Source organism: Butyricimonas sp. Marseille-P2440, assembly GCF_900091675.1.
Classification (GTDB): domain Bacteria; phylum Bacteroidota; class Bacteroidia; order Bacteroidales; family Marinifilaceae; genus Butyricimonas; species Butyricimonas synergistica.
In genome coordinates, this window is record NZ_LT594610.1 from 1,285,781 (window position 1) to 1,343,451 (window position 57,671).

Sequence of the window (57,671 nt, forward strand, 5' to 3'; positions counted from 1 at the left end):
CAGCGTCCACGATAACGCTCTTGGCAAAGAATTCTCCCCCGTGAGCCACGCGGTGTCCCACGGCATTGATGTCGGTCAAAGCGTTGATAACCCCGTGTTGCGGGTTTACAAGTGCTTTCAGGATTAAGTCGATACCGGCGGTGTGATCCTTGATAGGCTCTTCCACCACGTATTTGTCTTTTCCTTCCGGTTTGTGGGTGAAACTACCTACCGGTAAACCGATTTTTTCAACTAGCCCTTTTGCCAATAACGTCGGTTCTCCTTCCATGTTTAGTAATTGGTATTTTATGGAGGAGCTACCGCAGTTTAATACTAATACGTTCATTATAATTTACGATTTATGATTCTGTGATTGAAGATTATCGATTAATTTTTAGTTCTTTGCTGCAGCCTGGTTTACCGTGATAGCCACGAGGTTCACGATGTCACTCACGGAGCAACCTCTTGACAGGTCGTTGATCGGGGCTGCCATACCTTGCAATACGGGACCCACTGCTTCGATGCCGGCGATACGTTGCACGAGTTTGTAACTGATGTTACCTACCTCGAGGCTCGGGAATATAAGCACGTTGGCTTTTCCTGCCACGGGGCTGCCCGGGGCTTTGCTTGCACCCACGGATGCGACCAGTGCGGCGTCTGCTTGCATCTCACCGTCGATCATCACATCGGGAGCCATTTGTTTGGCGAGTTCGGTAGCTTTTACCACTTTGTCTACCAGTTCGTTCTTTGCCGATCCTTTCGTGGAGAAGCTCAACATGGCAACTCTCGGTTCGATCTTGGCGATAGCTCTAGCAGTTCCGGCTGTGGCAACGGCGATCTGTGCCAATTCTTCAGCGGTAGGATTAGGCAACACGGCGCAATCGGCACATACGATCAATCCGTTTTCCCCGTATTCCGGTTTGTTGGTCAGCAGGAGGAATGCTCCAGACACGACAGACATCCCCGGGAGGGTCTTCACGATCTGCAATGCCGGGCGTAATACATCTCCGGTAGCGTTCTTTGCTCCGGCTACTTCTCCGTCTGCATCACCACTCTTGATCATCAAAGTTGCCAAATAAAGAGGATCGACAACGAGCTTCAACGCTTGTTCTTTCGTCATCCCTTTGCTCTTGCGGAGTTCCACCAGCAAGTCGGCGTAAGCCTCTTTCTTGTCGTGGTTCTCGGGATCGATAATTGTTGCCTTGTTGATGTTCTTCAACTCGAATTTTTCTGCCAAAGCCTTGATTTCTCCCGGTGCCCCGATCAGGATGATTTGCGCGATGCCTTCCCCAATAAGGATGTCCGCGGCTTTTAACGTACGTTCTTCAGTTCCCTCCGGAAGTACAATTCTCTTGTTGTACTTCTTGGCGTTTTCTTTGATTTGTTCAAGGAGATTCATTGTAATTATTTTTTATAGTTGTGTTATTCGCAATCGTTAGCGCGAAAGTAGGAATAATTCATTAAATAACGAGCCTTTTGCTATTTATTGTTTGCAATTTTTGATGATTTTGTAAGATTGAGGTTGCAAAAACGATTGAAAATTGTCTATCGTCTATGCCAATTTGAATCTCAACCGTAACACTCCCTCGTTAAAGTCGTGCGAGATAATTTTGAATGTCCCGATTTCTGCCGTGTTTGACACGTGTTCGCCGATGCAGGGGCATTGGTCGTAGTTGCCGATGCGGATGACCCGCACGGTGTCGACACTCCGGTCGGGGAGACGTTCGATATTGATGCCCTTTGGGAGTTTGTCTATCGGGTAGAAGATGGCTTCCACGTTAATGTTTTGATGGATGATGTCGTTCACGGCCAGTTCTACCGTTGCAATATCTTCCGGAGAGGGAGGGGTTGTGAAATGGTAATCACATTTGGATTTCTTTTTCTCGATGTGCGCGGAAAATGCCCGTTCGCAATGGAAATACTTCACCATTTGCGAATTCAGAATATGTTCTGCCGTGTGCATGGCAGGTGAACTGTAAGTTTTGTTGGGTTCGTTAATGTTCATGATTTAATGTTATTACTTTTTAATGTCGTGCGTCATAAGTTTTTAACGGAGATGTTTCTATCGCGAATATAATAAAATAAATTTGCCCCGGCAGAATTAATCAGTTGCAAGTTACAGGTTGGCAGGTTATAAGTTCGGTGAAAAAAATAATTTCTTTTTTGGATTTATCAAAAAGATGCTTACCTTTACACCGAGAATTATACCGGGGATACACGCGAGATACACTAGGAAGTTTTACTTTCATAACATGATCGAATCGATACGCCTTAGACCTTATATCGGCCCTTGATATTACTTCCAAACCCTCCACTCGCTTTCCCCGGTTTCTTTTTTTGATTATGATCTTGTTAATTAATAGAATTTATTGCCTATCTTTGCCTCCCGAGCGGAATAAACTTTCCGCGGGGGAGAATCACCTTTGGGTGAGCCCGCTTTAAATTTAGGTTTAAATAAAACTGTAATTATGAAGTTATTAGAAGGAAAAACAGCCATCGTGACCGGAGCGTCAAGAGGCATCGGTAAAGCCGTGGCAATGGAGTTTGCCAGACAAGGCGCCAACATCGCTTTTACCGATTTGAGGTATGACGAAATCGCGCAAGAAACCGAGAAAGAAATTGCTGCCTTGGGCGTGAAAGCGAAAATGTACGCTTCCAACGCTGCCGATTTTGCCGCTACTGCCGCTACCGTGGATGAGATTGTTAAAGAATTTGGACGAGTTGACATACTTGTAAATAATGCCGGGATCACGAAAGATACTTTGTTAATGCGCATGAGCGAGGAACAATGGGACGCCGTGATCAACGTGAACCTTAAATCCGTGTTCAATTTCACGAAAGCCGTTTCTGCCGTCATGTTGCGCCAGAAATCAGGTTCTATTATCAGCATGAGTTCCGTGGTAGGTGTCAGCGGTAACGCCGGACAAGCCAACTATGCCGCGTCTAAAGCCGGTATCATCGGTTTCACCAAGAGCGTGGCAAAAGAGTTAGGCTCTCGTAACATCCGTGCCAACGCCGTGGCCCCGGGATTCATCATCACGGACATGACCGCTCAATTGCCCGAGGACGTGCGGAAAGAATGGGCGGCAAAAATTCCGTTAAGAAGGGGAGGTACCCCGGAGGATATCGCCAAGGTATGCGTGTTCCTCGGTTCAGACTTGTCTGCTTACGTGACGGGACAAACCATTCACGTTTGTGGCGGAATGAATATGTAGGTTTTATAAATTTTATAGATGAGAGGTGTGTTGCGGCACACCTCTCGTTGTTTCTCCGTTTACTCCACGTGAACGTGCCAACTGGGGGAGAAGCCTGATTGATTCACCCCGGCGAAAAAGATGTACACGTGCGCCGATTGCCCGATAGATTCGTCCAGGGTAAATTCACCCCGTAAATCCCCGCGGCAACCTTTTACTTCGAGAGCCAGGCGGGGCGATCGTGTCAAGTTATCGTACAACAATCCCACCTGCATCACGTCCGTTCTTGCTGCCGTGCTCCAATCCCGTTCTTCTTGCCAGCTCACGTGAAAGCGGTTGCCTTCCCGCGTTACTTGCAAGTCGCGGGGAAGTGCCAGCCTCCCGGTGGAAAACTTGAATTCCTCGAAATCCACGATCTTGCTTTGCCCGTCAAAGCAGTGGAAATTGGTCGTGTAGAACAAGTTCGGAGCCATCTTTCCGTGTGCTTTGGCTGCCGTTCGCCAAATGTCGGGCGATACCTGTTTCATGTACTCCTTGTAGAACGACTGCACGGCAGTGAAGCGGGCGGTCACTTCCTGCTGCTTGGGCGTACGTCCTTCAATTTCCCATTTTTTCTTTTTCCCGGGAAGCTCGTATCGTCTTATACATGTTTCTCCATTACGCGTGTAATAGATTAGATTGTCTTTTCTTCCGACAGGAAAACCATTGATATAATCTTTTAGTTTCATATCAGTTAATTCTTTATTTTTCTAATGAATAGAGTGGGGAGTCCCCGTTCCCGGGGAACTCCTTTCACTCGCTTTTGTCATCAGGCTCCTTCCTCCAGCGTTAAGTACTGTGATTTGGAAGCCTTCTTTTTGTCCGCGCTTACGGCGAAAGTGTAAATCTTCACGTTTTCTTTGTTCCATTTCTGGGGTAAAGGCACGGATGTAGAACCACTTTCACCTCGTTGGCGAAGTGTTACCACCCGGCAAAATCCCAAGACGCTTTCCAGCAGCACGGCATACACCGCGTCATCCGCGTTGTTGTCGACCTCTTCCTCGGTTGGCGTCTGTTCAAAGATAAACTTTTGCGTTTCAGAGTTATAGCTTGCCGTTACATCCGGAACAAGCAATGACCCGTTCGCGCAAAACAAGCGCTCGTAATCCACAGTGACCACGTTCTCTGCTTCCACCGAGCAAATGTCTTTGTTCAATGAAAGGAACGCGTTTGCCGCGGACCATCCCCTTTTACGTTGTGGAAATCCCAACCGGATTGCCGATCGCAAAGCCGATGAAAGCATGATGAGCATAGCAAATTTCAAGCGTTGTTCAACTGCTTCCGGCGAATTCGAGGCTTTCCCGGGAATTCCCTTTCTTCTAACAACATTATTACTGTGGAGCATGTAATATGTAGCTCCTCCTACGGCTCCTAAATAGGCGCCTGCGAGGTCTGGGTATATCTTTCCCATATAATAATATTTAATGAATTGTAAAATTTTGATGTTTGTAATAAACATCTGTTCTTGGGTAAAAATAATTATGCAATTATTTTTTTTCTTAGAATTGACTCCATGCTTAATCGCATATTACCTATTCCTTAAATTCTATTGCTTAGATTTCTTTGTCTTTCAATAGCGGAATAGTAAAAAATCAGTTATTCTATCACTGATTCGTTATAATGTTTTTTTCTTTATGATGCAAATATAGCTTCAAAAAAGGATTTAGACAAGAAAAAAAAGGATTTTTTTTACTCGGTACCCCTTTTGATAAGTCAAATGATTGGATATTAATCTGTTGATTTTTTTTGTGTGTTGAAACGTTCTTTTTCGTGGAAATATAATCACTTCCAATTTGGGGATATTCTAGATTTTCCTTAATATTGTATCGTTAATAAATAAGTCGAACTAAAACATCAAGAAGAAAGAAGCAGGCATTTGAATTAAAATATTGTTGAACGGACAGGATATTATTCGATAAAGCAAAATCTGGTAAATTTTAATCATCATGAATAATAAGCCGAATCACGTTCCACACCCGTTTGGGCGTGGATTGTTTTCGCTTTTATGATGATAGGTTTACCAGAACCTTGCTTATCGGGAGTGTTAGCAATTTCACGCTCTCTTTATATCCTCCCACTTAGAAACGTTATAAACAGTACCGGAAACTTCATCTAGGACAGTGCTTTTGTAATAAATTGCTAATTTTGTTACACGGCTACCCCGAGTGAACGTTTTGCTGGATTCTGAAAATTGATTACATTTGTATAATTATTCGGGATAATACCCGGGTAATGAAAATGTGAAATATTTGAAGCGTTTAGTTTTATCCTTGTTTTGAAAATCGCCAATTTTTGACCAAAAGGATAAGCAGTACAAACGTTCATGCTTGCCATATAGAAATCTACACTATATGTGGTTTAGCGTGGGGTAGCTGTTTATTTTTGGTCGGGTGTTTGGCGATACCTCAAAACAGATAAACTGAAAGTTCCCACGCTTTTCTTATGCAATATAAACTGCTTTTCTGGGGATTAAAGGCAATATATAATACTAACTTAATATGGAGAGTGTGAAAATTGGAATAATATTCTTCTATGTGATATTGATGTGTATTCCTGTTTTACCTATTGATGCGCAGACGATCAATACACGGATGTCTAATCTGTCTATAATAACAAATAGTTATCATATTCAACCAATTATGTCTGATTATGATATAATTATAGAAAAAGAGCACGATTTCCGTTATAAGTTTGATGAATTACTTTTGTCAGAAGGAACATTAAAGAGAATAATATGGTACAGATCGGATAAGCAGATTCTTCGTGTGTATGAAAATTCACTTCTTCGCTGCTACGAATATGATGAGAGAGGGAAATTAGTAGAAGCTGCCGAGTATCGCTTAGATGATTATAATCCGAGAATATTTTTCCAGAAAGATTTTAATGGACGATTAACTCAATGCAAGAAAATAAAATATCAATATAATGATAAAGAACAGATAAGTACAATAATAGAATATACTTCTAATGGAGATGCACAAAAAAGAATATGCAAATATGATAATAACGGACGAGTTAATTTAGTTGGTGATACAACATTGAAATATGATAATCAAGGTCGGGTTATCGGATTATGCTCTACCACTCTTGAAGAGCAAGGGTATTATTATGAACTTTATGATTATTTCAATCAACAGTTGAGTAAATATTCTCAAGGTTATATTCAGAGTGCGCACTCCAAGGTAGAAAAAGAAGTTATGTATGAGTATGAAAATGATGAGAATGGTAATTGGATTACTCGCCGAGGTTATGTTCGAAATGATAATAAAATAGATGGTAAAGAATATATTTCCGTGTTTACACGAGAATATCATAAATTTAATGATTGGCAAGATCGGGCAGCGAACGTGGAGGGCGATGGGAATGATCGTGATGTTGAAAAAGAAGATGTTAATACTGATGCGCCTCGCTTTCCTGGTAGTATTAATAAGTGGCTGGCAAAGCATATGAAATATCCGGTTTTTGCGCAAGAAAATAATATCCAAGGTACAGTGGTAGTACAATTCATGATTGAGAAAGATGGTAGCATTACGGATGTAAAAATAGTTACATCTGTTGATCCGATTTTGGACAAGGAGGTTATTCGTTTGGTAAAAATTATGCCAAAATGGATACCCGGGAAACAAAAAGGTGAACCGGTTAGAGAGAGCTATACGATGCCATTTAATTTTAGATTACAATAATAATGTTATGGAAGAATTAATGTACAATTTAAGAGAAGGAGTAGAAGCTCTTACTCCTCCTTTAGGTTTGACTTTTCGAGAGGTTATAGGATGGATATTAGGATTGCTTGCCTTCCTTCTTGTTTTGAATATATTGCAAACATTAACTGCTGGACTTTCGAAGCAAAATATGTGATATTTCGACCAGCAATATCGTGATCTTGCAAATAAATTGAATGAATTGCAGAAAAAGTTAGATAATTTACAGAAATTCAATAATGATTAGAAGTAATAATGAAAAATAAGTCTGTTCTTGTAGGGTGCCTTTTTATCTTGCTTTTATACTCTTGCACGAGACGTCCGGATTATGAAAAAGCGACAACAACAAATTCTTATTTTCAGGTTTTCCAAAAAGAGGAAAGTTTTGTCAGAACTGTTACGGCATTGTCTAGCATTGCTGTTTTTGATTCCATATTGAAATTTAATAAGGTCGTAGATACACACCGGATTGTCATCGAAAGAATAAATTCTGCTGTTCTTGATAGTTACCGAGATAAAATAAAACAACTACATCAAATGATGAATAATTATCTGTCTGTTTGTCAAGAAAATAAGGGATTGATCAATGATTATTCTGATTTTTTCATTCAATTGCCTAGTAGGTTGAATGGAATTCTTGAGCAAAAAATAGAAAAAGCAGATAAAGTTGTGAATTTATTTTTTGGTGAAACAGTTTACAAGAAATTGGAAGAAGAATTGCTGCTTCAAAAATACGAAGAAATTTCGATGCTTTTGAGGCAAGCTTGTGATTCCATTGTACGTGGGGAGAATTTTTGTTGTACTCGCTTGTATATGTTTATTCTTGAGTCTTATATTCGGGAAGACGAAAAATGTAGAACTGAAATAAGTAAAGAAGAATTTGTAATAGCATTTGAACGGGACTTTAATAGGCTTCAAGAGATATTTTTCTCGAAAAATATGTGTGAAACGTTTTTGGGATTCCTAAAAAATAGTTTTGATATGAATGAAGCTTATGGTGAATATATAGAATTATTGGAAGCTTGGAAGAAAGTAGATAAAGCAAAAGATCTTTTAGTGCAAGAAAAGTTGGAAGATAAACAATATACCTCGGAAAAATCTACAGCTTTTGAAATGACTTTTAAAGTCTTGTTCATGCCAGAAGAATTGGAGAATGATTATAGAAGACCTCGATTGTATATAATCGTATTGGATGGAAAAGGGGAAAATTATTACTTGTTTAATGATGAAAATGACTATGATGCAGTAGCTTTTCGTTTTTGGGTAGTATCTGAAATAACATATCGTTATATGGCTAATAAATTTTACCGTGATTGTGAATATAGTTCCAGTAAATTCACGAAAAACTGGCAACAGTATGCATTAGAAATTGAAAAATATCTTCCTTATGTGGAGAAATTACCTATTCATGATGAAATAACTGATCCTAAAATCAAAAAATTGTTTAACCAAGTATATTATGACTGGAAAAACAACACATTGACACTTAATAATAAATGGTATGGAGATCATAGTTATTATATCGGGAATGAAAATTTTCATATAGAAAGGTTGGAAAATGACGGCAGTGCAAAATATAAAGAAAAATATGATAGCGCTTTAACAATTGCAAGGCATACGTGGTTTATACGTTAATGTTTAATAATTAGTAAGATAGGAAATGATAGAAAAAGAACAACAAAATTGGGATCAATGTTTTTATTGCATATTTGCATTGATATTTGTTATTATCTTGAGTATTTCTGGGTGGGGAAAAAGTATAAATGCGAGTATATTTTTACCCCAAATCTTGGATAGCATGGGATTAGTGGGTATTTCGTGTGTAACCCTATTGTGGTTACTTATCAATGGTGGATTATGGTCATACTGCAAAATGAATGGATTTGAAACTCGTACTTTGGGTGTGTATATAATATTGAATATTGTATTATTTATAGGAGAATTGGTTGTTTATTTTTTAGGTGTATCAGATAAACTAGAAGTCTTATTAAATGCACTGCCATCTATAAAGTTGGGAATAATATTATTGACATCTTTGTTAAGTGTTACGGGAATTGTACTTGGAATTCAATTGCGTGCGAACTTAGCATTCTTCAAAAATTTTGTTGGATATGCTTTTATGTTTGTGTATGCAGTTCCTTTTTTTACTTTTCTTGTTGAATCTTTGTTAATTGGTACAACACGAGTATTTATTTTATTTACAACCATTGTGTGGATATATTCATTAAGTGTTTTATTCGTGTTCTTTTTGAAAATAGAAGATTTGAAAATCATGAACATCAATAATTAATTGTTTATACTATGAATGATCTATTCAATCAAAACCTAAATCGTTGGTTGCGGGAAGTGGCGGATGGTTGCCACGAGATAGCCGTGAACCCGGCTTACGACATGGACGTGGATTTTTACGCCTTCCAGTCCAAGGTGAGCTATCAGCCGGAATTAATGATTATCGGAAGTAATCCTGGGGGGAATGAAAAATATTCCGAGATGAACCGGAAACGGGGACGGGAACGCCGGGGTGCGGATGATCTTGGCGTTTGCGATTGCAATCAATTCCTTGCTAATGACGGTTGGGGAAGTATGCGGAGCTTGTGCGATTTGTTTTCCGGGGGTGTGTTGCGTCTGGTGTTCGAGGAGGCGGTAGTGACAAACGTGGTTTATTTCAACACGGGGACTTTTCGTGAGTTGCAACAACGGATGAATCGGGGCGGAAGGGAAGCTTTACGGTTTTGCGTGGGGAAAACGATGGAATTGATACGTGATATAGTGCGTCCACGTCACGTGTTGTTGATGGGGAATCCTGCACGGGATCATTTGACGACGTATTTTGATAAACCGTTACAGCCATTGCTGGTTACGTGCGTGGAGGGGTGGAACCTGATTCGGGAAACCACGATAGACGGCATCCCGACTTATTGCATCCACCATCCTGCGCTTAATCGCAAGTTTAACACGGGAGAGAACCAAGAGCTTAAACGGAAGATGTTTGAAACGATATTTTCTTGATCCAATCAATAAAGACGAGGATGGGGACGTGGATGAATATCGTTACGAGTACACATTAGAGGGAACAAACAAGGGGTTTCTCCTTGGTTCACGGCTCTCAAGTATTGATTACCTATTGATCAAGTATTGATTACCTGTTCTTTAACCAATAGATGATCAATACGTGGTCAATACTTGATCAATAGGTGAATGCCGTGAATCAAGGAGAAACCCCTTTTCAAGGTATGTTTTGTTACGATTTTTTCAAGGTGTTTTTTTTGTGGAGTTCATTCGCGGTTCTCTTCCATAAATTCCTCGTATAAAGCCACGGGACCGTAATGCCACAGTTTAGTACTCTCGTCTTCTAATTTCTGGTAAGTTTTGGAGTAATAGAATTTTCGTATCGCATCAATTATTGAACCTCCATGCTCTTTCACGTATAATTGTGCGAAAAGACTGACTTTGGAGGGTAACAGCAAGTAAAGATTTTTATTTGTGATTTTTCTGTTCATATAGCACCTCCTTGGCTTCTAAAAAAGTTAATTTCATAGAGTTTCTTCCTTTCGTTTTGTGATATAATTCTCTATTTCTTCTAGTAATCATTGCCGGCTTTGGGTATGTAATACTTCAAAATTGTCAGTCAAATATTGTGATATCCCGTACTTTTCAAACAAATTCATCACTTCTTTGCCTGAAAGATTATATTTCATTTTATATTGTTCGATACAAAATGAAATAAAATAAGCTATATCTAATTCCTTCTTATCCATGTTAAAGTTTTTTCAGAAGATCTTAGCGACATCGAATTATTGTATATCCGTTTGCAAAAATAAGAAAATACGAGCAAGAAAGCAAGTGCAAGAAGTTGGGTGGATGAAATAGCTTTTAGTTATATTGTAAAAATCGCCATTTGAGAGTATGTTTTTTACGTAAAAATCGCCATTTTAGAAAACAATTACTATATTTGCAAATAAAGATTGGAAGTTTAGCTATGGAAACAATAAACAGAATACTTCGAGATAGAATCACGGCTCGGATTTCTCCGGGGAAGGTCGTTTTGATTTTCGGTGCGCGACGCGTGGGAAAAACAGTACTGATGCGCACAATCGTGAATGGCTATTCCGGTCGGACCATGATGCTCAACGGGGAAGATTACGATACATTGGCGTTATTGGAGAACCGGACAGTGTCGAACTATCGACATCTATTGGAAGGCATTGATCTGTTGGCCATCGACGAGGCGCAAAATATACCGCAAATCGGTAGTATTTTGAAATTGATTGTTGATGAAATACCGGGTGTGAGCGTATTGGCAAGTGGATCGTCTTCTTTTGACTTGCTCAATAAGACGGGAGAACCGTTAGTCGGACGCGGGACGCAATTCCTGCTTACGCCATTCTCACAGCAGGAAATCGCACAAACGGAAAATGCGCTTGAAACACGTCAGAATCTGGAAGCCCGCTTGATTTACGGTTCCTATCCGGAGGTGGTGATGCTGGATAATTTCGAGCGTAAAACGGATTATCTGCGCGATATTGTAGGGGCTTATTTGCTAAAGGATATTTTGGCGATCGATGGACTGAAAAATTCGAGTAAGATGCGTGATCTGTTACGACTGATTGCCTTTCAGTTGGGAAGTGAGGTTTCCTATGAAGAATTGGGCAGGCAACTTGGAATGAGCAAAACGACTGTTGAGAAGTATCTCGATTTGTTGGAAAAGGTATTTGTTGTTTATCGCCTGGGTGCGTATTCCCGTAATTTGCGCAAGGAGGTTACGAAAGCCGGGAAATGGTATTTTTACGATAACGGCATCCGTAATGCCATTATCGGGGCATTCTCTCCGTTAGCAATCCGGCAGGATGTCGGCGCATTGTGGGAAAACTATATCATTGGCGAGAGACGAAAGGTCAACTTTAACAAGGGACAACATAAGGAATTTTTTTTCTGGCGGACATACGACAAGCAGGAGATCGATCTTGTTGAAGTGAGTTCGGAGCATTTGACGGCTTTGGAATTTAAATGGGGCAATAAAATGCCTGTTGTGCCGAAAGCATTTCAAGAAGCGTATCCGCATGCGGAATTTCACGTCGTGAACAGAGATAATTACCTGGAATTTATAGAAAAATGAAACTTTGTTGCGCTAGTCTTGGTTATTTCCCGGAATATGTCTAATTTTAAAACACCGTAATTCTGTCGCCTTTGGGATGTCAACGACGTGTTATGGCTTGGTTTTTGCAAGTTTCAAGTATGAACTAAAGAAATAACCTCATGGGAAATAGTGTAACATATAGGATGAAGATCGCCTTAAGAGCAATCGGGGCGTGTTTGTTGTTGGGATGTCTTGTTTCGTGCGGTAGCTATAAAGAGTTGGCTATCGACGTGTTGAAGCCGGGTGGGATCAATCTCGGGAACGGGGACGCGCAGATCATGTTTATCGACCGGAAGATCATCCACGTGTCGGATTCTTTGGCGGCTCCACAGTTGTATTCTTCCTTGCGATTAAGACGGGATAATCTGGTGACGTGCTTCTATGACGGGCTACGTGACGGGTTGCGTAATGGAATACGCCCGGTGTTGCTGGTTCGGGGATTGGGATTAAAACCGACTTATATTACCGACGGGATGGAGCCGGAACCGATATCCCCGGAAGGCATCAAGGCTTTGGAGAAAACTTCCCGGATGACGCACGTGCTCGCGGTGGAATATTGTAAATTCAACTTGGACTTCTCGGGACGTTTGGTGCTGGATGATAATCTGTTTGTCCGGTTGTACGATGCCAACGGGCAGGTGGTGGATTCCATGAACAGCCAGAAAATGGAGGTGAAGCATAGCACGTACGAGGGGGAAGACGATTACGCCACGATATGCAATTTCTTTTACGATAAGGGATGGAGTTATGCAGAGCGGCTGACCCCGATGTGGACTCCCGAGAGACGGAGGCTGTACACGGACAACCGGGTGTTGAGCGTGGGATACCATTTTTTCCAGAATGAGGATATAGATGAGGCTCGCCGGATATGGGAAGCAGCCTTGGCTCTGAAACCGAATGTGGCGGCAAAAGCGGCGGTAAATCTGGCTTGGCTTTACGAGAAAGACGGGAACTTTTCGGGGGCAAAGGCTCTGTTGGAAGCGGCGGAGAAAACGCTGCAGAAAGCCAATATCAGCAATAAAGTGTCCGTGTATATCAAGGAATATATCGAGGTTCTCGACAGACGGATAAAGGATGAAACTAAAATAATGGAACAGATATAAACGATTAAAAAGCATGGAAAATTTCGATTATTACAATCCCGTGAAGATACTTTTCGGGAAAGGGAAAATTGCCGAGATCGGGAAATGGATACCCAGGGGTATGAAGATCATGATGACTTACGGGGGCGGAAGTATCAAGAAAAACGGGGTTTATGACCAAGTGATGAACGCCTTGCAAGGATTTGATATCGTGGAATTCTCCGGTATCGAACCCAACCCGCATTACGAAACGTTGATGCGTGCCGTGGAGATGGCAAAACGCGAGAACGTGGGATTCCTGCTTCCCGTGGGCGGTGGTTCCGTGATCGACGGGACGAAATTCATTGCCGCGGCTACCTGCTTCGAGGGCAACGAGCCGTGGGATATTGTTGCCAAGGGCGCCAAGGTTAACGCGGCATTGCCTATCGGTACGGTATTGACTTTGCCGGCAACAGGTTCGGAAATGAACTGCGGGGGGGTGATAACCCGCGAGTTTACACGTGAAAAGTTGGCATTCCGTTCATCACACGTGTTCCCGAAATTCTCCGTGCTCGACCCGACCGTGACCTATTCCTTGCCGATGCGGCAGGTGGCTAACGGGATCGTGGATACTTTCGTGCACGTGATGGAACAATATTATACTTTCCCGGAACACGCCGAGATTCAAGACCGTTTCTCCGAATCGATATTGAAGACGTTGATCGAGATCGGTCCCCGTCTGATTCATGACGAGAAGCCGAATTATGACGACCGGGCAAATTTCATGTGGGCAGCCACGATGGGATTGAACGGGTTGATAGCCTGCGGGGTGACCGAGGACTGGTCTACTCACCATATCGGGCACGAGTTGACGGCTTTCAACGGGCTTGACCACGGGATTACCCTGGCAATCGTTCTACCGGGCGTGATGAATGCCACGAAAATGAAACGCCGGGAAAAACTGTTGCAATTTGCCTCACGGGTGTGGAATATTGACCCAACTCAACCCGATGCCTGCGACCAGGCGATTGCCCGCACGGAACAATTTTTCAATGAATTGGGCGTGAAAACACGTTTGTCCGATTACGGGGTGGGTATCGACACGATCGACCGTATCGAGAAGCGTTTCCGTGAACGAGGCATGTTTGCCTTGGGCGGCATCGACGACGTGAACGTGGATAACGTGAGGGCGATATTGACGTCAAGACTTTAATTTTCAATTGTATGCTTCGTGTTTACCGGGCTTCCGCGGGTGCGGGGAAGACTTTTGCTTTAACGATGGAATTCTTCAAGATCGTTTTTAATTCTCCGTTGGAGTATAAAAACGTTCTGGCGGTTACGTTCACGAATAAGGCGACGGAAGAGATGAAATCCCGTATCGTGAGGGAGTTGAATAAACTCGCGGAAGGGCTGAAAAGTGATTACCGGGAGGAGTTGAAACGAACGTTGCGGCTGTCGGACGAGCAGGTGCAAGCCCGGGCGGAAGTGTTACGCACGCTGATCCTGCACGACTACGGGCGGCTGGCTGTGACGACGATCGACCGTTTCTTTCAACGGGTAATCAAGGCTTTTACCCGGGAACTTGGTATATTTCCCGGCTATAACGTGGAACTGGACAGTGATTACGTGTTGCAACGTGCCGTCGATCAGGTAATGCAGCGCATGAACAAGGATAAGGAACTTGGAGCGTGGATTACCGAATTGATGAGTGACAGCGTGGAAGATGCCCGTTCGTGGAGCGTGAAAGCCAAGATTGCCGAGTTGGGGAAAGAACTTTTCGGCGAAAGTTATATGCTCTTCGATAAGGATGTGCAGGAACGTTTCAACGATCGGGATTTCCTGAAAGTGTACAAATATTTCCTGCAAGGTATTATCACGAGATTCGAGAAACGGCTGGAAGAATACGGGCGAATAGGGTGTGGTTTCCTGGAAGAGCGGGGGCTGCGGGTAGAAGATTTCAAGAATGGCAAACGAGGGGTAATCAATCACTTCTATAAATTGAAGGAGAAAAACCTGGATAGTATTACCGATACTACCCGGAAAGCTATTGACAATCTTGACGCTTGGATAACGAAAAAAACAGAGCCAGCAGCCCGTGCCCGACTGGAGGATGCCTACACGACTTTGAACACGTGGTTGCGGGAGAGCGTGGAGTTCTACGACGAGAATTACCGGGATTACGTGTCGGCTCGTCTGTTGTCGGGTAATCTTTACCAGCTTGGGATTCTGAACGACCTGTACGGGGAAGTCCGGGATTATTGTGACGAGAAAGGGCTTATGTTGTTGAGTGATACGACTCGCCTGCTCAACACACTGATAGCCGGTAACGATACCTCTTTTTTATTCGAGAAAACGGGTAATTTCTACAAACACGTTATGATCGACGAGTTTCAGGATACTTCCACCATGCAGTGGGCGAATTTCCGTCCTCTTATTATCAACACGCTTGCCGAAGGAGGACGGGCGATGTTGGTGGGCGACGTGAAACAAAGTATTTACCGGTGGAGGAATGGAGATTGGCGATTGTTGGCGGAGGGCGTGGAACGGGACTTCACGGCTTTCGGCACGGATAATATCGTGTTGGGGCATAACTGGCGGAGTAGCCGGGAGATCGTGGAGTTTAATAACCGTTTTTTCGTTCAGGCAGCGGGACAATTGAAGGCGTTGTATGATGCCGAGTGCGGTGAGGATAATGCTTATTCTTCCTCTATCATTGAGGCTTATAATAGACCGGAACAATTGGTTAGCCGTCCCGGTGACGGATACGTGGAGATTCGTTTCGGGGGAGAGAAACAAGAGGAAGGAAGTGATACCGACATCATGGAAGAAGTTGTGGACATCATTCTGGATACCGTGAGGCGGGGAGGACGCTTGAAAGATTGTGTCATTCTTGTCCGGAACGGCAGGGAAGGGGCTTTTGTTGCCGATTACCTGATCGAGTATAACAAGCGGGAAGGAATACCTTTCCCGGTGACTTTTATATCGAACGATTCGTTGTATGTTGCTTCGTCCCCTTACGTGGAGTTGATTATCAACGTGCTGCGCTATATGGTCGAACCGTATGATGCCGTGAACCGTACCGTGTTGTTGTATAACTACCGGACATTCGTGCAAGGGGAAAATACGGCGGAAGATGATGCGCTTTTCAAGGCCGGGGGAGGAGCGGAGAGTTTTCTCGATACGCTGGGTATTCCTTTCTTGCGGGAACCGGAGCGGTTGGCTTCCGGGTCTTTGTTCGAGATCACGGAGGAAATTATCGAGGCTTTCGGGTTGAAGAACCGGGCGGAAGAATTGCCCTACCTGATTGCTTTCCAGGATATCCTGTTCGACTACGAGCGGAACAACACGAATAGCCTGCCCGTATTTCTTGAATGGTGGGAGAAAGAGAAAGATAAGAAAGTGTTGTCGACTTCCGAGGAAACGGATGCCGTGCGGATACTCACGATACATAAATCGAAAGGGTTGGAATTTAAATCGGTCATTATCCCGTTCTGCGCGTGGGATCTGGATGACACCCGCCACGGGAGGCGGATATGGTGCCACAACCGGGAGGAAGGCTTCCGGGATTTGGAATACGCCCCGTTGAACTACTCGCCGAAGCTGGCGGACAGCCATTTCAGAGAGGATTACCTGGAGGAACACATGAAAGCCTACGTGGATAACTTGAATTTGCTTTACGTGGCCTTGACGCGGGCGGAAAAGGAGTTGCACGTGTTGCCCTATGCCCCTAAGGTCACGAAAGAAGGCAAACCTTCGGATATTGGGGCATTTCTTTATCAGGTACTGGAACAGCTCGCCCTGCCCGGGTGGGACGGGGAGAATCTATGCCTGCGGATCGGGGAGAAGAAGACGATACCCGTCCCGGCTACCATTAGTGACAATAACACGTTGAATTTGTCGGAATACCCGATCTACAATCTGAACGACCGGGTAAGCGTGCGTTATAAATATGAAGACTATACTGATCCGGAGAGCATGGAAACTACCGCCGTGGACGAGGGAAAGATGTTGCACGAGATTTTCCGGCGTATCGAAACGGTGGAGGATATCGACCGGGCTGTTGGCGATATGTATCGATCCGGACTGATAAACGGCACGGAACGGGAATCGTACCGGGAGCAGGTACTAGGATATTTAAAAAACAATATCCCTTCGGAATGGTTCGACGGTAAATACAAGATTATCAATGAACGGGACATCCTTTTCCGGGGAAGTGGCAAGGCTCGTCCCGACCGGGTAATGACGGACGGGGAAAAAGCGATTATCGTAGACTACAAGTTCGGACGAAAAGAGGAGAAATCATATCTCCGCCAAGTTAGCTTTTATTGCAAAACCTTGAAGCAAATGGGATATACCGACGTATCGGGTTATATTTGGTATGTCACGTTGAATAAAATCGTTCCCGTGAATGCTGATCAAGTACCTATCCAGTTGCAGCTTTTTAATTGAGTTAAGTGAAGATATCTATGATTAGTTATTTAGAGAATGGCTAATGCAAAATATAACTGTTATCAATGGCTAAATGATAAATATTTTTTATATTTGTAAAATTATGGAGAATTAGATTGGTTTGTTGAACACTAATTATTATTGATATGTGTCTTTTGAAAATCATATTTCATCATAATTTGAAATTGCAATTAAGGAATTATATGCTTTGGGGCTTTTTCTTTTTTATGCTGTTAGTTGTCACGTATTTCCACTTGAGAAACCAAAGTAATTTGAGTGTATATTCTACATCTGGAAGATTTACTCTTGCCTCCTTTATTCCTTACATGAATGCATATATATTCTCAGTATTACAAATCATTCCAATGATTTTTATTACTACGTCTGTTTTAAGCAAAGAAAAACGGATAAATACATTGGATACTATATATTATCGACCAGAAAGTAATATGGAATATGTTTGGGGAACAAGTCTGGGTATATTATTCATATTCTTAATAATGAGTATAGTGTCCTTATTTGTCGCTGTATTGATTCATTTGTTTGCAAGTGATGCCCCATTCTGTTTTTGGTATTATTTATTTTATTTTCTTACGATAGTTGTACCGGCAGTTGTTTTTACCTATGGTTTTTCTTTAGCTATTAATCATTTTATAGGTAATCAATTGCTTTGTATAACAATACTCTTAATCTATTTTATTGTCTCTATTTTTTATATAACCGATAGTCAGCAAGGACTATTTGACCCGATGGGAATAACGCTTCCTAGTGTTTGGTCGGAAATAACTGGTCATGCTAATTTGTTGGAATATTTACTTCAACGCGGATGTTGGTTTTTATTAGGATTAGGCTTTGTTCAATTGTCTGTTTTGAAGTTTGCACGGCTATCTAATAATCCGATGCAGCGGAAAACGTATGTTATCATGACACTTTCATTAATTTTCGGTGGTCTAATCTTAGGAATTTCTTTTCTTTCTATATACCAAAAGAAAAAAGAACTTCGACAAATGTATTTGGATTGCTATACTAAGTATTCGATAATTCCTAAAGCTACGATGTTATGTCAGAACATAAAATATGACCAGCAAAATCAACAGATGTTGGTGAATAGTAGGTTGACTGTAAAAAATCAAACAAAACAGAAACTAAAAGAAGTGATACTGTATTTGAATCCGGATCTGGAAGTGACCTCTCTGCAGGCTAATGGAAAGGATGTCACGTTTGACCGAGAGAATCAAATTATACGAATGCATTACTCTATCATACCTGAAGATACTTTAAATATTGATATATCTTACAAGGGTGAAATAGATGAAAATATTTGTTATTTAGATGTTGCTGATAATGTAGTATTTGATCTTAAAACACGTGGTTATATGGCATGCCATTTTGGGAAAAAGTATGCATTTTTGGGAAAGTCATTTACTTTGTTGACCCCTGAGGTTTTATGGTACCCAACAACAATTCCTCCAGTCAATCCAGTATCTCCATATATGATAGATAAAAACTATACGTACTATACGTTACAAGTTGTTGTTCGGGATGAAAAATCTGTTGTTTCACAAGGGAAGAAAAAGATATTCGGTGATCATGTTTATTTCGAGAATACAATTCCTCTGTCAGGTCTCTCTCTTTGTATTGGTGAATTTGAAACAAAGTCAATGTACATTGATTCTGTATATTGTGAGTTAAATGTTTTCAAAAGGAAGTATTCCTTATTGGACTCGTTTAAAGGTAAAAATTATAATAATGTGCTACTTCAAATTAAACATGATGCTGAAGCTAAAATGTATGCACCGTATCCTTACGAACACATTACATTTGTGGAAACACCCATATCGTTTACTTCATATTACAGAAATAATAAAGAGGGAAGTGAATACGTTCAACCGGAGTTGGTATATTTGCCCGAAAGAGGAACTGGAAAATTAACGAATGGTGATGCTAGAGAAGTATTACGGAATTTTGAAAGTTTAATCTTGGGGGAAAATGGGGATACTGGTAAATTCTCTTGGAAAGAACAATTTGGTCTTTTTAATTGGAATATGAGTAGTTTCCTTTCAAATTTCCAATTTCAGAATAATCCATATTGTTTATTGTCTATGTTCCAGGATAGTAGATCTTATTTTTATTCAAGTCAATATCCGATTTTGAATGCAATTATGAGGAATATAGTTAAACAGGAAGATTTCGAGATTGGTGGTACAGCTGAAATTAATGGCAGGGCAGAGGTTATCGCGATAGATATTCTAAATACTTGTAGTTTAGAAAAATTGTCATATACTAGGGATATTTCACCGCTCGTTATGCGTGAAATATTAAATCAAAAATCTAGGGAGATTTTAAGTATTTTCGATTATGAACAACTTTCTCGTGATACTATAAAATCATTTTTATTGGATTTTATGAACAAATATAAATTTCAATCTCTCGATTTCACGTTATTTGATAGTATATTTACAAATAAATACGGGATAGGATGGGGAAATAAGTTGTCTTCATGGTACGTAAATCAAGGGGTTCCTAAGTATTTGATAAAAAATTTTACGATAAAAAGAATTAAAACTTTAAATGATGAGGATTCGACTTCAACCTTAATACAGTTCATGATATATAATGATAGTAAGACAGATGGAACAATAACACTTACGTCTTCAGATAAGTCTTACGACGGAATTTTATATTTCATAAAATGGGGACATATTCAAAAACCATTTAATCAAAGTTTTAGAATTGAAGCCCAGTCCGGTAGAAAAATAGCATTGCTTGTTCATAAAAGCCAACGATATTTTAAATTACACACTAATTATTCTTTGAATTATCCTCGTTTCCTCACGGTAGGATGTAATGAACAGGAAGGAACATTAGACTATCAAGAATATTTCCAGGTAATTAATAAAAACGAGTTTCATAGTAATCCAAATGAAATTATTATAGATAATGAAGACCGGGGTTTTTCTATTATATATTCATCTCCGATTGTTAGATTGACTGATCATTTTCTATATGATTCAGGTTTTTCTAAGTATCAAAATCTTACTTCATATGTTTTTCTGAATGACCGTTGGCAATCATTACTTGAGGATTACTCTTATGGTGAATCTGTTAAAAGTGCTGTTCTTAGGTTATCTGGGAAAGGGAAATCAAGAGTAGAATGGTCTACCATATTAGAAAAAGCAGGAAGATATGAAATATATGCATATATTCCTAAAATGCTTTATAGTAAGGTATTAAGAACACAGGAATCGCAGAAAGTTAATATTGGAAATCAAATATATAGAGTGTATTTTCGAGATACGATTAAAGAAATTAATATAAATATTAATAATAATCAATATGGATGGTTTTCTCTCGGTTGCTATGAATGTAATGCGGGAGAAAATAAAGTTGCTCTAAGTGATGTAGGTATACCAAATCAAATTATGGTTGCAGACGCTGTAAAATGGGTATATTTAGGAACAAAATAAATGAAATGGTCGAGAGGATGCCTGATATAATGCATCCTCCCTTACAAATAAATATCAACTTATTTTAATAGAAAGTCCAAAACTAAGTACATTTGATCCAGTAAATGTATCTTTTATGTTTATTTTTAAAATACCACTAATTGGTGGATAGATTGTGCGGGCAGGTATCGTTAAATATATTGTATAGCCGTAACTAGGTATAAATACAGTAGTATTAGATTGAATATCTGTTATTGGAGTTATTCCTAGGGAAACTCCTTGCACTATAATGGAACTCTCCCCTTCTATACCATATATATATTGAGTCGGCCTGAATTTAATAGTTAAATAGTAGGTATTTCCTCTTTTCATTTGAAATATATATGGATCATCATTGGGTTCAATATTGACAACGTCTATTATTCCTTCTTGTGAACCGAAATCTGCAAATCTCATATCTACAGACATCACATTACATATACTTATAAATAATGCGACAATTATGAAAGTTAGTTTTTTCATGATGTACGAATTTTAAGTTAATACAAGAAATAATTTGCGCTATCTCTTTTTATTTCCTCCTTTCTGTAATGAGATATTTTTACAAAAATATAGCAAATAATTCAAATAAACCTAATATTATAGCTCCTTTTTTTAGGAATAGTGAAAATAGAATGTATGATTAGAATACATTAATCTTTTATCTTGTTTGCGTGACGATTCTTATGGCTGTCTTTTTCAAGGAGAAAGTGTCGCTCGTTAATACGATTGCCATTCTTTTGGCATTTTGTGGGCTGGGATTCTTGTATTTGGGAGATGTGGAACAGGCATTCTATTTTATCGGATGTGATTATAAAAAGTATGAGCCGAGTTAAAATAAAAAATGACAACTTTTAGTTGTCATTTCTTATTGCTTTTATCTGCGGTAATCCATTCGTTTTTTACCGAGAGGGATGCTGCATCCGATATAGGCGTTAGCACGGTTGGCATCGCCCGGAGCTTTCGTCATCAAGTAATCGGAACCGATGAATATAGGACCTAATTTCAGACCGATACCCACGGTTTTGAATTCACTGTGAAGGAATGAATAACTCAACGTGGCACCGAACCAGTTTCTCGGGCGGTAGTTCGCTGAAACCGTTAATTCCGAATATGATTTCGGGAGCGTGAATTGAGTGGAAGAGAGCACTCCGAAACCGAGTTTGTTGTTCAACAAGGTGATCTCTGCTCCCAAGTTCAAAGTAGAACGAAGGGTCGTTTTACGGCTTTTGGCTTCTCCTTCCTCGAATTGAATCAAATCGAGATCGAAGATGTCAGTATTACTAACATAGTTTTCGTAATCATCGGGATTGATGTTCTCGTAATCATCCGGATCAATGGAGCCCAAGATTTCACCATAGGTATGGGTGCCTTCGGTTGTGGCTATCGTGGTATGTGATTTCGACCAGTTGATGAAACCTAAATCGATGATAGCTGCCGAAACAGTCAGGTTGTTTAATATCTTGTAACTTGCCCCTAGATCAACACCAAAACCGAATCCGGAAATACCCGGAGTGTCGATATCGATATCGTTGATATAATTATGTTCCGAATCGAATTCGAGTTCCAAACCTTTCATGGATGCTTCCAGTTTTCCTTTCGTGGTGACTTCCCATTTTTGCATATCGTTGCCTGCATTCACGTAGATACGGTCGATTTTTGCGTCGAGGTTGCCTATTCCTACTAATACTTTAAAGCGTCCGCCAACAGATAATCTGTCTGTTACCGGGCGGGAGTAGCCCAAGCCGATTTCGGAGAAAACATCGGCGTGAAGTTCCATGTTTTTGATGTCATACACTTGCCCGAGATCTATTTCTGCATAACGGGCAAATTCAAACATCGTTTTTGGGATGGAAGCACTAATAATTGCTCTTGCCCCCAGGTTAACCGTCCAGAACCCTTTGCCGCTGTAAAAACCGAAAGAGAGAATGTCGGTCGTGAAGTCGATATTCATGGTGTTCTTGTTATCCAAGCGGTTCATGAATTTGTCGCTTTCCAGGAAACCATTTTTGTTTTCAATGATGTCGACGAAATCGTCGATGGTTAGTTTATTGGAAGAGATGGATAACCCCAATGCTCCAATTGCCGGGATATTAAAATAGCCTCTTGCCGGTTGTAAAGCCGGATTCATTTTAAGCCTTGCCGGAACGTTGTCCATAAAGTAAGAGGTACGGAGTCCTTGGGCATACCCATTCGTCATCCCTAAAACTGTCAGCAAGCCAACCACACAGGCTGCTTTCAGTAAGTTGATACTTTTTTTCATAAATCAGTGTCCTTTTAAATATACAATTTTGATATTTCTTGGTACAAAATTGAGGTTTTATTTTAGGATAGCCAAGGATTTTTATTGTTTTTTTGTGACGTTTTAGAGGAAATGGGGCGTATTTGTTGTTTCATTATTTGGAAGTAAAAATAATAAAGCCTATCTTTGCACTCGCAAAACAGGAAATTGTTTTGATTGTATTGCGGGATGGAGCAGTTGGTAGCTCGTTGGGCTCATAACCCAAAGGTCGTTCGTTCGAGTCGAGCTCCCGCTACAAAAAAAAGAGATTGAATTTTCAATCTCTTTTTTTATTCTAAAACAAGAAGAGTAGGGGATTGGTTCGGAACGTTGGCTTGATGTCCCAGTTGTTGCTCGCTACAAGCAAAAATTATTTTTACATGTGTAAAATGGAATGCAGGGATTTTTATCGATCTTTGTGCCCGTTAATTTTAAAATTGAGAATGAAATGAGGCAGTTGAAAGGAGTATTGTTAGCAATAATATCATCTTTCACTTTCGGGTTGATTCCTTTGTTTGCTCTCCCGGTGATGCGGGAAGGGGTGGGGTTAGATTCCGTGTTGTTTTACCGTTTTGCCCTATCGGCTGTTGCGGTGGGTATTGTTTTGTTGATTCGCGGGGTTGATTTTCGAGTATCTTTGAAGGAGTTGGGAACGCTTTTCGTGTTGGGTGGTGCTTATGCCTCCACGGCACTTTTTTTGACGGCTTCTTATTTGTACATTCCCAGCGGTGTCGCAACGACCATTCATTTCCTCTATCCGGTGTTAGTGACGGGTATTATGATCGCTTTCTTTAAAGATAAAATATCGTTGCCTGTGATTGTGGCGACGGGAATGGCTATACTGGGCGTTTGGCTTTTAAGCCGGGGGGAAGGACAGGGAGGCGTTAGTGTCAAAGGATTGCTGATGGTGCTGTCTACCGTGGTCACGTATGCCATCTATATCGTCGGGGTGAACAAATCGTGCGTTCATCAGATGGATGGTTTGAAAATGACCTTTTATATGTTGTTTGCCTGTACCGTGATCTTTTTGGTGAATCTATTGGTGAAAGAACAGGGACCCGAAGCGATGCCCTCTGTCAATGCTATCGTTCATTTGTTTTTGTTGGCATTAATTCCAACCTTGATTTCCGATTTGACGTTAATATTGGCAATACAGCACGTGGGATCGACCACGGCAGCCATTCTGGGGTGTATGGAACCCTTGACAGCCGTGAGCATGGGAGTCCTTTTCCTGGGAGAATATTTCGGTTTCAGCCAGTTGTTGGGTGTACTGATCGTGTTGGTCGCAGTATTTATCGTTATTTGGGCGAATACCCCGGGGCATTTCTCCATGAAGCGTTTGATTCCGGCATTTATAAGGATTAGAAAGTAAAACTAAGAATAGAATGATGATGAACTTGATAAGAATAACAGAACCCGGTGATCCCCGGTTGGAAAGACTGATTCCCCTTTACGAGGAAGCCTTTCCGGAATGTGAAAGAAGAGATATTCGGCAATTGAAACGGTTGATGCTCGAGAAACCCGAAATGTATTTCAATGCGATCGAATGTGACGGTGTGTTGGCTGGACTTTTTATCTATTGGGATTTACGTGATTTCTATTACCTGGAACATCTTGCCGTGTTTTCCCAGATGCGCAATTTGAAAGTGGGGCAACAAGTGCTGGACTACATTGCCGAACATTTAGGCGGTCTGCGTTTGCTTGAAGTGGAGCCGACGAATGACGAGATGACTATCCGTCGGGTGAATTACTATCGCCGGAATGGTTACGAGGTCCTCGATAAAACCTATATACAACCTTCCTACCGGGATGAAAGTGAGGCGGGTAATTTATGGATCATGGGAAACCATTCCACCGATCGTTTACAGGAATATATTGAGCGGATCAAGAATATGATTTACAGGGATCATTACAGGTAAAAAAAAAGGATCGATTTTATCGATCCTTTCTTTTGTAGCGGGAGCCTGACTCGAACAGACGACCTTTGGGTTATGAGCCCAACGAGCTACCAACTGCTCCATCCCGCAATGTTAGTCAAAACTATCTCTGTTTTGCGTGTGCAAAGATAGTATGTTTTTCTTATAGATGCAAGTATTTCCATCTTTTTTTAGAATAAATAAAATTAATGCGGGTAGGGTAGACATGAAAAAAGGAATAGTCGAAACTATTCCTTTTTAATATCGAGAGAGTTAGGCGTTATTTGCCTAACATTTCACATACCTCGTTGAACACGTGTTCTCCGGTAAACCCGAATTTCTCGTCGAGTACTTTAGCCGGGGCTGAGTATCCGAAGTGGTTTACGCCGTGGATGCGACCGTTGCAACCCACCAAACCTTCCAAGGTTGTGGACAATCCAGCTGTCAGACCGAATTTCGGTTTGTTTGCCGGGATCACTTGTTCCTGGTAAGCCTTGTCTTGGTGACGGAATAAACCTTCCGAGATCACGGAAACGACACGTGAAGTAATGCCTTTGCGTTCTTGCAGTAATTTAGCTCCTTCCACCAGAGTGGCAACTTCCGAACCGGAAGCGATCAATACCACGTCGGGATTCTCGGCTGTTGCGCATACCACGTAAGCGCCTCTCTCGGCTTGTAATGCCTCGGCGTAACGGTCAGTACCCGGAAGATCGGTGATGTTCTGGCGGGAAAGGATCAACGCGGTAGGAGTGGAGGTGTTCTCCATAGCCATCTTCCATGCTACTGAAGTTTCGGCAGCGTCAGCCGGACGCAATGCCAACAAACTCATCTTGCCGGAATGATTATCCATTTTTTCCATCAAGCGCAATTGAGCCTCGTGCTCTATCGGTTGGTGGGTAGGACCGTCTTCACCAACACGGAAAGCGTCGTGTGACCAAACGTATTTTACTGGTAATTCCATCAATGCCGCCAGACGTACTGCCGGTTTCATGTAATCCGAGAACACGAAGAACGTTCCGCACGCCACGAATATTCCACCGTGAAGGGCGATACCGTTGCAGATAACAGCCATCGTCAATTCGGCAACACCGGCTTGGAAGAATGCCCCGCTGAAATCACCTTTCACGAGGTCACGGGCACCACCTTTGATGAACCCGTCCGTTTTGTCGGAATTGCTCAAGTCGGCAGAAGAAACGATCATGTTTTCTACTTGCTTAGCCAAAGCCATCAACACGTCGGCAGAAGCTGCACGTGTGGCGATGTTCGGCTTGTGTTGGATTGTTTTATAATCAATCTCGGGAGCTTTCCCGGATAAGAACTTGTGCAATTTGGCTGCCAGTTCCGGGTTTGCTTTTTCCCAAGCGGCTTGCTCTGCTTTTTTCGCTTTGGCGTAAGCCCGTTTCTGGTCGAGTACCTTGGCGTAGAATTCGGCTACTTCCGGGAAGATCGTGAAAGGATTCTGGGGATCGCCACCCAAGTTCTCGATTGTCTTCTCGATAGAAGCACCCGCACCCGTCAAAGGTTGTCCGTGGGTAGACACTTTATCGGAGAAATCTTCCCCGTTCGGTCCCATGGCACCTTTACCCATCAAGGTCTTACCGATAATCAGCGTGGGACGTTCTTTCTCCTCGTTTGCGGCTTTCAAGGCACCGATAATCTCTTCGGCGTTGTTACCGTTGATCGTGAGCACGTTCCATCCCCAAGCCTTGTATTTGGCGGCAGTATTCTCGTGAGTTACTTCGTTTACACGGGTAGACAATTGCACTTCGTTGGCATCGTAAAACATAATGAGATTGGATAATCCCAGCGTTCCGGCAATACGTCCGGCACCTTGGGATATTTCTTCCTGGATACCCCCGTCAGAGATAAACGCGTAAGTCTTGTGAGCCATCCATTCCCCGAAACGGGCAACCAGGAAACGCTCCGCGATAGCGGCTCCGACAGCCATGGCATGACCTTGACCGAGAGGACCGGAAGTATTCTCTACGCCTCTTTTGGGATCGACTTCCGGGTGACCGGGAGTAACGCTTCCCCATTGGCGGAAGTTTTTCAGATCTTCCATGCTATACGTGCCGATCAGGCTCAACATGGAATACAACATCGGTGACATATGCCCCGGGTCAAGGAAGAACCGGTCACGGTTCGCCCAAGTCATATCGTCCGGATCGAAGTTCAAGAATTGAGAATACAACACGTTGATGTAATCAGCACCACCCATGGCACCACCCGGGTGACCAGATTTAGCTTTTTCAACCATAGAAGCTGAAAGAATACGGATATTATCCGCTGCTCGATTAAGGATTTTCTCCATGCCTATATTTTTTGATGATAATTTTTAATTTTCGGCAAAGGTATGTTTTTCCGTTGGGAATTCAAAGCGACAAAAACTGAAAAACCTTCTCTTGGTTAGGAGGGTATTTACCAGTTAACGTAAGGATTTCGGGAAAGCATTGCGTTGTAGTACTTCCGGTCGCCGGTCACTTCTTCGCCTAGCCATGCCGGACGGGAGAAGTTTTCGTTTTCATTTTTCAGTTCAATTTCAGCAATCACGAGCCCGTCGTTTTCCCCGTGAAATTCGTCCACCTCGAACAGATGCCCCTCGTGCCGGATCAAATAGCGGGTCTTGTCGATGATGCCCGGTTCGCAGAGTTGCAACAATTCTCTTGCTTCTTCTACCGGGATCTCCCTTTCCCACTCGTAGCGGCTGATTCCGGAAGCGTTTCCTTTCCCCTTGATCGTGATAAATCCTTTTTCTCCCTTGATCCTCACCCGAACCGTGCGTTGGGGTGAGGAAGAGAGATAACCTTGCGTGACACGGGTAGACACGTGTGATTCCGTCTTGAAATTGCCTTTCACCAGGAATTTGCGTTCTATTTCCAATGCCATCCTATAAATTTTTATCCTTGTACATATTTTCCCACCAGGCGGGTTCACCTTTCAGGTATTTGGCGAAGTAAGCCATGATGGTATTGCCCCAGATGATGCGTTGGTTGTAGTCAACCACGGCATGGTCGGCGTTCTTGATAAGTACCAGTTCGGCGTCTTTGCCCAAAAGTTTCAAGGCAGTGTAGAACTGGATGCTTTCGCCCGTGGGTACGTTCACGTCGGCAGTACCGTGCAACAATAGGATAGGGGTATTTACTTTGTCGGCATTGAACAGGGGACTCTGATCCACGTAAATGTCCTTGCGGTTCCACGGGAAGGAATGTCCCGAGGCATTCGTGCTGTAACTGTATCCCCAGTAACCTTCGCCCCAGTAACTGGAGATAGAGGAGATGCCGGCGTGCGAGATAGCGCAGGCAAAAATGTCCGTGCGTGTTTGCAGGTACATGGTGGTGAATCCCCCGTAGGAAGCACCCATACAACCCACCCGTTTCGGGTCGACAAAAGGATGGGCTTTCAAGAAAGCTTTCGTGCAAGCGATGATTTCGTCCGCGGTTGTTTTGCACCAGTTGTTTTGGTGGCGGGCAGAGAATTCTTGCCCGAACCCGGTGCTACCAGAGGGTTGCATCACGTACACAACATACCCGTTCGCCGCATACAGGTTGAAAGGCCATCTTCCGCCAAAGGTTCTTTCCACGGGGGAAGTCCCGCCGTAATAATACACGATCATCGGGTATTTCTTGTTCGGGTCAAAATCGGCGGGCAGATAATAGCGTCCGTCGATCGTGGTGCCTTTCTTGTAAACGTAATCCCAGTCTTTGACTTGTCCGAACACGATGTTTTGGTATTGTTCGCCTTGCGGGTTCGCCCATTCTTGTGCTTTAAGGTCGGTCAGGTCGAGCGTGTAAACCCGTGTCGGGTAGCTGGCGTCGGAAGCCGTGTACATGCCCGTGTTCCCGTTTTGGGCAAGGCTCAACCGTTGCACCAGGTCTCCCGGGCAGTTTATTCTCGTGATCTTGCCGTCTTGCCCGTAACGGAACAGATGGACGTAGTCCGTGTCTTCTGCCACGATGTAGATATTCCCGTCTTTGTGCCAAACGTAATTGGTCACGTTCGGGTTGAAATCTCTCGTGATAGGGGTTACTTCTTTGGTCTTCAGATCGTAAATAAACAGTTGGGTATCATACCCGTTGACGATTTGTCCTTTGGCGATATTTATCCCGGTCTTGCCGAAAGCATCGGCAGAACCGCTAATCAATAATTTGCTGTCATCCGGGGAGAACGAGCATTGTATACCTTGCAGGCGGTTTTCCCAAAGAGTATCCACCTCGAGAGTACGGGCATTCAGCAGGTAAACGGATTGTTTGCGATACGGGTACTCGTTATAATCCGGTTTTCCCGTGCTGACCAGGATATAGTCCCCATTGTGGCTGATGTCCATCATCGAGGTCGTCAGGTTGCCCCAAGTCATACGGGTATGTATGCCCGTGGCGAGGTCGTATTTGCACAGGAAATAGCGGTTGCGGTAATACGCCTGGCGGTCTTCTATGCCGTCCAGTTTGCGGAGTTCCCAATCCTTGTCACTATAATTTTCTGTTTTATAATATACTAGATAGGTGCGGTCTGGCGACCAGCTGTAAGAACTGATGTTCTGGTCGGCTTTGAACAGGCGTTCCTGTTTTTGATTTTCGATATCGTATGTATAGAGGGAATTTCCGTTTCCTTCTTTCAGCAAAAAGGAAAGTTTGTCTTGCCCGGGAATCCAAGTCAGGTTGGAAGCGTCGTTCCCGTAGAACGTGTAGACGATCTCCTTGTCTGCAAGGCGGTACACGTTGGTCATGCGGCTGCTTTTTCCCTTGATGATTTCGGCCTCCGCCATAAGCAGGTATTTCCCGCTGGGAGATATTTGTATTCTTTCCACCCGTTTGCCGTTCAGCACGTCCAGGATATTCTTTCCTCTTTCGGGGGAAAGGGTGAACGTGACGGGAGCTTCGGTGAAGTCTGCATTGGCAGTGTAGCTGGCAGAGAAAAGTTTGTTATTGTCCCCGTTGGCGAGGCTTTTCACGATAATCACGTGTTTGCCCGGTACCCATTCCAGCGGACAATCCCGTTTAACGGCTTCCGCACCGTTGTGTCCCGTGTAGGTGATTTTTTTCTCCCCGTCGACATACACTTCGGCATCGCCGTAGAAATTGAATTCCAATTTTCCACTCATCCACTGGGGATTGGCAGCATAGACAGCACTGATGACGATAGCCGGGGTGTTTCCCGCGTGATCGGTGGTGACGATGCCGTCGCTCACGGTCGCCTTTTGCCATGTCAGCGAATGGAATTGCAATTCCCGGGTGTCTACTTTCGGGTTAAAGTTCTCAATATTAAACACGGATGAAGTCAATAGTTGGGCGGACGTGAATGTTTTGCCTTCCACGTTCTTCATGTTCCCGAATGCAGGCATCTCGACAGGAACGGGCGGGAGCCCCATCCATTTCCCGATCGTCTGTGCCTGCAACTGGATCGAACAGACGATCATGAATAAAAAGATTAGCTTTCTCATTTTATTGTATTTGGTTATTTTAATCTCACACGTGCAAAAGTATGGAATATATTTTAATAACCATAACAAGATTTTTCAGAGAGATAAACGGGATATAAAAAATATTCTAAAAACGTGTGGAGGTGTTATTATATTCGCTAATTTTGTTCCTTCAAGAAATAGAAGATTGATAACATTTAAAATTGGGAAAAATGAAAATTATTGTATCTGTAATATTACTGGCATTTATAGCTATCAGTTGCGGTACGAACAAAAAGGTGTACGCACCGCCTTTTGAGGAAGGAGAAGAAACTGAAGCGGTTGTTGTAAAGGAGAACGCGCAAGCCACGACCCAAACAACACAAAAAACGGAAAACACGAAACCGGTTGTTTCAAGAGAAGAGAAGGTGACAATGACGCACGGGGATGTTTTGAAACGTTATAACGTGATCGTGGGGAGTTTTTCTAACGAAACCAATGCTATCAATTTGCGGAATAAATTGAACGGGATGGGATATACCAGCATCATCATGCGCAATGAAAATGGGATGAACCGGGTAAGCATTGCCGGATTTGATGAAGAGGCTCCTGCTCGTGCCGAGTTGCTGCGGGTTCGGGAGAAGTATCCGGAATACTCGGATGCATGGTTGTTGATTTCCAAGAAATAAGCAATTATCAGATATAAAAAAAGTCGCTGGAATCCCAGCGACTTTTTTTATTAGATTAGTTCAAACCCGACAACATCGGGATCATTGTCGTCTTTCTTCTTTTCTTTCTGCTCGTTTTCCTCGACTTGTGTTTCAACAATCGGATCATTGATCGTTATTTCTTCCTGAATGACAATCGTTTCTTCCGGCACTTCAGTTTCAAATGTGGATTCCGTTGTTTCTTCAGGAATAGAGATCGACTCTTCGATCTCTTCCGTTTCTTCCGTGAGGTCGATGTGCTCGACGGTTTCAATTGCCTTGTTTTTGACGGCTTGTTTTTCCGCGAAGGAGAAGTCTTCCTGCAAGGCACCGTTCTCGCAACGGAATACACGTCCTGGGAAACGGTTGATTAATTCGTATTGATGCGTGGCGATGACGACGGTTTTGCCGCTATCGCAAATATCTTTCAGGAGTTCCACGAGTTGATAAGCGGTTTCCGGGTCGATATTTCCCGTCGGTTCGTCTGCCAGGATGATAGGAGGGGCGTTCAATAAAGCCCGTGCCAGCACGATGCGTTGTTGTTCCCCGCCGGATAGCTGGTGTGGGAATTTATCCCGCTTTTCCGGTAATCCGACTTTTTCCAGTACCTCGTTAATTCTTTCACGAATAGCTTTCTTGTCCTTCCAGCCCGTTGCTTTTAAAACGAATTCCAGATTGGCATACACGTTTCTGTCGGTCAGTAATTTAAAATCCTGGAACACGATACCGCATTTGCGGCGCAAGTAGGCTATTTGTGATTTTTTAATCTTGTTCAACTTGTAGCCAGCCACTTCTCCGGTGCCATATTTCAAGGGAAGTTCTGCATATAGAGTTTTCAGCAAGGATGTTTTCCCGCTACCGACTTTACCAATCAGGTAGACAAATTCACCCTCGGCGATCTCTAGCGACACCTCTTTTAATATGGTATTTTGTTGTTGGCGAATAACCGCATTTTCCAGTTTTATAATTGCTTCCACGCGTAGTAATTTATGATTTACAATTCTTTCAGTCCTTTGATGTTTGCTTCCGGGTCGGGCGAGTTGAACACGAAACTGCCGGCAACCAATGCATCCGCACCCGCGTCAACCAGACGTTTGCCTGTTGCAAAATTCACTCCGCCATCGATCTCTATCAAGGTATTTGCATTCGTTTCCCGGATTAATTGTTTCAATTTAATGACCTTATGGATGGTTTCCTCGATGAAACTTTGTCCGCCGAATCCCGGGTTCACGCTCATTAACAGCACAACATCAATATCCCGGATAACATCCTCCAAAAGCATAACGGGAGTATGCGGATTAAGGGAAACCCCGGCTTTCATGCCTTGTGCCTTGATCTGTTGGATTGTCCGGTGAAGATGGGTGCAAGCCTCGTAATGCACGGTCAGGATATCAGCACCCGCCTTGTGGAATGCCTCGACATACCTTTCGGGTTGCACGATCATCAAATGTACGTCCAAGGGCTTTTGTGCCGCCTTTTTTATTTGTGATACAACCGGAAGTCCGTACGATATATTGGGAACGAAAACACCGTCCATAACATCCAGATGGAACCAATCTGCTTCACTTCGATTAACCATCTCAATATCTTTGGAAAGATGCAAGAAATCTGCAGATAATAGTGAGGGAGAAACTATAACACTCATATGTCGGAGTTTAAAATTTAAAGTTTAGAGTAAATCAATTATTACTTGTACCAGCTGGCATACATGGAGTAGGAGTTGACGATACGTTCAACTTCTCCGCGCAACAATTCCGGTCCCATTTGTTTGAGTTTTTTAGCGGGAGCACCAGCATAAACCCATCCGGATTCTACCACGGTTCCTTTGGTAACCACGCTTCCGGCGGCAACGATGGAGTTGCTCTCGATCACGGCGTTGTCCAACACGATGGCTCCCATGCCAATTAGCACGTTGTCGTGAATCGTGCACCCGTGTACAACTGCATTGTGTGCGATAGATACGTTATTCCCGATATTGGTCGGGAATTTCTGGTACGTGGCGTGTATTGTCGCGTTATCTTGAACGTTTACTTTATTACCTAATTTTATATAGTGCACGTCACCTCTTAGTACGGCACCATACCATATACTACAATCGTCGCCCATCTCAACCTCTCCGATGATAGCGGCATTCTCAGCCAAGAAACAATTTTTACCGAATTTCGGCGTGTGTCCATTTAATTCTCTGATTATAGCCATAATTTATTTGAAAATTGAAAACTGAAGATTGAAAATGATATCAATATTCAATTTTGCGGTTCATGTTTTTTTTGACGAGTCGAAATTACGAAATATACGGCAGAAAACAAGCCGATAAACGGATATTAAGTATTCTTTTTTGGAACAAGATTTTCGAGAAGAACGTATAATGAGGTATAATTTCTAAACTAAATTACAGGAGGAATAGTTATGAGTATTGTGAAAAGAAACAACGATTTAAGACCATTTTACTCGTCTTTATTGGATGATTTTTTCTCGTCTTACGGGGAAACGATGGAACAGAGGAGATTACCGGCTCTTAACGTGAAGGAGAACGACAAGACATTGACCTTGGATCTGCAAGTGCCGGGGATGAGCAAAGACGACATCAAGCTGGACTACAAGGACGGCTACTTGACCATCTCATGCGAGAAGAAAGAGGAAAAAGAAGAAAAAGACAAAGATCAGAAATTTTTGCGAAAAGAATTTTCTTCCGTTTCTTTCCTCCGTACGGTAGAGTTGCCTGAAGACAAGTACGACGTGAGCAAAGCCGAAGCTTCGTATAAAGATGGTATTCTGGAAATTACAATGCCGAAGAACGAGGAGAAGGCTAAAATAAGCCAAACAATTCAGATTAAGTAGATAATTAGTACGCGGAGTTTTGACCGATTTCTCTAAAAAAAATCGGTCATTTTTTTTGCATTTAGAAAAAAGGTGTTACTTTTGCATCGCAATTGAGGGAACAACCTCAGGAGTTCTTAGATCATTTGAATGCGAAAATAGCTCAGTTGGTAGAGCATAACCTTGCCAAGGTTAGGGTCGCGGGTTCGAGTCCCGTTTTTCGCTCACTTTTTAAACGCGAAAGTAGCTCAGTTGGTAGAGCACGACCTTCCCAAGGTCGGGGTCGCGGGTTCGAGCCCCGTTTTTCGCTCATCTTGAAAAAGGCTGTCAAACATTTTTGACAGCCTTTTTCCTTTCCAGGAAAGTATTACTCGTTGAAATCAACGAAAACCCGGCTTTCACGTATCTTTTTGCAATAACTGCTTACTTTCACGTGTTCCGGGTGTACTTTGTAGCGGGCGAGAGCGTCGGTATCCTCAAAGGTGGAGATGAGAACGGCGTCGTATGCCATTTCGGAGTCCTTCACGTTAATCCCGACTTGTAGCGATTTGATTTCCGGAACGATGCCGACTAACTTTTCCAGGCTTTCTTTCATGATCCGGGCGTTTTCCGCTTTGGTTTTTCCTTCGGCAAACTCTTTGAGTTTCCACATGACGATATGTTTTAGCATACTTTTTGATTTTAAATAAAACGATGCAAAAATAGTCTTTTATCAAAAATAAAGCTAATTTTGGAAGCGAAGGAAGGAATATGTAGGGAAAGGTACAAGTAAAAGTAATATAAATAAATAAGTTATGGCAGAAAAAGCAAGAAGCTCGAAGGCATCGAAAAAACAGGCTGCTACCGATATAAATTTCAAATTCAAGAGTATTCGCACGAGTTGTAGCGACGTGATCGATTTCACGGGAAATAAACGTTATCGTACGGTTTTCCGGTTGAATGAGGTCGACACGCTGTACGTGGACACGGAAGTCATCAATAAGCAATTCGATGAACAACCTTGGGAAGCGAAAATCATTGCGGCTCTCGTGTACATGAATGGGGAGCAACCCGTGCTGGTGGCACAAAAAGAGGGGAAGGTTACGATTCCCGAAACGGAAGCGGTTTTTCAATTCTCGACCGGCTTTTCTGCCGAAGATTTTTCTAATTTTAAACTTCAGGAGGGTGTTTACCGGGTGCAAGTGGCTATAAACGGGCAGGCAGGTTTGTCGGATGAAATTCATCTGCTGGAACCGCACGATCTGTTCCGGGATTATTTCCAGCTGTTGGATATAGGATTTGATAAATGCGTGGAGGAGGCTCCCGACGTGCAACGTCCCCATTCGTATCAAGCATTTTCGAGTGAAGGCTTGGCTGATGTACGTTTTTACCTTGTAGCAGAGAACTTTCTGTCGAGCGAGTGGACGTATGAATTCATGATAAACGTGTTTGACGAGAGCGGAATGCTAAAGGCGAACCGGGTGGCTAAAGGCAATTATTATATCCCGAACCGGGAAGGGAAGCGTCTGCTTTGTTTTGCCTTGGACTTGGGTGCCGGACTGGATAATTTCTGGGAAAAAGGGGAGTATCGGGTGGAAGTGGTTTGTTTTGACCAACCTGTTATTCAACTGGAATTCGTGATAGGAGATCAAGATTTACCTTATAATTTCACGGATGAAATTGCCGCTGTCAACGGGCTGGTACACGAGGAGGCAGGGGCTTCGTCGATGCCGCGGGATAAAGAAGAAGCTTTGTCCCGTTTGTACCAATTGGTGGGGTTGCGCAAAGTGAAGGAGGAAATCACCCGGATGTACGAGTTGGCGGAATTCGTGAAAATGCGCCAGGAAAACGGTTTTAATGATAAACTTCCCGTGTTGAATATGATTCTCATGGGGAACCCGGGAACCGGAAAACACACGGTTGCGGGGATCGTGGGAGAGATTCTATACCATTTGGGAGTATTGGCGAACGGGAAAGTACATCCATACAAGAGGGAGGATTTCACACGTCCCGGGTACACGGTTGAAGAGCAGTTGATCCGGGAAGCGATCACGAAAAGTACGGGGGGAATCCTTTTGATCGAGGATGCCGATGAGTTGTACCCTACAAGTGACCCGAATGACCCGGCTATGCGTATTTTCACGATATTGTTGGGAATTTTGGAGCAGGAACAACCGGAGTTGGTTGTGGTCATGGCGGGAGATGGCGTGGCGTTACAAGCGATCGCGGATGGTATACCAGGAATGAAAAAATGTTTCCCGTACCAGTTTATTTTTGACGATTATTCGGCGGATGAATTAATGGAGATTACCCGCCAGATGTTGGAAAGACGGCAATTCAAGTTTACCCCGGAAGCGGAAAATAAATTTTCCGATATGCTGAAGGATTGTTGTTCCGTGAAGGAATCGGGATTCGATAACGGTAAGTTTATAGAAGAACGCTTGGATAATGCTGCTGCACAGTTGGCAAAACGGTTGATGGCGGATCGAAAAGGGACTCACTCGAAAGAAGATATGATGTTGATTCAAGTGGAAGATATTGAAACTTTGGAGCAACCGGACCCGACTAAATCTGTGGATGCATTAAACGGGATGATCGGGTCGAAAGAGTTGAAAAACAGCTTGATTAGCTATATCAATTATATTTATTTTATTCGGGAAAGACAGAAGCACGGTTACGCGGACGCGATTCCGCCTTTGCATATGCTGTTTACCGGAAACCGGGGAACCGGAAAAACGACGGTGGCACGGATGCTCGGGGAGATATTCGAGTCGGCGGGAGTGCTGGAAACTTCCATGGTGACGGTTAGGAGCAAGGGTGAACTTATCGGTGACGGTTCGATTCCCCCGCAGCAGATCGCGATGTACGTTTTTGAACAGGCGAGGGGTGGGATTCTCTTTTTGGAAGATGCCCACACGTTGTTTCAGGATAGCGTGGGTGCCGCGGCGTTGAGTGTTATTTTCGGGCAATTGTCACCCACGGATAACGGGGATACGATTGTAATCATGAGCGGCGATACGGAAGAAATGGATAAGGCTCTCGCGGGGAACCCGAGGGTGAAGTCGCTTTTCCCGTATCATTTCCATTTTGCCGACTACACGCCGGAGGAATTGCTGGAAATAGCCGTTCAGAAAATAACCGAGAAGAATTACACTTTGCACCCGAAGGCGAAAGAAGCTTTCAAGGCTTTGGTGACACAAGTATGCCAGGATCATGATAAATATTTCGGGAATGCTTTATTTGTCGAGAAGATGGTAGATAAAGCGATTCACAACCTGTCTGCCCGTACGATGAAGATCAGGAAAGAACGGGAACTTACCCGCAAGGAGATCACGACATTGATGGCTGCAGATATTCCCACTGCCACTTCGGAACTCCCGAATTCCTATAAAGATACTTTTGACGAGAAAGCGATTGCCTCGGCTTTGAAGGACTTGGACCGCATGGTGGGGCAGGAAAAACTCAAAAAGCAGATACACGATTTCATCGACTTGGCTCGCCATTATAACCAACAGGGCATCAAACTGAACACACGTTTGTCGTTGCAATGGTGTTTTACCGGTAATTCGGGAATGGGAAAAGGAACGGTTGCACGTATTATCGCCCGTATTTACAAGGCTATGGGTATCATAGACAAGAGTGAGGTCGTTAGTTTCAAGGTGGAACGGTTGATCGGGTTGACGGAAGAAGATGCCATGCAAAGTATCGGTACGGCTTTGTTGCAATCCAAGGGCGGGTTGTTCTTCTTTGATGAAGATTCCAGCAGCCTGAACGAGATTTCCGGTTTCCGTGATCGGGTAAGGGCTATACTCGTGAACCAGCTGGCAACGCAACCGGGTGCTTATAACGTGATATACGCCAAACAGGATCCGCCACGCCAGATTATCAACGACGAGGTAGAGAAGGTTTCCGATATGATTAATATTCTTGTGTTCGAGGATTACACGGAAGAAGAATTGATGGAGATACTGAAACGTGACCTGGCAACGGACAATACCCGCATGACCCGGACGGCGCAACAGCATATGGCTCAATTTATTTCTTATATCGTGACAAACAAGAAAAGAAGCCATGCCAGTGCACGTCTGATAAAGCTCGTGGCGGAAATGATGATTCGCAACCGGGTGCAGCGTTTGGCTAAAAACGGGCAGATGAACGATAAGGAACATACTTATTCCGTCACGAAGCAGGACGTGGAGATGTTCACCCCGCAAATGTTGGATAGTATGATCTCGGAACGGCAGACAATCGGGTACAAGCAATGAATCGTAGAATACTCCGTCTTGCTATTCCTTCTATCGTGTCGAATATCACCGTCCCTTTGCTGGGATTGGTGGACGTGACGATCGTGGGGCACCTGGGGGCTACCGCCTATATCGGTGCTATCGCGGTGGGGGGATTGTTGTTTAATATCTTGTACTGGAATTTCGGTTTTCTGCGCATGGGTACCAGCGGGTTGACTTCACAGGCATACGGGCGGGAAGACCGGGATGCCGAGGCGCGTGTGCTCGTGCAAGCCGTCAGCGTGGGGCTTATATCGGCAGTGATGATGTTGATCCTGCAATACCCTATCGAGCGCTTGGCTTTCAGGTTGCAGGACACGAGTGCCGAGGTGGAGCGGCATGCCGTTACTTATTTCCGGATATGTATCTGGGGAGCGCCTGCCGTGTTGGCGCAGTACGGTTTCACGGGGTGGTTTATCGGGATGCAGAATTCCCGCTACCCGATGTATATCGCGATTGTCATGAACGTGATTAATATATTGTGTAGTTCGTGTTTTGTATTTGTGCTCGGCATGAAGGTTGAAGGGGTTGCCTGGGGAACGGTAATCGCCCAGTATTGCGGGGTATTTATGGCAATGGGGTTGTGGTGGTTTAATTTTAAAGATTTGCGACTGCATATCAGGTTCCGGGGAAGCCTCCAGTTGCTTGCCATGCGTCGTTTTTTTGCCGTGAACAGGGATATATTTTTGCGCACGTTGTGCCTGATCGGGGTTACCACGTTTTTTACTTCCACGGGTGCACGGCAAGGAGACGTGATTCTGGCGGTAAATACTTTGTTGATGCAGTTGTTTACCTTGTTTTCTTATATCATGGACGGTTTTGCCTATGCAGGGGAAGCACTTGCCGGACGATACGTGGGGGCTTGCGACCTTCGTCGCCTGCGTCAGGCTGTACGGGCTTTATTCGGTTGGGGCGTAGGGTTATCGCTGGTGTTTACTGTATTATATGTTTTAGGTGGCGAGGGATTTTTAGGTTTGTTGACGAATGACGGGAACGTGATTCAGACGGCGAGCCATTATTTTTATTGGGTACTGGCTATTCCACTGGCTGGATTTGCCGCCTTCCTCTGGGATGGCATTTTGATCGGAGCCACGGCTACTCGATATATGTTGTGGGCTATGCTGGTTGCCTCCGGGGCGTTCTTTATTATTTATTACGCTTTTTCCGGTGCCACGAATAATCATATGTTATGGCTCTCGTTTCTTGTTTATCTGGCTTTACGGGGAATTATGCAAACGATATGGGCCGCCGGGTGCTTTCGGAGGATTATTTACAGAAGATGAAGAATATTTAATCGCTCCTTTCGTTGCCTCAAGGCTATCGATACGCTACCATATAAACCAATTATGAACGAATCATGAACGTAGCATAGACGTGGATTTGCGTTCATGATTCGTTTATGATAGGTTCATGCATGGTTTTTATGGTAGGGCAAAGGTGGGGCAGGGGGCACTTGGGGGTGGCGGAGAGGAAAAGTCGCTTGAAAAAGTTAATGCTTTTATGAAAAAGTCGCTTGAAAAAGTTTATATTTGCCTTTGGTAGATAACTAAGAACAGGAGATATGTCACATTTCATTCAAAATATTCATATAAAGAATTTCAAGTCGATAAAGGAAGTTCGTTTGGACGATTGCAAGCGAATAAATTTGCTAATAGGAAAACCTAATGTGGGAAAAAGCAATTTATTGGAAGCATTGTCGCTGTTTTGTTTACCTTTTTTGAAATATCTTAAAAAGAAAGATCTACAACAATTTATAAGGGTCGAGAATTTGTCTGAATTGTTTCATAATGGCGCTATCGAGGATGATATTCAGGTTTGGGCGGATGGAATGGAAGCATTGCTTAAATGGGTACCACAGAATGGAATCGAAGTGAGATTGCGTTATTCCGTTTCTGGGGAAGAGATCGTTTTACCTTTCTCAAGTTCATTGGCATACACAAAAAAAAATATGCCGGATGTGGCGGGAAATATGTTCCGTGGTTATTTTTTCCCGACTTGTTTTAATAAAGAGTCTGGTTTGCAGGATTTTTTATTGCCTCCTTCGGGTGATAATCTGATGGGAGTTGTTGCTCAATTGCCATTATTGAAAAACGAACTTACGGGTATATTCCATGAATATGGGTTGAAATACGTTTTTGATACCGGTAGCCAGGAAATAAAGATCATGAAAGAGAATAGCGATCAAAATATATTTCTTGTTCCGTTTCATTCTTTGTCAGATACATTACAGCGATTAATATTTTATAAAGCTGCTATACAAAGTAATAAACAATGCGTGTTGTTATTCGAGGAACCGGAAGCGCACACGTATCCGCCTTATATTGCCAATGTGGTGCAAAGTATTATAGATGATGTAGAAAACCAGTATTTTATTACTACACATAGCCCTTATATCACGAATGCTTTACTGGAGTTGTTAAATGGGGAACTGGCGATTTATTTTACAGGAATGCATATGGGAAACACTTTCGTGCAAAGAGCCACGGATGAAGAGTTGCAGGAGATGTATGAAAGCGGTGTTGATATGTTCTTCAATTTAGAAACTTACCTGAAACGATGAAAGATTTATTTATTATACCGGAATGCTATATTGACACGAATCTAGTTGAAACGTTGATTGCAACAGAAGGGTGTAATCATCAGAAAGGGTGTAATACTGTGGTCAATACAATGAAGAGAAGATTCGGAGATAAGTTTGCAGTCGGGATTATTGACCATGATAAACGGTAGGTCGGGTATGTTTCGGAATTCATAGAAATAGCACACACGGATTCTTTATCATTGAAAAAACATAAGGATAATTTTCATTATTTGATAATGATTTCTCCTGCAATGGATGGTTTTATCTTAAAATGTGCAGATGAACTGGAAATTCATGTGGAAGAATACGGTTTTTCTTCTTGTTTAAAAAGTTTTACTTCAATCACGAAATCGATAACCAGCAAGGATGATCCTAACTTTAAGAAATTGTTCAAGGTGTTGCGGAAGTCTTCTGAAATGGTTATTTTGAAAAAATGGCTCGAATATTTAAAATGCAATCAATACCGTTGTGATGTAGAGATATTAAAGAGGATGACTTTGAATTAGGGAATTCAGAGAGGAAAGAATTTTACCCATGTATTTTGTAATCAGATCTATTGTCGGTTTGTTCGTGAATTAATAAACCATCGTTTATTGCGATGCAAATATACATCATTTTTGCTTATCGCAAATCTTTGATACAATAATTTTTATTTCTCGCAACTAGATATTTAGTTTTTGGGGCAATAACTCAAGAGCGTTCCTTTTTGTCATGTTATTAAACGATCGTTTTTCGATATAAAATACGTTTATCGCAACAGTTTTCGTGCGTCTATAATACATAGCACTGTTTAAGTGGGGTGTGCGAAACACATGGCAATAAATCAGGACCGGTAATAGGGTTAGTGCGCGAAGCGCGTCCGATCGGTTGGTAGAATAAATTTACATGATCGAGGATAAGAAAGTACATTGGTATGTCGCTTACACGCGGGTAAATCAAGAATTATTAGTCAAAAAAAAACTGGACGAACTGGGAATCGAGAATTTTCTTCCGCTAGATGAACAACTGCGGGATACTCCGTTTGGTCGAAAGACTATTCGTGTACCTTTGATTCACGGTATGATTTTTATCCGCACGGACAAGGTGACGAGTTTCTCCTTGCTTAACGAGTATTCCCTGAACATGGTTTACCTGAAAGATATAGAAGGACGCGGTTCCTTGATCGTTCCCGACAAGCAGATGGAAGATTTCATGTTCCTGCTGGATTTCTCTCCCGAGGGAATAGAGATATTGAATAAAGACCTCAAGCGGGGTGACCGTGTTCGGGTGATTAAAGGACCGTTGGTGGGTCTGGAAGGAGAGTTGGTCCGTTTGCGAGGTCACAAGCGGGTGGTGATCCGCCTGGAAGGAGTGGCGTCGATCGCCACGTCTTACATCCCCGGTTCATTCCTTGAAAAAATAGAGTAGCGAATGGATAGATTCAAGATTTATGAAATTATAAATCTGACGTTGTAAATCAAAAATTACAGATGGAAAAAGGTTTGTTTCACGATTTGTACAGGCAACTGGACAATCTTGATCTCCGGTCGTGTTCCCCCGCGAGCTTGTCGGGATTGCTGCACGGATACCTGACGGTGTACTCGATGGTACGGGTGTACCCTTGGCTGGAGCGTGATTTTGGTACCCCCGGTGATATTCACGAGCGAGCGAAATCAATCGTTCACTTGTATCCCGGGCAGTTGCAAAGCGATGATATTCCCGTGGATACCCGTGCGGGTTACGCGGCGGACAAGATGGATGTCTACCAGTTGTACTCGGACTTGAATTACCTTAAAAACGGTTTGGACGCGGCGTACCGTATCCTGTCGTCACGTGGGAACGGCAAGATCTTGTTGCCTTGCCGGACGCCTAATATTTGTCGTTTGTTGTGTAATTGTTACTATTTTGCCAGAGACGGGGAGTGCGGGGAACTTGCCGGTCGTTTGGTAACGGAGGCGTTGGGATATATTCGTGGCGGGGCCCGTGGCGTGTTGCTATCGTGGTGGGAGGCAATTTGCTTGTACGGTGACGCCGTGGGAGCGATGATGTTGCCCGGGGAAGATTATAAACGGCTGGAGGAGGAACGGGCTCGTTTGCGGGTGAGCGTGGAGCGGGAGGAGGAGAAGAAGGTTGCACTTTTCCGGCAGACGGGACAGGAGGCAGACTTCGGTCTGATGTCGGATGTTTTTTATATCTTGGCAAAACGGGAGTTCAATAAAATTACTATACCATGAAAATATCAGTGGCTGGAACCGGTTATGTCGGTTTGAGCATCGCGACCTTGTTGGCACAACACAACGAGGTGACAGCCGTGGACATTGTCCCGGAACGGGTGGAACTGGTGAATAACAAGAAATCACCCATTCAGGATGATTACATAGAGGAATACCTGGCAACGAAACCCTTGAACCTTCGGGCAACGACGGACTGGGAGGCGGGGTACCGGGATGCCGAGTTCGTGGTGATCGCCGCCCCGACGAATTATGACAGCCAAAAGAACTTTTTTGACACCTCGGCGGTGGAAGACGTGATCGGGAAGGTGTTACAAGTGAACCTGAATGCCGTGATGGTGATCAAGAGCACGATCCCGGTGGGTTACACGAGAAGTGCCCGGGAGAAGTTCAACACGCGGAACATCATTTTCGCTCCGGAGTTCTTGCGGGAGAGCAAGGCGCTTTACGATAACCTCTACCCGTCGCGGATCATCGTGGGATACGACCAGTCGGACAAGGAGCAGGAGGCGAAGGCACGGCTGTTTGCCGGGTTGATCAAGGAGGGGGCGATCGAGCAAAACGTACCGGTGCTTTACATGGGCAGCACGGAAGCGGAGGCGGTGAAGTTGTTCGCCAACACGTACCTGGCTTTGCGGGTAAGCTACTTCAACGAGCTGGACACGTACGCCGAGTTGAAGGGATTGGACACGCGGCAGATCATCGAGGGCGTTTGCCTTGACCCGCGTATCGGGGACCATTACAACAACCCGAGTTTTGGTTACGGCGGGTATTGCCTGCCGAAGGACACGAAACAGTTGCTGGCGAACTACGCCGACGTGCCGCAGGACATGATGAGCGCCATCGTGGAGAGCAACCGCACGCGAAAGGATTTCATCGCCGACCAGGTGTTGAAGATGGCGGGTTACTACAAGTCGAACAGCGTTTACGACGCCTCACGGGAGCACGCTTGCACGATCGGTGTTTACCGCCTGACGATGAAGTCGAACTCGGACAACTTCCGGCAGTCGAGCATCCAAGGGGTGATGAAGCGGGTGAAAGCCAAGGGTGCACGGGTGATCGTGCACGAGCCCACGCTGGAAGACGGGACGACGTTCTTCGGCAGCGAGGTGGTGAACGACCTGGAGCGTTTCAAGCGGGAGAGCCAGGCGATCATCGCCAACCGGTATGACGCCTGCCTGGATGACGTGGCGGGAAAGGTGTACACGAGGGATGTTTTTAAAAGGGATTGATAATTAAATAGATAAATGAAGATACTTGTAACGGGAGCGGCGGGTTTTATCGGTTTCCACGTGGTGAAACGCCTGCTGGAGCGGGGCGATGAAGTGGTCGGGTTGGATAACATCAACGATTATTACGACGTGAACCTGAAGTACGCCCGGTTGGCGGAAACGGGGATCACGCGGGAAGGTATTGAACCCGGGAAGCTGGTGCGGGGCGGGAGGTACCCGTTGTACCGTTTTGTCAGGATGAACCTGGAGGACCGGGAGCGATTGCCGGAACTGTTCGCGCGGGAGAAGTTCGACCGGGTGGTCAACCTTGCCGCGCAGGCGGGAGTGCGTTACTCCCTCGAGAACCCGTTCGCCTACGTGGACAGTAACCTGGTGGGATTCGTGAACGTGCTGGAGTGTTGCCGTCATCATGGCATACAGCACTTGGTTTACGCCTCCTCGAGCAGCGTGTACGGGTCGAATGACAAGGTTCCTTTCTCGGAAGATGACCGGGTGGACGATCCGGTGAGCCTGTACGCCGCCACGAAGAAGGCGAACGAGTTGATGGCGAGTTGCTATTCGAGGCTTTACGGTATACCCGCCACGGGATTGCGGTTCTTCACGGTTTACGGCCCGTGGGGACGTCCGGACATGGCACCGATGCTTTTCGCTAAAGCGATCGTGAACGGGGAACCGATCAAGGTGTTCAACCGGGGTGACTTGAGCCGGGATTTCACGTACATCGATGACATCGTGGAAGGAGTGCTCCGGGTACTGGATAAAGTGCCGGGAGGCGATGGGGAGTGCCGTCACGAGGTGTACAACATCGGTTGTTCCTCGCCGGTGAAGTTGATGGATTTCATCGAGTGCCTGGAAAACGCCCTTGGCAAGAGAGCGGAGAAGGTCTACTTGCCGATGCAGCCGGGCGACGTGTACCGGACTTACGCCGACACGTCTAAACTGGAACGGGAAGTGGGGTACAAGCCGAGCGTGGCGTTGGAAGAAGGCGTTGGAGAGTTCGTGGGGTGGTGGAGAAAGTTTTATTGTTTTTGAGTTCTCGGGATATTTTCATATTTTTGTGGGAAATGATATAATAACAATAGAGTATGTCGCTGGATTACTTGAAAGAACGTTACGTTAACCCTTACACCGATTTCGGTTTCAAGCGGTTGTTCGGGGAGGAGATGAACAAGGATTTGTTGATCAGTTTCCTCAATGCCTTGTTGGGCGAGGAACAACATGTTGTAGACGTGACGTACTTGCGTAACGAGCGGTTGGGGTTTCTAGAGAAGGATCGCAAGGCTGTGTTCGACGTGTATTGCGAGAATGACCGTGGAGGGAAGTTTATCGTGGAGATGCAGAAAGCTGAGCAGCAATTTTTCAAGGACCGCAGTGTATTTTACTCGACGTTCCCGATCCGGGACCAGGCGAAACAGGGGAAATGGGATTTCGAGTTGAAATCTGTTTACATGATCGGGGTGTTGGATTTTGTTTTTGACGAGGATAAAGACGTGGATGCTTACTATCACCACGAGGTGAAGTTGATGGACGTCCGGAAGAAGGAAGTATTTTATGACAAGCTGACGTTCATTTACCTGGAGATGCCAAAATTCACGAAGCGGGAAGATGAGCTGGTGACGTTGTTCGACAAGTGGATGTACGTGTTGAAGAACTTGCCCTGCTTGCTGGAGCGTCCAGGGGCTTTGCAAGAACGGGTTTTCGAGCGTTTGTTCCGTGTGGCGGAGATCGCCCGTTTTGACAAGCGGGAGTTGATGGAGTACGAGGAAAGCTTGAAAGTGTTCCGGGATTTGGATAACGTGATCACCACTGCCGAGTTGAAAGGACGTGCAGAAGGTGAAATGAAGAAGGCAAAAGAGATTGTTGCCAAATTGAAGGCACGAAACGTCTCCTTGGAGGAGATCGCCGAGATCACGGGATTATCGGTAGAAGAAATTGCCGGGTTATAGATACTTAATATCAGATATTTACAATTTAAGATAAATTTTTTAATGAAACTCAGTTAGGGCGCCCCCAAAGTGTCCTAATGAAGGGAAATGCCCTTGTTCGAGAGTCTATTTAAAATCAATGAAAGGAATAGTATTAGCGGGAGGTAGCGGTACAAGGTTGTACCCTATCACCAAGGGTATCTCTAAACAATTGATGCCCATTTATGACAAACCGATGGTGTATTATCCCATTTCCGTGTTGATGTTAGCCGGTATTCGGGATATTTTGATTATCTCCACGCCGCATGATTTGCCCGGGTTCAAGCGTTTGTTGGGCGACGGGGCCGATTACGGGGTGCGTTTTGAATACGCCGAACAGCCATCCCCGGACGGGTTGGCGCAAGCGTTCACGATCGGTGCGGATTTTATCGGGGAGGATTCCGCTTGTTTGGTGCTTGGCGATAATATATTCCACGGTTCCGGTTTCACGGGTATGCTTAAAGAGGCTGTTCGTGCGGCGAACGAGGAGAAGAATGCGACCGTTTTCGGTTACTGGGTTAGTGACCCGGAACGTTACGGGGTGGCAGAATTTGACAAGGATGGGAATTGTCTTTCCATAGAGGAGAAACCGGCTTGCCCGAGAAGTAATTACGCCGTTGTCGGTTTGTATTTTTACCCGAACAAGGTGGTTGAAGTGGCTAGAAACATCAAGCCTTCCGCTCGCGGGGAATACGAGATCACAACGGTAAACCAGAAGTTTCTGGCTGACGGGGAATTAAAGGTGCAGACACTCGGTCGCGGTTTTGCCTGGCTTGACACGGGCACGCACGATTCCTTGTCGGAAGCGTCCACTTATATCGAGGTACTGGAAAAACGGCAGGGGTTGAAAGTGGCTTGTCTCGAGGGTATCGCTTATCGCCAGGGGTGGATCACGGAAGAGCGCATGCGAGAACTCGCTCAACCAATGCTCAAGAACCAATACGGTCAGTATCTTCTCAAAGTGATTGAAGAGAAGAAATAAAAAATTGATCCTTGACATTAGGTCACGATGCCCGTTACGCTATCGACTCCACCAAACTCCAACGAGAACTTGGCTGGGAGCTGAGTTTGCAATTCGAAGAAGGTATCGAGAAGACCGTCAAATGGTATCTGGACAATGAGAAATGGCTCAAGAATATCACCTCGGGTGAGTATGTGACACACTATTCGGACATGTATGATAACAGATAAATTCCATTAAAGGATAATGTCCAATATTTAGTAGATAGACAGTTGCTTTTTTGAAATTTGTAATTAAAAAACTTGTGGAATATTTCAGTGACCCATCCCGCAATCTCTCGAGTTTTAGTTATAAATCAAAAACTTTCTCATAGATAGTTAAATATTGAAATGTTAAATATTTTTTCGATTTGCTTTCCAAAGAAGTAAGGTTGTGTGGGTGAATACTTATTTTTTACAAACTATTAACAAATAGTATAAATAATCAACTAAAATGTAGTAACAATGATTAACGTTGGTATTATCGGATGCGGCTTCGTTGGTGGAGCCCTCAAAGATTGGTTGGAACACAATAACCCGGAGTGTAAACTGTTCATCAGCGACCCAGCAAAGGGTTATCACGATGACCTTACTAACATCGATATAGCATTTTTGCAGATTCATGTACCTACCGAGGACGACGGCACACAAGACCTTCGCCTTATGAAGAAGCTTATCAGTAACCTTCCTGATATACCAGTATTCGTGCGCACCACTATCCTCCCAGGCACAAGCGACATGCTTTCTCGAGAAACGGGTCACAAGGTACACTATATGCCAGAGTTTCTCACAGAGCGTACCCATATCGAGGACTTCAAGAAGCAAACAATGGTATTTACGGGAGCACACGAGTTGCTCACAAAAATTTTTGTAGGTAAAAAGTTTACAGTTATGTCACCTCTTGAGGCAGAGCTCACTAAGTATATGCACAATGTATTTGGTGCATACAAGGTGACATATTTTAATGCTTGTCGTGAGTATTGTGAACAGATGGGTGGTGACTGGCGCAAAGTACATACAGGCATGCTTCTCTCCGGTTACATTAACGACACCCATACTTACGTCCCAGGACCAGATGGCAAATTTGGCTATGGTGGTAAGTGTTTCCCTAAAGATGTGAATGCTTTTGCCAAAATGACCAAGGGTACACCTCTCGGAACTCTTCTTGAGCATCTTCATGAATTGAATATTCACTTCCGAGGATTTGAAGAGAAAATATAATGAATTTAGGAAGTATATCAAATTAAAGTAATGCTGGCAATAGGATATTTGTAATGTAGGGCTTTATATTGTTACTAGAATCTAATGATATTTAGATTTTTATATGAATAAGTAGAAATACAATATGCATATTGTCCACACATCATTTGATATGTAGATTTGTACAATTCTTTCTTCAACATTTTTTGTTAAGCAATATAGTTCCATTTGTTGTATTTCTTATAACTCTTGGGATATATATATTTTGGAAAAAATGTCCATGGATTCTCGGTGTTTTTAGAAAAAAATAAGTAGTAATATGACAATTAACGATTGCAAAATAATAGAACTTCCTAAATTCTTGGATGTTAGGGGAAATCTCTCGTTTGCGGAGAATTTCTCACAAGTCCCATTTGAGATCAAGCGTACCTATTGGCTCTATGACGTTCCTGGAGGTATCGCTCGTGGTGGACATGCCGAAATCAACAACGAGGAGCTAATTATAGCTCTTTCAGGTGCTTTCGAAATTCTTGTAGATGATGGCAGAGAACAGAGGATCTTTGCGCTTAATCGCTCATACTATGGATTGTATATTCCTAAAGGTTTATGGCGTGAGATTAAGGAGTTTTCAACCAACGCATTTGCGCTGGAATTTGGTAGCATTCCATACGATATAAATGATTACATTCGTAATTATGATGCATTCTTAGCATATAGTAAGATACATATAGATGATAAGAGTAACCCTATTTCAATAAAAACTGCATATTCTCAAGAAACTCCAATTGTGCTTCATAATGTTTTTGACTGTACGATGGTGGAATTGGACCGTCATCATAGTGACCGAAGAGGCAATTTAACTGTAGTAGAAAATGGCAAAATTCTTCCATTTGATGTTAAGCGAATATACTACTTGTATGATGTACCTGGAGGAGAATCTCGTGGAGCACATGCTCATCGCAGACTGGAACAGTTGATTATTGCAGCTTCAGGTTCTTTCACAGTTACCCTTGATGACGGTAAATGCAAACGCACCTTCTTTCTCAATCGCCCATACCAAGGTCTCTATGTGAAGCCTGGAATGTGGCGTGACCTTGGCGATTTTTCTTCTGGATCTGTGTGTATGGTACTTGCTTCTGACGTTTATCAGGCGGAGGATTATATTCGTTCTTATGAAGATTTTTTAGATTTTAGGCATACCTATGAATAAAGTAGTAAAGAATACAGGTATCTTATATTTAAGAAGCTTAATAATTTTATTTATATCGCTTTATTCATCAAGACTCCTACTTTCAATCTTAGGTGTCGAAGATTTTGGCTTATATAATCTTGTGGGAGGTATTGTTGGAATGTTTGCATCTCTCAAGGTTTTGTTTGCTTTCGCTGTGCAAAGATTCTTGAGTTTTGAGAAAGGTGTGGGCGACATTGAAAAAGAACAAGATGTATTTAATGTAAGTTTGATTTTACACATTGGAATCGCTTTTGTTTTTGCTTTTGTTGTAGAATTATTTGGTTGTTGGGCAATTGGGAATAAGCTTAATATCCCTATGGAATCTTACTCTGCAGCCTATTTCATATTTCATGTATCTGTTATCACAGCAATAATATCAATAATAACAACTCCTTTTTCTGCTGCTGTAATTGCAAATGAAAAAATGGGTACATTTGCATGGATAACTTCATTTGACTCTGTTTTAAAGCTTATTATTGTTATTCTATTACCATATATTGAATATCGGTCTGTCAGGGTGTATGCTCTTTTATTTACACTCATAGAAACGTTGAATTTTGTATTTTATCTTTTATCATGTAGGAAGTTTCCAGAATGTGTTATAAAGAGAGTGCGTAATAATAGAAGGTTATTCAAAGAGATTGCAGTATTCGCAGGCTGGGATTTTATTGGAAATTCAGCTTGGGCATTAATTAACGAGGGTGTAAATCTCATACTAAATATTTTGGGTGGAGTTACAGTCAATGCTGCAAGAGGTGTTGCATATCAAGTAAAAAATGCCGTACTTCAATTAGTGAACAATGTTACGGTTGCTTCACGTCCTTATATAATCAAACAGGCTGCCTCAGAAAACAGAGAATCAACATACAATAGTATTTTTTTACTTGCAAGGGCTTTGTTTTTAATAATGGCTATAACGACAATGCCCATTATAACATATAGCGATACGATATTAGACATTTGGTTAGTTGAAACACCGGAATATGCTGTTACGTTCGTACAACTTGTTTTATTATGGAATGTTATCAGAACAATGAATACTCCAATTGATTTAGCATTTACAGCATTTGGAAAACTGAGAGTGTACCAAATATTCAATTCAATTGCACTTCTACTGAATCTTCCTCTCAGTTATTTTCTGTTAAAAAGTGGATGTCCTTATTATTTCGCAATGTTGTCCTTCTGCATTGTAGAGGTTATCGATATAATAGTCAATCTTATCGTGGCAAAGAACGTCATTGATATGTCTGCAAAAATATATACTACTAGGGTGTTGTTGCAAAATCTTTGGAATTCAATGCTCTTTTTCCTGCTTTTTATTTTATTTGCAAATTATCTTAAATCATCATCATTGATACATTCTTTGTTTTACATGATATTACAAATTTTGATAATGTGTCTACTGACATATTTTGTCATGTTATCAAGAAAAGAAAGAGAATATATAATACCAATAATCAATAGAATATTTAAGAAGAGATTATAATATGGCAAATATTCCATTCCTGTCCCTAAAGGATGTAACTGCTCTTCATGGAGCAGAGATAAATGAAGCGGTAATGCGAGTAGTTAACGGAGGGTGGTACCTCCAAGGTAAAGAGAATGAACAGTTTGAGAAGCATTATTCCGAATTTATCGGCTGCAAACATACTGTTGGTTGTGCTAACGGTCTTGATGCTCTCATCTGGATTTTCCGAGCTTATATCGAGATGGGCGTGATACAGCCTGGAGACGAGGTGATTGTGCCTGCAAATACATATATTGCCACTACACTTTCCATCACTGAGAACGGACTTGTTCCGGTCTGTATCGAACCGAAACCCAATACCCTTGAGATTGATGACGACCTTATTGAGGCTGCCATCACCCCTCGCACCAAGGCCATTGTTATTGTTCACCTTTATGGTCGCATAGCCTATACCGAAAAGATTGGAGAACTTTGTAAGAAGTACAACCTTAAACTTGTCGAGGATTGTGCCCAGAGCCACGGATGCAAGTTTACCGATGGTTGCGTAACTGGAAATATCGGAGATGTAGCCGGTCATTCGTTCTATCCGGGCAAGAACCTTGGTGCACTTGGTGACGGAGGAGCAGTTACAACCAACGATTCAAAACTTGCGGAAGTTATTCGTGCACTCACTAACTATGGTAGTCAGAAGAAATACGTCTTTAAATATGCAGGTCGCAATAGCCGCCTCGACGAGATTCAAGCTGCCGTTCTGGATGTGAAACTGAAGTATCTCGTTGAGGATAATGCAAAGCGTAAGTTGATTGCTCGCTACTACTACGAGCACATCAACAACCCACTAGTCACTCTTCCCGACCTCCTTCCCGACGAGCAGAATGTCTATCACCTCTTCCCAATTATCGTGAGCGGAAAAGAGAATCGTGATCGTCTGCACGACTATCTTGAAGAGAATGGAGTAGGAACAGTATGCCACTATCCGATAGCCCCTCACCAGCAAGAGTGCTATGCCAAAGAGGCGTGGAACACCCCACAACTTTCCCTCCCTATCACCGAGCGACTGGCTAACGAAGAACTCAGCCTCCCGATAGGACCGGCGATTACGATAGAGGACGTTACAAAAGTTGTTGAATTGATTAATGAATTCTAAGAAATGAAAGTATTGATTGTTGGAGAATTTAGTGCATTTGCGAAAAACCTTGCCACTGGAATAAATTCAATTCCAGGAAATGAAGCTATTGTTTTTTCGTATGAGGATGGCTTTAAAAAAATACAACAAGATGGGAAATCATATACTTATCCAAGACCATACAATTATAGGTTCTTTGGGTTAGAACTAAGAGGAACAAATAAAATCACTGGTCGCATATTGTATAAAAGATTTAAAAAAGACCTAGCAGAATTCGAACATTATTTTGATGCTGCCTTTATAATTAGTTATACACTCTTGAGAGAAAATTCAAATCAATCTGCACCTCTATTCTCGAAAGAGGATATACTATTCGCAGTTAAAGATCCATCTAAAATTTATTTATCCTCATGTGGTGGAGATATTGCTAATTTTAAATTTGCACTTCAAGATCGACGATTCAAAACAGTATATACAGATAGTTCTATTTTAGATAATCCCAAATATATTAAACTCGAAGAGATTGCATTAAGTTTAGTCTCGGGTGTTATTCCTATGTCATTCCAATACCATGAAGCATACAAGTTATTTGGTTCGCAGTTTAAATTAATGGATTCAATTCCGTTGCCTTTTGATTCCTGTACTGTAGAGAGAAAAAAGCAATATTTTAATAACGGGAAAATTGTTATTTTTAATGGAGGATTAAGACCGACAAAGGGTAATTTGTTTATAAACCAAGCGCTTGAGCGAATTCAGCAAAAGTATAATGACAGAATTATTATACGAAACGATAGAATGCCGTATAATCAATTCCTGTCATTTTTAAAAGAGATTGATTTATATATAGATCTTTGCACTGATTATGATTATGGAATGAGTGCTATTGCTGCTATGCTAGCTGGATGTGCAGTTATTAGTGGTAATGAACCCGAGACAAGACAAATGATTGGTAGGGATGATATTCCTGTAATATCGGGTCGTCCAGACACGGAATATATGTATCATATAATAGAAGATTTGATATTAAATCCCCTAAAAATTAAGGATATTGGTATCAAGTCTGCTCAATATGCAAGAGAAATTCACGAGTGTAGAAAAATTGCTTCTTCTTATCTCAACGCATTTAAATAAATATGAAAGTACTGGTATCTGGCGATTTCTGCCCCAAATATAGGGTTGAGAATGCTGTAAAAGAAAAGAGGTTCGGTGATCTCTTTGATGATGTGAGACCGATTATTGATTCTGTAAACTATAGCATAGTTAATTTTGAATTTCCAATTGTTCTGAACCAAAAGGATGCAAATCCAATACCCAAATGCGGTCCCAATCTTCAAGGAACTATTGAAGCAGTAGAAGCTGTAAAATATGCAGGTTTTGATTGTTGTACACTAGCAAATAACCATATTCTAGACCAAGGTGAGAAGTGCTGTCTTGATACGAAACAAGAGTTGGAGAGGGCAGGAATAGACACTGTCGGAGTAGGTTGTAATCTTGATAAAGCATCAAATATTTTGTATAAGAAGATTAATGAAGAAACTCTTGCCATAATCAACTGTTGTGAACATGAGTTTTCTATTGCAGCAGAGACCGCTGCTGGTGCAAATCCTCTCAATCCTATTCAGCAATTCTATAAAATTAAAGAGGCAAAATCAAAAGCGGATTATGTGCTTGTCATCGTTCACGGAGGTCACGAACATTATCAGCTGCCATCACCTCGTATGCAGGAAACCTATCGTTTCTTTATCGATGCTGGAGCCGATGCTATCATCAATCATCATCAGCATTGTTATAGCGGCTATGAGGTTTATAATACTAAACCAATATTTTATGGACTTGGAAATTTTTGTTTTGATAGTTTAAATGAAGACCATAGTATTTGGAACGAGGGGTATCTGGTTGAAGTAGAGTTTAAAAAAGACAATATCAGTTACATGATCCATCCATATATTCAATGCAACGAAAGTGTCGGAGTTAGTCTAATGAAGGAAAGGCAGTTTGATAATTTCCAGAAGTCAATAACAAAATTAAATAATGTAATTGCTAATAGCAAAAACTTAAAACAGGAATGGTTGTTTTGGATGCAAAACAATGATGGCGTTTTCAGAAATGTCATAGAGCCTTATTCTAATCGCATTACATGTAAATTGTTTCGACTTGGTTTATTACCATCCTTTGCAAAAAAGAAAAAATATAGGCTCATAAACTATTTGCAATGTGAATCACATTTGGATAGATTACTTAACCATATTATTAATTTATAAATATAATGTTAAATTATTTTCTACGAAATATAAAGAAAGTTTTAATTGATAGTCTCCCAGATAAACTTTACTTAATGATTATATTTAGGAGAAGAATGGGTTATTGGACAGATTTTAATAATCCAAAGTCTTTTTCTGAAAAGTTACAATGGTTGAAGCTTTATAATCGCAAACCTATCTACACTACTATGGTAGATAAGTATGCCGTTAAAGAGTACGTATCTGCCATTATTGGAGAAGAGTATATTATACCTACACTTGGTATTTGGAATAGCTTTGATGAGATTGACTTTGATAAACTGCCTAATCAATTTGTATTAAAATGTACCCACGATAGTGGAGGTCTTGTCATATGCAAAGACAAAAACAAGCTAGATAGGACTGCTGCAAATGTAAAGATTAGCAAATCTTTAAAAACAGACTATTATAAGGTGTGGCGCGAATGGCCTTATAAGAATGTTCCAAAAAAGATAATTGCTGAACAATACATGGAAGATTCTTCTACAAGTGAACTCTGCGACTATAAGTTTTTTTGCTTTGACGGAGAGGTAAAAGCTATGTATGTAGCTACAGATCGGCAACGAAGGAAAGAACCATATTTTGATTTCTTTGACGAGAACTATAACCATTTGCCATTTAAGCAAGGACATCCGAACTCACCAACACTTCCTTGTAAACCTGTTTGTTTTGAGAAAATGAAAGAGTTGGCAAAGAAACTGTCACAAGGGATAGTGCATGCACGAATTGATTTTTACGAAGTCGATGGGAAAGTATTTTTTGGAGAAATTACACTATTTCACTTTTCTGGCATTGTACCATTTGAACCTGCTGAGTGGGACTTAAAATTCGGGGAATATATTCGATTACAATAAAATAGATTAGATGAAAAAAGCTCTATTTGTCGCTACTGTTTATCGTTTCTTCAATTTTGAAAAGAGCGATATGCAAATTTTGAATAGTATGGGTTATGAAATCCATACAGCATCAAATATGAAAGGAGCGGATTGGCTTGTAGATGATGGTTATTTAGATTTTTTAATGCCGATAAAGCATCATATAGATTTTGGAAGATCTCCATTTTCAAAATCTACTATTCATGCCTACAAACAGTTAAAAAAGTTATTGAAAGAGAACCATTATGATATAATTCATTGTCATACACCTGTTGCATCTGCAATTGCAAGATTGGCAGCAATAGGAACTAGACGTGCAGGAACTAAAATTATTTACACTGACCATGGTTTTCATTTTCATAGGGCATCGAGTCTTATAAATTGGATATTATTCTATCCAATAGAATATATTATGGCATTTTTCACGGATATGATTATCACAATAAATAAAGAGGATTATGCTGTAATTCGGAGGTTTAATACCCCGAAAAAGAAATATATTCCTGGGGTTGGAGTTGATATAAAGAAAATTGCAGAAATCCCTTTTGACCGCACCTCTATTAGAAAAAAGTATAATATTCCTGATGACGGGTTCGTAATCCTTTCGGTTGGAGAGTTATCGGCTCGAAAAAATCAAGGAGTTATTATTAGGGCTTTAGCAAAATTGAATAATAAAAATATCTATTATATACTTTGTGGAACAGGACAAATGGAAACTATATACAAGGAGTTATCAAAAAAATTATCCCTTGTAGGTAGAGTGATTTTTGCTGGATTCCAACCACATGAGGAGGTTTTTAAAATAGCGCATTCTTCTGATATTGTGGCTTTGCCTTCACGGATAGAAGGATTAGGATTAGCTGGAATAGAGTCAATGGCTGCAGGTTTACCTGTAATTGCATCTGGAGTTCATGGAATTAAAGATTATGTAATTGATAATGAAACCGGTATTACTTGTCGTCCTACTTCAGTAGATGATTTTGCAAATGCTATAAACCTTCTATATACTAATTCGAATTTATACAAATCATGTAAAGAAAATGCAAAACAGAAAGCGTGGGAATTTGACATCAATAAAGTTAGAAAACTCATGACTGAATATTATAAAGAGATATAAGTATGGCTGATTTACTATTTTTTACTGATCGCTATCCGTATAATAATAGCGAAGCATTTATTGAAAATGAGATAACAATAATGGCACAGTATTTCGATAATATATATTGTTTGCCATGTGGTTTGATGGTTGAAACAAATTCTATTAGAGCTGTCCCTGACAACGTACATGTGTTGAAACCTTCATGTTCGGATAATATTTATCAAAATAAGCCTAGTCGGTTAAAAAAAAATGTATGGGCTATTAGGAATTTGGGAATATGGTTTATCCTATGTTTGTTTTATAAAGAGTTTTATATAGAAATATGGTATTTAGTCAGTAAAGTGGGTTTCACATTTCCACGCTTTCTTAGAATATTTAGGACTTTAGCACCTGCTATCAGAAATAAGTATCATTATGGGAAAATATTAAAGAATGAGGGAATTACTGATTATTATGCGTATTCATACTGGCTTGAACCATCTATTATGTTTGCCGATGATATGTTGCCTAATTCAACGTTGAAGAAAACATTTTGTAGATCACATCGATGGGATTTATATGTTGAAGAAAGTCCAATAAATTATCTTGCGTTCCAAAAACAAGTTGTATCTTATATGGATCAAGTATATGTAATCTCGAATGATGGAGTCAAATATCTCAAAAATCTTTACCCTGAATACGAATCAAAAATTCTATTGTCAAGGTTAGGAACGTTGGATTGGGGAGTTAATCCTGATAAGAGCAATGATTTCTTTAGAATTGTTTCTTGTTCAAATTTGATTCCTGTAAAACGAGTAGAACTAATAATAGACATGTTGGCTAATCTTTCAGAAAACTACACAAATATAGAGTGGATTCATTTTGGATCAGGTCAATATTATGAATACATCAGTCGTTATGCAGAGAAAAAACTTAAAAAAAATCATTTTGAATTCATGGGTATCGTTCCAAACTCTCAAATAATGGAGTATTATCAAAATA

The 57,671-nt window shown here is 42.4% G+C and carries 49 protein-coding genes, 4 tRNA genes and 2 pseudogenes (2 of these 55 running past the window's edge); 38 read left to right on the top strand and 17 right to left on the bottom strand.

The features are described 5' to 3' along the window. From BN8899_RS16400 to BN8899_RS16410, 3 genes are all read right to left on the bottom strand, one after another. Window positions 1-325: the beginning of an acetate/propionate family kinase gene (locus tag BN8899_RS16400; RefSeq protein WP_065220205.1), read on the bottom strand. 875 nt of this gene lie to the left of the window's left edge; the window shows 325 of its 1,200 coding nt (coding positions 1-325); its start codon is at window positions 323-325; its stop codon lies off the left edge, out of view. Window positions 326-373: 48 nt separating this feature from the next. Beyond that, a complete protein-coding gene (pta, locus tag BN8899_RS16405) occupies window positions 374-1,378 on the bottom strand; it encodes a phosphate acetyltransferase (protein ID WP_065220206.1) in 1,005 nt (334 codons plus the stop codon). A gap of 153 nt (window positions 1,379-1,531) precedes the next feature. Next, window positions 1,532-1,984 (bottom strand): alanyl-tRNA editing protein, encoded by a 453-nt coding sequence (locus BN8899_RS16410; RefSeq protein ID WP_065220207.1) that lies wholly within the window; start codon window positions 1,982-1,984, stop codon window positions 1,532-1,534. A gap of 463 nt (window positions 1,985-2,447) precedes the next feature. Here BN8899_RS16410 and fabG point away from each other — a divergent pair, with 463 nt between their 5' ends. Beyond that, entirely contained in the window at window positions 2,448-3,194 is a 747-nt protein-coding gene (fabG, locus tag BN8899_RS16415; protein WP_018336460.1) for a 3-oxoacyl-[acyl-carrier-protein] reductase, read from the top strand. A 59-nt stretch (window positions 3,195-3,253) separates the two neighbouring features. Here the strand turns inward: fabG and BN8899_RS16420 are convergent, their stop codons facing one another. Continuing rightward, window positions 3,254-3,901, bottom strand: a complete 648-nt coding sequence (locus BN8899_RS16420) for a hypothetical protein (protein ID WP_065220208.1) — start codon at window positions 3,899-3,901, stop codon at window positions 3,254-3,256. Window positions 3,902-3,981: 80 nt separating this feature from the next. Further along, on the bottom strand, window positions 3,982-4,623 hold the full coding sequence (locus tag BN8899_RS16425) for a DUF6266 family protein (protein ID WP_065220785.1): 642 nt from the start codon (window positions 4,621-4,623) through the stop codon (window positions 3,982-3,984). A gap of 1,087 nt (window positions 4,624-5,710) precedes the next feature. Here BN8899_RS16425 and BN8899_RS21375 point away from each other — a divergent pair. The 5 genes from BN8899_RS21375 (at window position 5,711) to BN8899_RS16445 (ending at window position 9,922) form a co-directional block, all read left to right on the top strand. Next, window positions 5,711-6,895, top strand: coding sequence for an energy transducer TonB (locus BN8899_RS21375; protein WP_065220209.1), 1,185 nt, complete (start codon window positions 5,711-5,713; stop codon window positions 6,893-6,895). Between the two features lie 7 nt (window positions 6,896-6,902). Continuing rightward, window positions 6,903-7,070, top strand: a complete 168-nt coding sequence (locus tag BN8899_RS20835) for a hypothetical protein (RefSeq protein WP_157237433.1) — start codon at window positions 6,903-6,905, stop codon at window positions 7,068-7,070. A gap of 98 nt (window positions 7,071-7,168) precedes the next feature. Next, the gene (locus tag BN8899_RS16435; RefSeq protein ID WP_148375494.1) at window positions 7,169-8,548 is read left to right on the top strand and encodes a hypothetical protein; all 1,380 of its coding nucleotides are present in this window, start codon (window positions 7,169-7,171) and stop codon (window positions 8,546-8,548) included. Between the two features lie 25 nt (window positions 8,549-8,573). Beyond that, entirely contained in the window at window positions 8,574-9,203 is a 630-nt protein-coding gene (locus tag BN8899_RS16440) for a hypothetical protein (protein ID WP_065220211.1), read from the top strand. A gap of 11 nt (window positions 9,204-9,214) precedes the next feature. Continuing rightward, window positions 9,215-9,922, top strand: a complete 708-nt coding sequence (locus tag BN8899_RS16445; RefSeq protein WP_065220212.1) for a hypothetical protein — start codon at window positions 9,215-9,217, stop codon at window positions 9,920-9,922. A gap of 266 nt (window positions 9,923-10,188) precedes the next feature. On the opposite strand, the gene BN8899_RS16450 is transcribed toward BN8899_RS16445, so the two are convergent. Then, entirely contained in the window at window positions 10,189-10,413 is a 225-nt protein-coding gene (locus BN8899_RS16450; RefSeq protein ID WP_018336451.1) for a hypothetical protein, read from the bottom strand. An 87-nt stretch (window positions 10,414-10,500) separates the two neighbouring features. After that, on the bottom strand, window positions 10,501-10,671 hold the full coding sequence (locus BN8899_RS20495) for a DUF3791 domain-containing protein (protein WP_018336450.1): 171 nt from the start codon (window positions 10,669-10,671) through the stop codon (window positions 10,501-10,503). A gap of 221 nt (window positions 10,672-10,892) precedes the next feature. Here BN8899_RS20495 and BN8899_RS16455 point away from each other — a divergent pair, with 221 nt between their 5' ends. From BN8899_RS16455 to BN8899_RS16475, 5 genes are all read left to right on the top strand, one after another. Further along, entirely contained in the window at window positions 10,893-12,029 is a 1,137-nt protein-coding gene (locus tag BN8899_RS16455) for an ATP-binding protein (protein WP_065220213.1), read from the top strand. Between the two features lie 140 nt (window positions 12,030-12,169). Further along, the gene (locus BN8899_RS16460; protein WP_148375496.1) at window positions 12,170-13,153 is read left to right on the top strand and encodes a tetratricopeptide repeat protein; all 984 of its coding nucleotides are present in this window, start codon (window positions 12,170-12,172) and stop codon (window positions 13,151-13,153) included. Between the two features lie 13 nt (window positions 13,154-13,166). Then, window positions 13,167-14,324 (top strand): iron-containing alcohol dehydrogenase, encoded by a 1,158-nt coding sequence (locus tag BN8899_RS16465; RefSeq protein WP_065220215.1) that lies wholly within the window; start codon window positions 13,167-13,169, stop codon window positions 14,322-14,324. A gap of 11 nt (window positions 14,325-14,335) precedes the next feature. Beyond that, window positions 14,336-17,560, top strand: coding sequence for a UvrD-helicase domain-containing protein (locus tag BN8899_RS16470; protein WP_065220216.1), 3,225 nt, complete (start codon window positions 14,336-14,338; stop codon window positions 17,558-17,560). Window positions 17,561-17,886: 326 nt separating this feature from the next. Beyond that, entirely contained in the window at window positions 17,887-21,027 is a 3,141-nt protein-coding gene (locus BN8899_RS16475) for a golvesin C-terminal-like domain-containing protein (RefSeq protein WP_148375498.1), read from the top strand. Between the two features lie 54 nt (window positions 21,028-21,081). On the opposite strand, the gene BN8899_RS16480 is transcribed toward BN8899_RS16475, so the two are convergent. Next, window positions 21,082-21,528 (bottom strand): ML domain-containing protein, encoded by a 447-nt coding sequence (locus BN8899_RS16480; protein ID WP_065220218.1) that lies wholly within the window; start codon window positions 21,526-21,528, stop codon window positions 21,082-21,084. A gap of 203 nt (window positions 21,529-21,731) precedes the next feature. Between BN8899_RS16480 and BN8899_RS20840 the strand changes: the two genes are divergently transcribed. Beyond that, the gene (locus tag BN8899_RS20840) at window positions 21,732-21,881 is read left to right on the top strand and encodes a hypothetical protein (protein WP_187376935.1); all 150 of its coding nucleotides are present in this window, start codon (window positions 21,732-21,734) and stop codon (window positions 21,879-21,881) included. 41 nt (window positions 21,882-21,922) lie between these two features. On the opposite strand, the gene BN8899_RS16485 is transcribed toward BN8899_RS20840, so the two are convergent. Then, on the bottom strand, window positions 21,923-23,308 hold the full coding sequence (locus BN8899_RS16485; protein WP_065220219.1) for a DUF5723 family protein: 1,386 nt from the start codon (window positions 23,306-23,308) through the stop codon (window positions 21,923-21,925). Window positions 23,309-23,509: 201 nt separating this feature from the next. On the opposite strand from BN8899_RS16485, the gene BN8899_RS16490 reads away from it, so the two are divergent. The 3 genes from BN8899_RS16490 (at window position 23,510) to BN8899_RS16500 (ending at window position 25,245) form a co-directional block, all read left to right on the top strand. Continuing rightward, window positions 23,510-23,582: transfer RNA gene (locus BN8899_RS16490), tRNA-Met, on the top strand. A gap of 192 nt (window positions 23,583-23,774) precedes the next feature. Beyond that, the gene (locus BN8899_RS16495; protein WP_065220786.1) at window positions 23,775-24,698 is read left to right on the top strand and encodes an EamA family transporter; all 924 of its coding nucleotides are present in this window, start codon (window positions 23,775-23,777) and stop codon (window positions 24,696-24,698) included. Between the two features lie 16 nt (window positions 24,699-24,714). After that, the gene (locus tag BN8899_RS16500) at window positions 24,715-25,245 is read left to right on the top strand and encodes a GNAT family N-acetyltransferase (protein WP_026207244.1); all 531 of its coding nucleotides are present in this window, start codon (window positions 24,715-24,717) and stop codon (window positions 25,243-25,245) included. Between the two features lie 35 nt (window positions 25,246-25,280). Here the strand turns inward: BN8899_RS16500 and BN8899_RS16505 are convergent. The 4 genes from BN8899_RS16505 to BN8899_RS16520 form a co-directional block, all read right to left on the bottom strand. Beyond that, a tRNA-Met gene (locus BN8899_RS16505) sits at window positions 25,281-25,353 on the bottom strand. Window positions 25,354-25,522: 169 nt separating this feature from the next. Continuing rightward, window positions 25,523-27,553 (bottom strand): transketolase family protein, encoded by a 2,031-nt coding sequence (locus BN8899_RS16510; RefSeq protein WP_065220220.1) that lies wholly within the window; start codon window positions 27,551-27,553, stop codon window positions 25,523-25,525. 107 nt (window positions 27,554-27,660) lie between these two features. Continuing rightward, entirely contained in the window at window positions 27,661-28,128 is a 468-nt protein-coding gene (locus BN8899_RS16515) for a CYTH domain-containing protein (RefSeq protein WP_065220221.1), read from the bottom strand. 1 nt (window position 28,129) lies between these two features. Continuing rightward, on the bottom strand, window positions 28,130-30,679 hold the full coding sequence (locus BN8899_RS16520) for a S9 family peptidase (protein ID WP_065220222.1): 2,550 nt from the start codon (window positions 30,677-30,679) through the stop codon (window positions 28,130-28,132). A 191-nt stretch (window positions 30,680-30,870) separates the two neighbouring features. On the opposite strand from BN8899_RS16520, the gene BN8899_RS16525 reads away from it, so the two are divergent. Beyond that, a complete protein-coding gene (locus BN8899_RS16525; RefSeq protein ID WP_065220223.1) occupies window positions 30,871-31,326 on the top strand; it encodes an SPOR domain-containing protein in 456 nt (151 codons plus the stop codon). A gap of 269 nt (window positions 31,327-31,595) precedes the next feature. On the opposite strand, the pseudogene BN8899_RS16530 reads toward BN8899_RS16525, so the two are convergent. From BN8899_RS16530 to BN8899_RS16540, 3 genes and pseudogenes are all read right to left on the bottom strand, one after another. Next, a pseudogene (locus tag BN8899_RS16530) lies at window positions 31,596-32,321 on the bottom strand (cell division ATP-binding protein FtsE); the annotation flags it as partial. A 17-nt stretch (window positions 32,322-32,338) separates the two neighbouring features. After that, entirely contained in the window at window positions 32,339-32,989 is a 651-nt protein-coding gene (gene rpe / locus BN8899_RS16535) for a ribulose-phosphate 3-epimerase (protein WP_065220224.1), read from the bottom strand. Between the two features lie 41 nt (window positions 32,990-33,030). Next, window positions 33,031-33,543, bottom strand: coding sequence for a gamma carbonic anhydrase family protein (locus BN8899_RS16540; protein ID WP_065220225.1), 513 nt, complete (start codon window positions 33,541-33,543; stop codon window positions 33,031-33,033). A 210-nt stretch (window positions 33,544-33,753) separates the two neighbouring features. Between BN8899_RS16540 and BN8899_RS16545 the strand changes: the two genes are divergently transcribed. The 3 genes from BN8899_RS16545 (at window position 33,754) to BN8899_RS16555 (ending at window position 34,474) form a co-directional block, all read left to right on the top strand. Then, window positions 33,754-34,185: an Hsp20/alpha crystallin family protein gene (locus BN8899_RS16545; protein WP_065220226.1), complete on the top strand. Its 432-nt coding sequence runs from the start codon at window positions 33,754-33,756 to the stop codon at window positions 34,183-34,185. A 131-nt stretch (window positions 34,186-34,316) separates the two neighbouring features. Then, window positions 34,317-34,389, top strand: a tRNA-Gly gene (locus BN8899_RS16550). Between the two features lie 12 nt (window positions 34,390-34,401). After that, a tRNA-Gly gene (locus BN8899_RS16555) sits at window positions 34,402-34,474 on the top strand. A 57-nt stretch (window positions 34,475-34,531) separates the two neighbouring features. On the opposite strand, the gene BN8899_RS16560 is transcribed toward BN8899_RS16555, so the two are convergent. After that, entirely contained in the window at window positions 34,532-34,834 is a 303-nt protein-coding gene (locus tag BN8899_RS16560; protein ID WP_065220227.1) for a Dabb family protein, read from the bottom strand. A 124-nt stretch (window positions 34,835-34,958) separates the two neighbouring features. Here BN8899_RS16560 and BN8899_RS16565 point away from each other — a divergent pair, with 124 nt between their 5' ends. The 19 genes and pseudogenes from BN8899_RS16565 to BN8899_RS16660 all read left to right on the top strand — a co-directional run. After that, a complete protein-coding gene (locus BN8899_RS16565; protein WP_065220228.1) occupies window positions 34,959-38,408 on the top strand; it encodes an AAA family ATPase in 3,450 nt (1,149 codons plus the stop codon). Further along, complete coding sequence (locus BN8899_RS16570; RefSeq protein WP_065220229.1) at window positions 38,405-39,709, top strand: MATE family efflux transporter; 1,305 nt, start codon at window positions 38,405-38,407, stop codon at window positions 39,707-39,709. The genes BN8899_RS16565 and BN8899_RS16570 overlap by 4 nt, the downstream gene beginning before the upstream one ends. Before the next feature lie 278 nt (window positions 39,710-39,987). Then, entirely contained in the window at window positions 39,988-40,986 is a 999-nt protein-coding gene (locus BN8899_RS20500) for an AAA family ATPase (RefSeq protein ID WP_082987106.1), read from the top strand. Between the two features lie 906 nt (window positions 40,987-41,892). After that, the gene (locus BN8899_RS16585) at window positions 41,893-42,414 is read left to right on the top strand and encodes a UpxY family transcription antiterminator (protein WP_065220230.1); all 522 of its coding nucleotides are present in this window, start codon (window positions 41,893-41,895) and stop codon (window positions 42,412-42,414) included. A 62-nt stretch (window positions 42,415-42,476) separates the two neighbouring features. After that, window positions 42,477-43,220 carry a hypothetical protein gene (locus BN8899_RS16590; protein WP_065220231.1) on the top strand — a complete coding sequence of 248 codons (744 nt, stop codon included), beginning with the start codon at window positions 42,477-42,479 and terminating at the stop codon, window positions 43,218-43,220. After that, window positions 43,217-44,449, top strand: coding sequence for a nucleotide sugar dehydrogenase (locus BN8899_RS16595; protein ID WP_065220232.1), 1,233 nt, complete (start codon window positions 43,217-43,219; stop codon window positions 44,447-44,449). The genes BN8899_RS16590 and BN8899_RS16595 overlap by 4 nt, the downstream gene beginning before the upstream one ends. A 15-nt stretch (window positions 44,450-44,464) precedes the next feature. Then, window positions 44,465-45,481 carry an NAD-dependent epimerase gene (locus BN8899_RS16600; protein ID WP_065220233.1) on the top strand — a complete coding sequence of 339 codons (1,017 nt, stop codon included), beginning with the start codon at window positions 44,465-44,467 and terminating at the stop codon, window positions 45,479-45,481. Between the two features lie 53 nt (window positions 45,482-45,534). Beyond that, window positions 45,535-46,395, top strand: coding sequence for an Rpn family recombination-promoting nuclease/putative transposase (locus BN8899_RS16605; protein WP_065220234.1), 861 nt, complete (start codon window positions 45,535-45,537; stop codon window positions 46,393-46,395). 118 nt (window positions 46,396-46,513) lie between these two features. Further along, complete coding sequence (gene rfbA / locus BN8899_RS16610; protein ID WP_065220235.1) at window positions 46,514-47,395, top strand: glucose-1-phosphate thymidylyltransferase RfbA; 882 nt, start codon at window positions 46,514-46,516, stop codon at window positions 47,393-47,395. A gap of 17 nt (window positions 47,396-47,412) precedes the next feature. Further along, window positions 47,413-47,604 (top strand): annotated as a pseudogene (locus tag BN8899_RS16615) (dTDP-glucose 4,6-dehydratase); the annotation flags it as partial. Window positions 47,605-47,877: 273 nt separating this feature from the next. Further along, entirely contained in the window at window positions 47,878-48,633 is a 756-nt protein-coding gene (locus BN8899_RS16620) for a Rossmann-fold NAD(P)-binding domain-containing protein (protein ID WP_065220237.1), read from the top strand. A 298-nt stretch (window positions 48,634-48,931) separates the two neighbouring features. Beyond that, window positions 48,932-49,822, top strand: coding sequence for a sugar 3,4-ketoisomerase (locus BN8899_RS21380; RefSeq protein ID WP_082987107.1), 891 nt, complete (start codon window positions 48,932-48,934; stop codon window positions 49,820-49,822). Next, complete coding sequence (locus BN8899_RS16630; protein WP_065220238.1) at window positions 49,815-51,329, top strand: lipopolysaccharide biosynthesis protein; 1,515 nt, start codon at window positions 49,815-49,817, stop codon at window positions 51,327-51,329. The genes BN8899_RS21380 and BN8899_RS16630 overlap by 8 nt, the downstream gene beginning before the upstream one ends. Window position 51,330: 1 nt before the next feature. After that, window positions 51,331-52,458 carry a DegT/DnrJ/EryC1/StrS family aminotransferase gene (locus tag BN8899_RS16635; RefSeq protein ID WP_065220239.1) on the top strand — a complete coding sequence of 376 codons (1,128 nt, stop codon included), beginning with the start codon at window positions 51,331-51,333 and terminating at the stop codon, window positions 52,456-52,458. Window positions 52,459-52,461: 3 nt separating this feature from the next. Next, a complete protein-coding gene (locus BN8899_RS16640) occupies window positions 52,462-53,568 on the top strand; it encodes a glycosyltransferase family protein (protein WP_065220240.1) in 1,107 nt (368 codons plus the stop codon). 2 nt (window positions 53,569-53,570) lie between these two features. Beyond that, window positions 53,571-54,698 (top strand): CapA family protein, encoded by a 1,128-nt coding sequence (locus BN8899_RS16645; protein WP_065220241.1) that lies wholly within the window; start codon window positions 53,571-53,573, stop codon window positions 54,696-54,698. Between the two features lie 5 nt (window positions 54,699-54,703). Continuing rightward, window positions 54,704-55,570, top strand: coding sequence for an ATP-grasp fold amidoligase family protein (locus BN8899_RS16650; protein ID WP_065220242.1), 867 nt, complete (start codon window positions 54,704-54,706; stop codon window positions 55,568-55,570). A 10-nt stretch (window positions 55,571-55,580) separates the two neighbouring features. Then, entirely contained in the window at window positions 55,581-56,708 is a 1,128-nt protein-coding gene (locus tag BN8899_RS16655; protein WP_065220243.1) for a glycosyltransferase, read from the top strand. Between the two features lie 2 nt (window positions 56,709-56,710). Next, window positions 56,711-57,671 carry the 5' portion of a glycosyltransferase gene (locus BN8899_RS16660; RefSeq protein ID WP_065220244.1) on the top strand. It continues 314 nt past the right edge of the window, so 961 of the gene's 1,275 nt are visible here — the first part of the coding sequence; it begins with the start codon at window positions 56,711-56,713; its stop codon lies off the right edge, out of view.

What these genes read in the sequence shown, in the direction of transcription:
- pta (WP_065220206.1), bottom strand. Translation starts at nt 1,378, where the DNA reads ATGAATCTCCTTGAACAAATCAAAGAAAACGCCAAGAAGTACAACAAG.
- BN8899_RS16410 (WP_065220207.1), bottom strand. Translation starts at nt 1,984, where the DNA reads ATGAACATTAACGAACCCAACAAAACTTACAGTTCACCTGCCATGCAC.
- fabG (WP_018336460.1), top strand. Translation starts at nt 2,448, where the DNA reads ATGAAGTTATTAGAAGGAAAAACAGCCATCGTGACCGGAGCGTCAAGA.
- BN8899_RS16420 (WP_065220208.1), bottom strand. Translation starts at nt 3,901, where the DNA reads ATGAAACTAAAAGATTATATCAATGGTTTTCCTGTCGGAAGAAAAGAC.
- BN8899_RS16425 (WP_065220785.1), bottom strand. Translation starts at nt 4,623, where the DNA reads ATGGGAAAGATATACCCAGACCTCGCAGGCGCCTATTTAGGAGCCGTA.
- BN8899_RS21375 (WP_065220209.1), top strand. Translation starts at nt 5,711, where the DNA reads ATGGAGAGTGTGAAAATTGGAATAATATTCTTCTATGTGATATTGATG.
- BN8899_RS20835 (WP_157237433.1), top strand. Translation starts at nt 6,903, where the DNA reads ATGGAAGAATTAATGTACAATTTAAGAGAAGGAGTAGAAGCTCTTACT.
- BN8899_RS16435 (WP_148375494.1), top strand. Translation starts at nt 7,169, where the DNA reads ATGAAAAATAAGTCTGTTCTTGTAGGGTGCCTTTTTATCTTGCTTTTA.
- BN8899_RS16440 (WP_065220211.1), top strand. Translation starts at nt 8,574, where the DNA reads ATGATAGAAAAAGAACAACAAAATTGGGATCAATGTTTTTATTGCATA.
- BN8899_RS16445 (WP_065220212.1), top strand. Translation starts at nt 9,215, where the DNA reads ATGAATGATCTATTCAATCAAAACCTAAATCGTTGGTTGCGGGAAGTG.
- BN8899_RS16450 (WP_018336451.1), bottom strand. Translation starts at nt 10,413, where the DNA reads ATGAACAGAAAAATCACAAATAAAAATCTTTACTTGCTGTTACCCTCC.
- BN8899_RS20495 (WP_018336450.1), bottom strand. Translation starts at nt 10,671, where the DNA reads ATGGATAAGAAGGAATTAGATATAGCTTATTTTATTTCATTTTGTATC.
- BN8899_RS16455 (WP_065220213.1), top strand. Translation starts at nt 10,893, where the DNA reads ATGGAAACAATAAACAGAATACTTCGAGATAGAATCACGGCTCGGATT.
- BN8899_RS16460 (WP_148375496.1), top strand. Translation starts at nt 12,170, where the DNA reads ATGGGAAATAGTGTAACATATAGGATGAAGATCGCCTTAAGAGCAATC.
- BN8899_RS16465 (WP_065220215.1), top strand. Translation starts at nt 13,167, where the DNA reads ATGGAAAATTTCGATTATTACAATCCCGTGAAGATACTTTTCGGGAAA.
- BN8899_RS16470 (WP_065220216.1), top strand. Translation starts at nt 14,336, where the DNA reads ATGCTTCGTGTTTACCGGGCTTCCGCGGGTGCGGGGAAGACTTTTGCT.
- BN8899_RS16475 (WP_148375498.1), top strand. Translation starts at nt 17,887, where the DNA reads ATGAATGCATATATATTCTCAGTATTACAAATCATTCCAATGATTTTT.
- BN8899_RS16480 (WP_065220218.1), bottom strand. Translation starts at nt 21,528, where the DNA reads ATGAAAAAACTAACTTTCATAATTGTCGCATTATTTATAAGTATATGT.
- BN8899_RS20840 (WP_187376935.1), top strand. Translation starts at nt 21,732, where the DNA reads ATGGCTGTCTTTTTCAAGGAGAAAGTGTCGCTCGTTAATACGATTGCC.
- BN8899_RS16485 (WP_065220219.1), bottom strand. Translation starts at nt 23,308, where the DNA reads ATGAAAAAAAGTATCAACTTACTGAAAGCAGCCTGTGTGGTTGGCTTG.
- BN8899_RS16495 (WP_065220786.1), top strand. Translation starts at nt 23,775, where the DNA reads ATGAGGCAGTTGAAAGGAGTATTGTTAGCAATAATATCATCTTTCACT.
- BN8899_RS16500 (WP_026207244.1), top strand. Translation starts at nt 24,715, where the DNA reads ATGATGAACTTGATAAGAATAACAGAACCCGGTGATCCCCGGTTGGAA.
- BN8899_RS16510 (WP_065220220.1), bottom strand. Translation starts at nt 27,553, where the DNA reads ATGGAGAAAATCCTTAATCGAGCAGCGGATAATATCCGTATTCTTTCA.
- BN8899_RS16515 (WP_065220221.1), bottom strand. Translation starts at nt 28,128, where the DNA reads ATGGCATTGGAAATAGAACGCAAATTCCTGGTGAAAGGCAATTTCAAG.
- BN8899_RS16520 (WP_065220222.1), bottom strand. Translation starts at nt 30,679, where the DNA reads ATGAGAAAGCTAATCTTTTTATTCATGATCGTCTGTTCGATCCAGTTG.
- BN8899_RS16525 (WP_065220223.1), top strand. Translation starts at nt 30,871, where the DNA reads ATGAAAATTATTGTATCTGTAATATTACTGGCATTTATAGCTATCAGT.
- rpe (WP_065220224.1), bottom strand. Translation starts at nt 32,989, where the DNA reads ATGAGTGTTATAGTTTCTCCCTCACTATTATCTGCAGATTTCTTGCAT.
- BN8899_RS16540 (WP_065220225.1), bottom strand. Translation starts at nt 33,543, where the DNA reads ATGGCTATAATCAGAGAATTAAATGGACACACGCCGAAATTCGGTAAA.
- BN8899_RS16545 (WP_065220226.1), top strand. Translation starts at nt 33,754, where the DNA reads ATGAGTATTGTGAAAAGAAACAACGATTTAAGACCATTTTACTCGTCT.
- BN8899_RS16560 (WP_065220227.1), bottom strand. Translation starts at nt 34,834, where the DNA reads ATGCTAAAACATATCGTCATGTGGAAACTCAAAGAGTTTGCCGAAGGA.
- BN8899_RS16565 (WP_065220228.1), top strand. Translation starts at nt 34,959, where the DNA reads ATGGCAGAAAAAGCAAGAAGCTCGAAGGCATCGAAAAAACAGGCTGCT.
- BN8899_RS16570 (WP_065220229.1), top strand. Translation starts at nt 38,405, where the DNA reads ATGAATCGTAGAATACTCCGTCTTGCTATTCCTTCTATCGTGTCGAAT.
- BN8899_RS20500 (WP_082987106.1), top strand. Translation starts at nt 39,988, where the DNA reads ATGTCACATTTCATTCAAAATATTCATATAAAGAATTTCAAGTCGATA.
- BN8899_RS16585 (WP_065220230.1), top strand. Translation starts at nt 41,893, where the DNA reads ATGATCGAGGATAAGAAAGTACATTGGTATGTCGCTTACACGCGGGTA.
- BN8899_RS16590 (WP_065220231.1), top strand. Translation starts at nt 42,477, where the DNA reads ATGGAAAAAGGTTTGTTTCACGATTTGTACAGGCAACTGGACAATCTT.
- BN8899_RS16595 (WP_065220232.1), top strand. Translation starts at nt 43,217, where the DNA reads ATGAAAATATCAGTGGCTGGAACCGGTTATGTCGGTTTGAGCATCGCG.
- BN8899_RS16600 (WP_065220233.1), top strand. Translation starts at nt 44,465, where the DNA reads ATGAAGATACTTGTAACGGGAGCGGCGGGTTTTATCGGTTTCCACGTG.
- BN8899_RS16605 (WP_065220234.1), top strand. Translation starts at nt 45,535, where the DNA reads ATGTCGCTGGATTACTTGAAAGAACGTTACGTTAACCCTTACACCGAT.
- rfbA (WP_065220235.1), top strand. Translation starts at nt 46,514, where the DNA reads ATGAAAGGAATAGTATTAGCGGGAGGTAGCGGTACAAGGTTGTACCCT.
- BN8899_RS16620 (WP_065220237.1), top strand. Translation starts at nt 47,878, where the DNA reads ATGATTAACGTTGGTATTATCGGATGCGGCTTCGTTGGTGGAGCCCTC.
- BN8899_RS21380 (WP_082987107.1), top strand. Translation starts at nt 48,932, where the DNA reads ATGACAATTAACGATTGCAAAATAATAGAACTTCCTAAATTCTTGGAT.
- BN8899_RS16630 (WP_065220238.1), top strand. Translation starts at nt 49,815, where the DNA reads ATGAATAAAGTAGTAAAGAATACAGGTATCTTATATTTAAGAAGCTTA.
- BN8899_RS16635 (WP_065220239.1), top strand. Translation starts at nt 51,331, where the DNA reads ATGGCAAATATTCCATTCCTGTCCCTAAAGGATGTAACTGCTCTTCAT.
- BN8899_RS16640 (WP_065220240.1), top strand. Translation starts at nt 52,462, where the DNA reads ATGAAAGTATTGATTGTTGGAGAATTTAGTGCATTTGCGAAAAACCTT.
- BN8899_RS16645 (WP_065220241.1), top strand. Translation starts at nt 53,571, where the DNA reads ATGAAAGTACTGGTATCTGGCGATTTCTGCCCCAAATATAGGGTTGAG.
- BN8899_RS16650 (WP_065220242.1), top strand. Translation starts at nt 54,704, where the DNA reads ATGTTAAATTATTTTCTACGAAATATAAAGAAAGTTTTAATTGATAGT.
- BN8899_RS16655 (WP_065220243.1), top strand. Translation starts at nt 55,581, where the DNA reads ATGAAAAAAGCTCTATTTGTCGCTACTGTTTATCGTTTCTTCAATTTT.